The sequence below is a fragment of the Bradyrhizobium sp. SZCCHNS3002 genome, from assembly GCF_032377435.1.
Taxonomy (GTDB): Bacteria; Pseudomonadota; Alphaproteobacteria; order Rhizobiales; family Xanthobacteraceae; genus Bradyrhizobium.
The window spans coordinates 1-56,357 of sequence record NZ_JAUHHY010000014.1; the positions used below are offsets into that span (position 1 = coordinate 1).

Consider the following 56,357-nt stretch of genomic DNA (forward strand, 5'->3'; position numbering starts at 1 on the left):
ACGATCGCGAGCGGCAGGCTGAGCGCAATCACCAGCGAGGCGCGCCAATTGCCGAGGAACAGCAGCAGCAGCACGACGACGAGCACCGTGGCTTCGCCCAGCGCCCGGACCACCGTGCCGACGGCGCGGTTGACCAGCCGGCTGCGGTCGTAGAACACGTTGATGGTGACGCTGCTCGGCAGCGACGGCTTCAGCTCATCCAGCCGGGCCCGAACGTCGCGCACCAATTGTCCGGCGTTGGCGCCGCGCAAGCCGAGCACGAGCCCCTCGACCGTCTCGCCCTTGCCGTCTTTCGTGACGGCGCCATAGCGGGTGAGGGCGCCGATCTTGACCCGCGCGACGTCGCTGACCCGGATCGGGATTCCGTCGCGGGTGTCGACGATGATCGCGCGGATGTCGTCGATGCCGCGGATGCTGCCCTCGATGCGGACCAGCGCGCTGTCCTCGCCCTGGTTGACCCGCCCGGCACCGTCGTTGCGGCTGTTGGCCTCGATGGCCTTGCGAAACAGCTCGGACGAGATGCCGCGCGCCGCCAGCGCATCGTTCCGCGGCACGATTTCGAAGGCGCGAACATAGCCGCCGAGCGCGTTGACGTCGGCAACCCCGGGCACCGTGCGCAGGGCCGGGCGGATGACCCAGTCGAGCAAGGTCCGGCGCTCGGCCAGCGACAGATCCGGACTGTCGATCGTGAACATGAACATCTCGCCCAGCGGACTGGTGATCGGCGCAAGGCCGCCGCTCACGCCCTCGGGGAAGTCGCGCGAAATGTTGGAGAGGCGCTCCGACACCTGATTGCGGGCCCAGTAGATGTCGGTGCCGTCCTCGAAGTCGACGGTGATGTCGGCCAGCGCATATTTGGTCGCCGACCGAAGGATCTTCTTGTTCGGCAATCCGAGCAGCTCCAGCTCGATCGGGACCGTGATGCGCTGCTCGACCTCTTCCGGCGTCAGGCCGGGGGCCTTCATGATGATCTTCACCTGGACCGGCGAGACGTCCGGAAAGGCATCGATCGGCAGGCTCGGCAGGACGACAGCGCCCGCGCCGATCACCAGCAGCGTGCTCAGGATGACGAAGAGCCGCTGCGACAGCGCGAATGCGACCAGCCGCTGCAGCATCTACTGCCCCAGTCGCGAGAGGATGCCGCGCAGCGCCGAGATGCCGCCGATGGCGATCTCGTCCTTGTCCGTGAGGGGGCCGGCGATGACGACGTGATCCTGATCCTCCGCGAGCAGCGTCACGGGGACGAGCCGGAAACCGCCTTCCGTGGCGACGAACACCGAGGTCTGCTCGCCGCGACGGACGAGGCCGCTATAGGGAATCTCCCATGCGCTTTCGCCTGCCGAGATGAAGCCGATGCGAGCGGCCGCCATCTGTCCGGAATGCAGCTCGCCATTGTTGGGAATCTCGGCGCGGACGAGAATGGTCTGCGTGGCGGCATCCGTGGTCTCGGACACCAGGATGACCTGGCCCGGTGTCGCATAGCCTTCGATGTCGACCTTGGCGCCCGTCTTGATCGCGCCGATGTTGGTCGCGGGAATCGCGATCTCGGCCCAGAGCGGCGACAGCCGCGCGAGCTTCACCAGGGACGCGGCCTGCTCCAGGCGCTGGCCCGGCGATACCGCGATCTCGACCACTGACGCAGCACGCGGCGCGGTGACGGTAAGCGTGGCGCTGATCGCCGCATCGCTGCTAAGCCGGGAGATCGCCTCGTCGGACAGACCGCTGATGTGCAGCATCTGCCGGCGTTCGGCGACGACGATGCTGGCCTGGCGCGCTTCCGCCTGGCTCGACTCCAGCACGCGTTGCGGGATGGCTTTGCCTTCGAACAGGTCGGCGTTGCGCTTCAGCTGCTGAGCCGCGAGGCCCTCCTGGGCCAGCGCATGCAGGTAGTCGCGCTGCAGTGAGACGAAGCTCGGACTTTCCAACGTAAGCAGCGGCTGTCCGACGGCCACGCGATCGCCGCGGGCGACGGCGAGGTTGGTGATCATCCCCGCGACCGGCGCGCTGACGACCCACAGCTGAGGCGTGGGAATGACGATCTGCGCGGGATAAGGCAGCGTCCTGTCCATCCGGCTGGAGATCGGATGCGTCACGCGCACGCCGAGGTTCTGCGCCTGGCTCGGCGTGAGCTTCAGCTCATCATCGCCTGACGCGGCGCAAGGCCCGACGACGAGAGCCAGCGCGAGAGCTGCGCGGCACAGACGGGCCGCAGACCGGTGGAGGAATCGCTTGGGCATCTCGACTAGGAATCTTCAGGTGCATGCATGACACATTCTGTACACTATTTCGGCCGATTTCCGCGACTGTTGACTTGGGTCAATCGGAGCTGGTCACGAACCCGGGAGGTTACTTCTCGTACCGCCAACGAGTCGCATTGGTGGCAGTCGCACGCGCCAGCGTCTCACACGGCATCGGCGGGAACGAAACAGCTGATGATGATGTCGCCGCGGTGATGGACGTACCACACCACGGCTTCGCCGATCGGGTTGCCGCGGTCGCGGATGATGGCGCGCTCCGGTACCGCCATCCATCGGCCCTCGATCGGTACCCAATAGGTGCCGTCGCGCACGTCATAGGTCGTGCGGTGGCCGTCGGAGATGTCGCAGCATGGCACGCCGTTGGGCGCGATCACGCTCTTGAACCACGCGCGAATGTCGGGCGGGACATTGTCGAACTGCCCGTTGTCGAAAGCGGCCGCCACGGTCGCGCAGGCGAGCGAGCCGATCGTGAGAGCAGCCACCACCATCCTGCGCATGCGCTGCTCCCTTTCGTCGATCTACATGCCGCGCTGCGGCGCCGTCGCCAGCAAGTCGCGCAGCGGCTCGGCGTAGAACTTCGCATTCCCGGTGGTCAGGTGGCCGCGCGTCGCGGCCGAGGTCGGGATGAGGAAGAGCTTGCCGTTGGCGACGCGCTTCATCGCGTCCACGGTCACGCCGGTCTCCGGCGGGTTGCGCTCGTCGTCGGCCGAATTGATCAGCATCACGGTCGCCTTGATCTTGTCGAGATCGGCGGACGGATTGTAGTCGTGCGAGGAATCCCACTGATAGATGAAGTCGTTGGCGTCGGCGGAGATCGGCGTGGCGAGCCGCTCCTCGACCAGCTTGTCGGCCTTGGCGGCGGTCGGCGCCGCGAGCTGATAGGCGACGGTGCCGCCGGCCGAGGCGGTGGCGTAGGCCGTGACGGCGTATTTCATCATGCGCGGCTGTGCGGTGTAGTTGCCGCCGTTGTAGTCGGGATCGTTGCGGATCGTCTCCAGCATCAGCCGGCGCAGCATCCAGTTGCGGGCCGCCATTTCGGTCGGCTGCGAGGCCATCGGCACCGCCACGTCCATGAACTCCGGATAGCGCGTGGCCCACACCCAGCTATGCATGCCGCCCATCGAATTGCCGATCACGAGCCGCAGGTGCTTGATGCCGAGCCCCTCGGTCAGCAGGCGGTGCTGTGCATCGACCATGTCGGCATAGTCATAGGCGGGAAATTTCGTCTTCAGCCCGTCGGAGGGCTTTGACGATTTGCCGTGGCCGATGCTGTCGGGGATGATGATGTAGTACTTGCTCGCGTCGAGCGGCTGGTCCTTGCCGAACAATTCGCCGGCGAAGGTCGGCACCAGCATGCTTGCGCCGGAGCCGCCGGTGCCATGCAGCACCAGCACCGGCTGTCCGCTCGGCTCGCCGACCGTCGTATAGTGCAGCCTCAGCTCCGGCAGCGTTTCGCCGGTGTGAAACTTGAAATCCTTGACGACGAAGTCGCCCTGCTTCGGGGCGGGATAGTCGGCGGCGCGGGCCGGCGCGCAAAAAACGATGACGGCGGCAAAAACGGCGGCAAGCGGTCGAAACATGGACTCCCCCTGATCGAGCGCAGCTCTTCCGGCTGCGTCGGGGGCATGATAGCACGGTCCGCGACCTGGTTCAGTACCGGATTGATGGGACCCATCATGTGCCGCAACATCAAGACGCTGTTCAATTTCGAGCCGCCGGCGACCGAGGCTGAAATCCAGGCCTCGGCCCTGCAGTTCGTGCGCAAGCTGTCCGGCTTCAATGCGCCGTCGCAGGCTAACGAGGCCGCCTTCACCCGGGCGGTCGAGGAGGTGGCCGACGCCGCGCGGCGGCTCCTGACCTCGCTGCACACCCAGGCGCCGCCGCGCGACCGCGAGATCGAGGCGGCCAAGGCGCGGGAGCGCTCGGCGGCCAGGTTCGGCCAGCGCTGAGGCCCGCCGCACCCGGACGCAGCCGAAGCTCAGAAGCCCTCGTCGTCGTGGTCGTCGCGGCTCTCGGCGTGCTTCTCGTGCTTCTTCTTTTTCTTGCCCTTCTTCTTTTTCTTCTTCTTCGGGAGGTCGATCTCGTGCGGATCGTCGTCCTCGAAGGCCTCGTCCAGCGCATCGTCATGCGTGGTGGCGGCGAAGATGTCGCGCACCGCGACCAGCTCGGCCTCGCGCTCATGCGCCTCGCGATCCCGCGCGCGTTTGTAGTCGTCATAGGCGGCGAAGATCTGCTCCAGCCAGGGCATCAGCTGATCGATCGTCGGCAAGGTGCCCGGCGGCCCCGGCTCGCCCTGCGGACCTTGCGGTCCGGCAGGTCCCGGCTTGCCGGGCGGACCGGCCTCGCCGCGCGGCCCCTGCGGGCCGGGCCTGCCTTGCGGACCCGCCTTGCCGTCGGGACCCGGCTTGCCGCGCTGACCATCCGGTCCGCGCCGCCCGGGCTGCCCTTGCGGGCCACGTGGACCCACCGGGCCCTGCAGGCCGCGTCCGGCCGGATTCTTTGCCACTACCGCAACTCCGCTACACGTCTTTGATTCGCAGCGAAGCCTAACAGAGCGGCGACGACGGCAGCAATTGCAGCAGGGCTGCGAGGCCGATTGATCAACATCAATCGGCGCCGCATCCTGATGAGTTCCACGCGATGGGATATCGCGTGGCCGCCGTCGGATCAGGCCGAGTAGGCCGGCACCGCGATGCCGTCGGCCGTGTAGCTGCGGATCTTGTTGCGCAAGGTGCGCACGGGCATGCCGAGCAGCCTTGCGGCGTGGGTACGGTTGCCGTTGCAGCGCGCCAGGGTCTGCACGATCAGCTCGCGCTCGATCTCTGACAGGGGCGTGCCGATCAACAGCGGCAGGACTTCCGCCGCGGAGCGCGACGGTGGCATGGCAAGCGGCACGAGTGACGGACTTGCGGCTTCGGATGACAACTCTTGCGACATAACACCTCCCGATCAACGCCCGCGCCGACAGAAACGACGCGCAAACATCGAGACCAACTAAACATCCAGCCCGTAAATCACCGTGGTCGGACAAGGTTAATGGGGCCTTAACGCCGGCGCCCGGCGGCCTTGCACGCGCCAAATACCCCGAAATCGCCTTGGTTCTGCGCGGGTCTCGACCCATTTGACCGGCGTCGGCGGTCCATCGCGGCTCGGCGGGTCCGCGTCCCATCCATGCCGGCGGCTGACGTCTTGCACCGCCAAGTTCCTGCGCTGCTTTCTGCACTGCGAGCGCGTCATTTCGAACACACCGGCGGCGGCGCATGCACGGTGCCGCGCAAAGGGCTAAATTCGGCCCGATCGATTCGCTTGGTGGGGCACGATCGTCACACACGGCCATCGAATTACCTCAAGCCCCAATTCCCTTCGCTGGAGACTTCATCCATGAGAATTGCATCCTTCGTCCGTGGTCTGCTGGTGGCGCTGACGGCCGCAGCCTTCGCCGTCCTGCCGGCCACCGCGCGCGCGGACGGCGGCTTCATCACGCTGACCATCTACAAGGCGGGATGGATCATCGGCGGCTCCGGCGGCAGCGGCGTGTTGCATTTCCATGGCCGCGCCTATCCGCTGTCGACCGGCGGTCTCGACTGGGGCCTGGTGTTCGGCGGCTCGCGCACGGTGCTGCGCGGCCGCGTCAGCAACATCTGGCGTCCGTCCGACGTCGAGGGCGTCTACGGCGCCGCGGGTGCGGGCCTTGCCGTCGGCCGCGGCGTGCGCGGCATCGTTCTGACCAACCAGAAGGGCGCGGTGCTGGAGCTGTCGGGCGAGCAGATCGGGCTGCTGGCGAACGTCGATCTGTCGGGTCTGGCGATCACGATCAGGTAGTTGCGGTGGTGTTCGGTCAGTGCCGCGCGATGAGTTGCCATCGTTCGCCTGCACGGGCGATGACAGTTTTTCCTGAGGTGAGCGACTGCCAACATCGTCCATCTGCAGCGCGTGATTCCACGTTCTCGCCGCACCGCGTGCGCGAGGGATGCATCGTGAGAGCCCCGGTCGAAAATCGAGAGGGGCAGGGAAGGCCGGGAGCTCGCCGCTCCCATGGTCCGCGTGCAACAAAAAGCACGCGGCAGAACCACAGGTTCGGCGGAGACATCCCGGCCTTCCCTGCGCGCATGGTTTGACGGCTTATACGTGGTCTCCCTGGCGCGCCGGCTTGTTGGCCGCCATTGCACGCGTCACGCTTCCGCATGAGCACGCACGTGATACCAGCGTCGGGGTATCAGGACATCACGACTTCGCCGTACGTGACCACTCGCGCTCGTCCGGCGCAGCGATCACGTCCACCGCGGCCCACCTCCACGTATCGTGACGACGCGTACGTCCCTCTGCATGAGGCGGGTTGAGCGAAAACATCGTCCTGATTTGCCCGACATGACAAGCGCTAATGCCTGCGGCAAACTAACACGACGGGCAGTTGGTGCATGGGGCGCATGCGCGGATTGCCCGTCGGGCGAACGATGCTTGTTTGGCCCTTGGTCATGCCTGAACCGCACCGTCGCTGGCGCAGGGATGAGTTACAAGCTGCTCGTCATGCACCGCGCAGAGGTGTGTCGGGTGGGCAAAGGCGCGCCACGTCGCTGGTGGAGTGACGGGCTCTATCACGCGCTGTGCCCACCATCCTGCTGTCGCGTGTGCTGATCGACGGTGGGCACGCGACCGCCCTGCGGGCGGCTGCTTTGCCCACCCTACCGATTCTCATCGACTGCGGTGACAGGCGCTGCGTTAGACGCGATCCCGGTGACATGCGCCGCGAGCTCGCGCCACGGCTGCAACGTCCACGCACCCGAGGCCGCGCCGGAGGGCGAGGCGAGCACGAACACGACCGGGAAATCATCCTGCTCCGGCTGCCGCCCGAGCGCGATCGCACTGGTCGGCCGGGCGTAGAACAGGCTTGCGGCCTTCTTGCTGGTGAAGGCAACCGTCGCCGGTCGATAGTGCCGGATCTTATCGGCGAAACCGGCGAGGTCGACGCCGGCCTTCAGCGCGACGTGGTCCATGCCTGCGCCCAGCTTGCACAGATCGGTGAAGCCGATGCCGAGCGACAGCAGCGCCGGAAACTCCTGCGGTTGGTACAGCCGCGGCGTCAGGCCGATTGCCTGCAGCGTGCGCCAGAAGCGGTTGCCGGGATGAGCGTAGTAGTGTCCGGTCGCGGCTGACCGTTCGCTCGCGGCGGTGCCGACGAAGACGAGGCGCAGGCCGGGCTGGAGCTGATCGGGCAGGCGGTCCATGGCGTCGTTGTCGCATTGTTGCGGTCGCCGCAACAGCCTGTTGCCGGCGGGCTGCATTGTTGCCGCGATGCCCCTGGTCTATGTGACGGGAAGCCACGGGAGCACCTGATGTCACAACGTCGTCTGTATTATTTCGCCCTCTCCGGCCACGCGCATCGCGCGCGGCTGATGCTGAGCTTGCTCGGCCTGCCTTGCGAGATCGTCGAGGTCGACCTCAAGGGCGGCGCGCACAAGCGGCCGGACTTTCTCGCGCTCAATCCGTTCGGCCAGGTGCCGGTGCTGGTCGACGGCGATGCCGTGATCCCCGATTCCAATGCGATCCTGGTCTATCTCGCCGGCCGCTATGACGGCGCGGCGACGTGGCTGCCCCGCGATCCGCTCGGCCAGGCCCAGGTGCAGCGCTGGCTGTCGGCGGCGGCCGGCCCGCTGGCGTTCGGCCCGGCGGCGGCGCGGGTTGCGACCCTGTTCGGCGCGCCGCTGGACATGGTGAGGGCGCACCAGCTCGCCCACGGCCTGTTCACGGTGATGGAAGGCGAGCTCTCTGCGCGGCCATATCTCGCCGGCGCGGCACCGACCATCGCCGACGTCGCGCTGTTCAGCTACACCGCGCACGCGCCGGAAGGCGGCGTGTCGCTGACGCCGTTCCCGAACGTGCAGGCGTGGCTGGCGCGGATCAGGGATCTGCCAGGCTTCGTGCCGATGCCGGCGAGCGCGGTCAGCGCAGCCTGACCGGCGCTAGATCATGATGCGATTCCACGGAATCGCATCATGATCTCATCTCCTTGTTTGAGCATGATCTCCGCGCAAACGCCTTCGGCGTTTGTCGCGAGGGAAAACCGGCTTCTACTTTTCCGGATCATGCTCTCATGCACGACGGTGTGCGAACGCCGCTTACAGGAAGCAGCGGCGCTCGTCGCGCAGCTTGAGCTGGATGTTGGTCGCCTCGACGAAGGTCGGCACCAGCTTGGACACGATCTTGTAGGTCGACGGCCACTCCACCGGCTTGGACTGCAGCTCGGTGTTCCAGATCTGGCAGATGCCGGTGTTGTCCCAGCGGATCACGTAGTAGCCGGACTTGGGCGCAGGCGCGGCGAAGGCGGTGGGCACGATCGAGGCGGCAGCAATGGCCGCGGCGGCGGCGAGCGTGGTCAGGCGACGCATCATCAATCTCCTCAAACGAACAGCGACAATCGCCCGCCCGCGCGGGCCACCGGCCATGCGGCCGGACCAAGGCGAAAGTGGTGCGACAAAAGCGTGCGCAACGCAAGCTTGCGCGTGCCGTCATTCACAGCGATGTCCGGGATGTGAACGACGACATGCCGCCGTCACATGATGCCATCAGGCGGGCGCGGGCTCAGAGCGTGCAGCGGCCCTGCTGACGCAGCCTGATCTGCCGGGTCACGGCGTCGTTGAACGTCGGCACCGGCCGGCTGATGACCTGATAGCTCGACGGCCATGCGACCGGCTTGAATGCGAAGGCCTCGCTCCAGACCTGGCAGATGCCGGTATTGTCCCAGCGGATGATGTAGTAGCCGGCCTGCGCCGGCGCGGCGGCCAGCAGGGTGGCCGCGGCGAGGCCTGCGGCCAAACAGACTGTGGTGAAACGAGGCATCGTGAAAACTCCGGCAACAAACTGGCCCCAGCCCGCGGCCGGCCCTATGTCGGAGCGGTCTCGTTCATTTTGAAGGCAGCCGCGCAGGAATCATGCGGCAAAAGCGCGCGATCACGGCTGACGAGGCGGATGGCAGCGAACGGAGCCTCACCGGATGCGCGGCGCGCCGCATGGATTGCGGCCGCCGCCATCCGACGCCGTCACGTCGGCGACGTCGGCGCGAGCGTCAGGGGCGGACGGTCTCGGTGCCTTGGCGGGAGGAGAACCTGAGGTCCGCCGCGAAGCCCGCTGTCGGGACGAAAGCCGGGACCACGCCGATGGGGGGCGGCTGCGGGGCCACCGGCCGCGCGCGCCGGCGCAGGAAGTGGCGCTCGAGATAGGCGTAGGACAGCGTGGCCGCCAGGACCGACAGCGGCAGCCCGATCGCGAGCCGCAGCGGCCACCACACGCCGTAGCTGTCGAGGAAATTCAGGATCGGCAGGTGCCAGAGATAGATGCCGTAGAAGATCCGGCCGAGGAAGAGCGCGACCGGCCATTCGAAGATGCGGTGGAGAATCGTGCCGTGGCTGCGCGCCAGCATGGTCAGCGCGAGGATGCCGGGAAGCACGCCGCACACCATGCTGCCGAACAGATAGTAGTTCATGCTCGGTCCGTCCGCCGGCCAGAACAGGAAGGTGACCGTGCCCCAATAGATCAGCAGCGGCCACGCCAGCTTCGGCCAGAGCCGGTCGAGCGCGGGTGAGGCGCCGTGCGGCACCAGCCTGAGCACGACGGCCATCGCGCATCCCGCCATCAGGGCGTCGGCGCGGGTGTCGAACGCGGTGTAGAGCCGCCGCCATTCGGCGCCATCGAGCACCAGCGCCACGCGCCAGGCCCAGATCGCGGCCGCAATGGCACAGATGGCGCCGACCAGCCGCCAGGTGACGCCGAAGCGCTTCACCAGGAACACGAAGGTCAGCGGCCACAGCAGATAGAACTGCTCCTCGGTCGACAAGGTCCAGGTGTGGCCGATGTCCTCGATCGTCTTCGGATCGAACACGTACCAGTAGTTGGAAATGTAGGAGAGCGCGATCGCGGCGCGCTCCACCGCCGGCAGGAATGGCGGCCGCAGCAGCCAGGTGAACAGCAGGTAGGCGGCGAGCATCAGCAGCAGCGGCGGCACGATCCGGGCGAAGCGCCGCGCATAGAACTGCCGGAACCTGATGTGACCGTGCTTGTCGATGTCCCGCAGCAGCAGGCCGGTGATGTAATAGGCGCTGGCGACGAAGAACAGGTCGATATAGAGCACCGCGCCCGGCACGAGCGTGTGCGAGACATGCGCCGTGACGACGCCCAGGGTCATCAGCCCGCGCATGCCGTCATGCGAGGGAACGTAGCCGAGCGGATAGACCTGGGCCTGGAAGGCCTCCCGGATCGCCTCCCGCAACGGCGCCGTGGCGGCGGCCGCGAGGCGGAACAGGGCATGAAAGGGCCATGGATAAAACATTTATCGTGAGATTTTCGGAGATAATGTTTCGGACTATTAAATCCTATTTAAAAATTAAATAATCCGCAAGCAGCGAAATAGCAGGGCGGGTGTCATGACGACGCAGGGTTGCGATGAAATGAGGCAGGTCGCCTCCGGTGGCGGCAGGGGGAGGCAGTGCAGGCGACGCAAGAGGTCGAGTTGGGGCGCCAAAAACAATGGCTACCCAGAAACAATGGCGACGACGTCCCGTTGGCTGAATAATCAACGACGATCATCGAAAGCGCTGGATCTACACGCGCGCTGAAGCGTGCCGCCCTGCCAACCGCGGCGAGAACGCATGCGCCGAGGTCTGGCGGGGGCGACGAGCGCTTGGCCGATCCTACGATTTCACGATCGAAAGAAACCCGCGGTCTCAATAAACGTCTTCGGACAACACATGGCGCCACTAAGCCGCTGGTTTCGCTGCCGGGCCAAGGCCATTGCGAATCTAAATCGAGATACTGAAAATTGGGAAAGAGCCTAAAAGGCAGATAGTTGAGACGATGATCGTCGACTCGATAAGACGTTGAACCCCATCGCCTACGAGTGGCCTTCGCCGGGCGTAAAGTCATTTTTGACTTCGTCAAAAATCCTTCCCAAATCCGGCTTTCCCCACAGATCAGGGCGTAGCGCCGTTAGATATTTGTCTACTATCGACCTCCAGATCATTACGCGTTGGCTCGAATTGAAGCCGCCCTCGGATATCAGGGCTTTGATCGTGTTGATCTGCTGGATTGCCCCTTCAGGCGCGCCTTGCTTTCCGAAGACTATGGAAACGAACAAAAGGGGGGCGATAATCAATATGTACCAAGTAGTCCCAAATTCATTAAGGGCTTGCCAGATATTGCTTTCTGGCAATGCCTTGGCAAAAACTCGAACCACTGTGTGTACTAAACATGCTAAGGAAATCCCGATGGCCAGTCGCATCGGATAGTTTGTTCCAAATGCGCGAGTTATGAGCCTCCAGGTCGCGGATGCATCAAAATTCATGTCTTGACGCCTATCGCTTCAGACTCGGGTGATGTTTCCGTGACTCGGTGTCTAAGTGGATTGGAGACTTTTGAGCCGGGTGGTACGCCGTCTCGCTTCGTTTTCTCAATGATATACTCGATCAGTTCCAGAGCTTCTTGATCATTCGAGCCAAATACTCCTCGGCTAACTCGATACTTGGTCAGCGCTATGTGGAAGCAAAGTGTTGCTATCACTGTTCCAATAACGGCGGCCTCTGTATTGCTATTATTCGCAATAGCCCGAAAAAAAAGAAGAAATAATCCAAATGTGCCAAGCGCCAGGGGGCGGCTTAGATCCTTTAGGTAGTTCTCGGCTACGATGTGTGACTGTTTATTGTCGATCCGTTTCTTTTTAGCATGGCTTGGATATAGGCTATTTAGCCAAGCGCGTAGCGATGAAAGGGACAAGAAAAGAGGTCTTAAAAGGAGGCTTGAGGCCTTCTGGAAGTAACTCTCAAGTTCTTCTAAGATTCTGCGAAAGGCTCTAAAAGCAAACGTCTGCTCCCGCATGTCTTTCCTGTCTAACCTATAAAGGCGATCGGAGGGCGAGCGTTTCCTGCGAAGCAAGTTCAGGCGTTCAGCTAACTTCTCCAATAAATTGAATAAGCGATCTCTCATCACGAAAATTAAAAAGTATGGCATCATAAATAGGATAAAAGGTCCGCCTTTGCTAATAACGGACGTTGCCCGTTCGGTCATTATTTCAGGTTGAGTATTGTTGGCCCAGTAGTCACATAGAAATGTAAGCAGAATGATCCCGATAAGCAGTAAAGCTTGCGGTGCCAGTAAGGTTGATCGAAAAAATTTGTCGTTCTCAGAACCTGGCATTAGATATGATCCAGCTAGATTGCTCCTTATAGTTGCATGGCGATAGGCGCCGGGCAAGGAAAAAGAAAAACTGACAACTACGCTCCAGAGATCTTGCTGGGACGTGGTGCGTAGTCGTCAGTCTACAGCAACGCTCACAACGCCTTGTTGCTCTCCTTCACCTTCTCCGCGTCCAGATATACGCTGCCGCCCATTTCCTTGAACTTGGCGCTCATCTGGGCCATGCCGTCGGCGATGGTGCCGCTGATGGTCATGCCGACCGTGGCCGGATCGTTCAGCGTTGCGGCGTAGTCGCGGACGTCCTGGGTGATCTTCATCGAACAGAACTTCGGGCCGCACATCGAGCAGAAATGCGCGACCTTGTGGGCTTCCTTCGGCAGGGTCTCGTCGTGGAAGCTCTTTGCGGTGTCCGGGTCGAGGCCGAGGTTGAACTGGTCGGTCCAGCGGAACTCGAAGCGGGCGCGCGACAGCGCGTCGTCGCGGAGTTGGGCGGCGGGGTGGCCCTTGGCGAGATCGGCGGCGTGGGCGGCGATCTTGTAGGTGATGACGCCGGTCTTGACGTCGTTGCGATCGGGCAGGCCGAGATGCTCCTTCGGCGTCACGTAGCACAGCATGGCGCAGCCGAACCAGCCGATCATGGCGGCGCCAATCCCTGAGGTGATGTGGTCGTAGCCCGGCGCGATGTCGGTGGTCAGCGGCCCCAACGTGTAGAACGGCGCCTCGCCGCATTCCTTGAGCTGCTTGTCCATGTTGATCTTGATCTTGTGCATCGGCACGTGGCCGGGGCCCTCGATCATGACCTGGCAGCCCTTGTCCCAGGCGATCTTGGTGAGCTCGCCCAAGGTCTCCAGCTCGGCGAACTGCGCGCGGTCGTTGGCGTCCGCGATCGAGCCGGGGCGCAGGCCGTCGCCCAGCGAGAACGAGACGTCATACTTGCGCATGATGTCGCAGATCTCCTCGAAATGCGTATAGAGGAAGCTCTCCTTGTGATGCGCGAGGCACCACTTGGCCATGATCGAGCCGCCGCGCGAGACGATGCCGGTGACGCGCGACGCGGTGAGGTGGATGTAGGCGAGGCGCACGCCGGCATGGATGGTGAAGTAGTCGACGCCCTGCTCGCACTGCTCGATCAGGGTGTCCTTGTAGAGCTCCCAGGTCAGCGCCACCGGATCGCCGTTGCACTTCTCCAGCGCCTGGTAGATCGGCACGGTGCCGATCGGCACCGGCGAGTTGCGCAGGATCCATTCCCGCGTGGTGTGGATGTTGCGGCCCGTCGAGAGGTCCATCACGGTGTCCGCCCCCCAGCGGATCGCCCACACCATCTTGTCCACCTCCTCCTCGACCGAGGAGGTCACCGCCGAGTTGCCGATATTGGCGTTGATCTTGGTGAGGAAGTTGCGGCCGATGATCATCGGCTCGAGCTCGGCGTGGTTGATGTTGCAGGGGATGATGGCGCGGCCGCGCGCGATCTCGTCGCGGACGAATTCCGGGGTGATGAAGGCGGGGACGGCGGCGCCAAAGCTCTCGCCGTCGGCGAGCGCGGCCTCGGCGCGCGCGAGCTGGGTCTTGCGGCCGAGATTCTCGCGCTCGGCGACGTAGATCATCTCCTTGGTGACGATGCCGGCGCGGGCGAATTCGAGCTGGGTGATCTTGTGGCCGTCGAGCCCGCGCAGCGGCTTGTGATGCGCGGTGAACGCCTTCGCCGCCTTGTCGGCGCCGACATTGCCATTGTCCTCGGGCTTGATGTCGCGGCCGACATATTCCTCGACGCCGCCGCGCTCGCGCACCCAGGCGGAGCGGGCGCGCGCCAGGCCGGCATTGACGTCGATGGTGACGGAGGGGTCGGTGTAGGGACCGGAGGTGTCGTAGACCGGCAGGTTGGGCTCGGAGGCGGCTTCGGAGAGAATGATCTCGCGCAGCGGCACGCGCAAATCGGGCGCGGAGTCGGGCACGGCGTAGATCTTGCGCGAGGACGGCAGCGGGCCGGTGGTGACGGCGGGCAGGGTGGTGTCGGGATTGGAGCGGATGTTCATGGGGTCCTCCTTCTCAATTGTTGTTGTCGGAGTGAATGGGGGCCGTCATTGCGAGGAGCGGGAGCGACGAAGCAATCCAGGGCGGCACGCGCGGCCCTGGATTGCTTCGCTCCGCTCGCAATGACGGTGGAGAGAGTTGCGGTTCACATTGGCTCGCCGCTTATGCCGAGCGGAGATGATTTGGCGCTGTGAGGGGGGCACGCTGCTCAGGCTCCCTCCCCCCTTGTGGGGGAGGGTTGGGGAGGGGGGTAAGCCGCACCCACCGCCCCCGGGGCTACCCCCCTCCCTAGCCCTCCCCCACAAGGGGGGAGGGAACGACGGAGAGCGGGGCGACGTCAGGGCCCAATCACTGTCAGAGGCATTCGCAAATCCTGCGCGCATCAGGCCGGCTCCCTGGTCGCATCGAGCCAGGCGCGGACGCGGGCGTCGGGGTCGGGGTTCTGGGTGACGTCGCTGACGACGGCGATGGAGTCTGCGCCCGCCGCGAAGATCTCCGCGGCCTGCTCCAGCTTGATGCCGCCGATCGCGACCAGCGGGATGGTGCCGACGCGCTTCTTCCATTCGCCGATCTTCGCGACGCCCTGCGGCGCGAAGCGCATCGCCTTCAGCGTCGTCGGGAAGATCGGGCCCAGCGCGACATAGTCGGGCTCGGCGGCGAGCGCGGTCTCCAGCTCGGCATCGTCATGCGTGGAGAGGCCGAGCGTCAGGCCGGCCTGCTTGATGGCGACGACGTCGGCCTCCGCCAGATCCTCCTGGCCGAGATGGACGTGCTGCGCACCGGCGACAACGGCGGCGCGCCAGTAGTCGTTGACGATCAGCTTCGTCGCGGTGCCCCTGGTGATCACCAGCGCATCGGTGACGATCTGCAGCGCCTCGCCGTCGTTCAGGTCTTTCGCGCGCAACTGCACGGTGCCGACGCCGAGCTTGGTCAGGCGCTCGACCCAGGCGAGGCTGTCGACGACGGGATAGAAGCGATCAGGATACGGCATGCCAGAACGGGGTCCCAACGACAGGAGTGGAGGGCGAGGCGAAATCGCGGGCGTCCATCAGCCCGGCCTCGTAGGCGGTGCGGCCGGCCTCGACCCCGAGCCGGAAGGCGCGGGCCATCGCGACCGGGTCGGCGGCTTTTGCCACCGCGGTGTTGAGCAGCACGGCGTCGTAGCCGAGCTCGAGCGCCTCTGCCGCGTGGCTCGGCGCGCCCAGGCCGGCGTCGACGACCAGGGTGACGTCGGGCAGGCGGTCGCGCAGCAGCTTCAGCGCATCGCGATTGGTGATGCCCTTGGCCGAGCCGATCGGCGCCGCCCAGGGCATCACGACCTTGCAGCCGGCATCGACCAGCCGCATCGCGACCGTGAGATCCTCGGTGCAGTAGGGGAAGACCTCGAAACCGTCCTTGATCAGGATATCAGCGGCTTCGACGAGACCGACCACGTCGGGCTGCAGGGTGTCGTTGTCGCCGATGACTTCGAGCTTGATCCAGCTCGTGCCGAACAATTCGCGCGCGAGCTTCGCCGTCGTCACCGCCTCGCGCACGCTGCGGCAGCCGGCGGTGTTCGGCAGCACGGTGACGTCGAGCGCGTTGATCAGCTTCCAGAACGCGTCGCCGGTCTTGCCGCCCGCGGCCTCGCGCCGCAGCGACACGGTGACGATCTGGGCGCCCGAGGCGCGGATCGCATCCTGCATGATGGCAGGCGAGGGATAGAGCGCGGTGCCGATGAGGAGGCGGGAGGCGAAGGTCTTGTCGTAGAAGGTGGGCATTAGTTGTCTCCGTCGTTGCGGACGGTGGTTGCCGCGGCGCTATCACCGCGGCCGGGGGCTATGGGTCGCTGCTTTCGCAGGGACGACAGCTGCAAGTGGCGGGCGAGCGCGGGTCTCACGGCCATCGCTCACCCTCCCTGCCGGGGGGTGATGATCTCGATCTCGTCGCCGGCCTTGAGCGCGGTCTCCGCCCAGCGGCTCTTCGGCACGACGTCGTAGTTCAGCGCGATGGCGAAATGGGTGCCCTCGTAGTCCAGCTCGGACAACAGCGCAGTCACGCTGGTCGCGTTGATGTCGCGGGCCTCGCCATTGACGGTCACGCGCATCGCATCACCTCGTTGTCGATCTGGCCGTGCGCGAGGTAGTTCAAGGTCGCCTGAGCCAAGGCGGGCGCGATCAGGAAGCCGTGGCGATAGAGGCCGTTGACGCGGATCTCGCGCTCGCCCTTGATGGTGATGCGCGGCAGATTGTCGGGATAGGCCGGCCGCAGCCCCGAGCCGAATTCGAGGATGCGCGCCTCGCCGAACGCCGGATGCACCGAGTAGGCGGCGCCGAGCAATTCCAGCGCCGAGCGCAGGCTGACGCCGGTGTCCTCGGCCTCGAGCGAGGTCGCCCCCAGCATGAACAGGTTGTCCTCGCGCGGGATCAGATAGAGCGGGAAGCGCGGATGCATCAGCCGCACCGGCCGCGCGAGCTGCACCTCGGCGGTCTCGATCAGGATCATCTCGCCCTTGACGCCGCGCAGCTCGGGCTCGGCGTCGCGCGCCTCCAGCCCGCGGCAGTCGATCACGAGGCCGTCGAGATCATCGGCCGTGACGTCGCTGTTGAACAGCACCCGGCCGCCGGCCTCGACGATGCGCTGATGCAGCTTCGGCAGCACGCGGCGCGGCTCGACATGGCCCTCGGTCGGATAGAACAGGCCCTCGCGGAAGCGCCCCTCCAGCGACGGCTCCAGCGCGGCAAGCTGCTGCGCGTCGAGCCGCTGATAGCCGGAGGTGCGGCGGGCGAAGCGGTCGTAATCGGCGCGGTCGCGGGCATGCGCGATCACCAGCGAGCCGTTGAACGGCGTATCCGGCAGCTCGCGCCGCCAGATGTCGAGCGAGGCGAGCCCGAGCCGGCTGATGATGGGCTCGGCGACCTCGCTCTCGCAATAGGGCGCCAGCATGCCGCCGGCCCAATGGCTGGTGGAGAGCATCAGGTCGGAATCGCTGCGCTCGTGCAGGGTGACCTCGCGGCCCGCGCGCGCGAGCAGAAGCGCCTGCCAGGCACCTGCGATGCCTGCACCGATGATGGATACGGGAACATCCCCGCGCGTGGTTGTCTGCTGCATCCCTGTCCCTTCGCCGGCATGACCCGGATCAGGTTCAAAGGGTCACCGCATCACGCTGCGGTATCTCAGCTCCCCCTCGGAGCTCCCCTCGGAACGCGCTTAAAATAGACCGATACGGCCCCGTGTCAACGGAGTGTCACGGAAAGACAGTTTGGGGCGGTAAGGAACCAAGCGCCGTCAGTGCGCCCGCGCGTGGCGGCCGGTCGCGATTTTCGGGGTGATGTCGAGCGGGCCGCTCATCCGCTCGGAGCGGCCGGCGGGCCGCGCGTCGGCGAGGCGCTGCCGCTTGGCCTCCTCGTAGTAGCCCCTGGCGAAGTAGAGCACGGCGCGGTCGTGGTCGCCGTGGGCGGCACGGTAGGCGCCGGCGAGATAGCGCACGCCATAGGTGAGATTGGTGTTCGGATCGTGCAGGCCCTGCGCGTCGCCGGTGTAGCCGAGGCCGCGCGCGGTGCCGAGCTTGATCTGCATCAGGCCGATGCAGCCGCAGCGGCCGACCAGGTCCTTCTGGTATTTGCTCTCGCGCACGATGACGCGGTGGATCAGCGATTCCGGAATGTTGTTGGCGGCGGCGTGCACCGCCACCAGCGCGTCGATGTGCGGATGGCCGGTGTCGATGTGGCGCGGCTTGGTCTCGGCCGCCCTGCGCTCGGCGTCGCGGGGCTCGGCCGCAGCGGCCGGGATGGCGTCGGTGTCGGCGGGCGCTGAGGCATTGGCGTCCATCGGCGGCGAGGTGTCGGCGCTGCTGACGGCCTCGATCGCCTCGACCTCGCGCGCGGCCTTGGTCACCGCGCTGCGTGCGGCCAGCTCCCTGGTGCCGTCGGAGCGGACATGGGCGAGCTTGACCTTGCCGGCCTTCGGCTTGGCTGCACTGTCCGATGCGGTGCTCGCATCGTCGGCAGCCATTGCGAACGGCACGGGACCAGCCATCGCGAAGCCTGCAATGCAGGCCGTCAGCACAAGACGTCTCATGTGTCAGGATCCCCCGGGAACCACACGCATGCCGAGCAGCCCCCCAGCACGCGCTTAACACTTTGCACACCGTAATTGGTGCAAACGCCGGGCGATAATGTGGCAAGAATGAGGCGAAGACGCCGGGCAAGTGCGGATGCTCCGGCGGGTTTACCGCGAATTAGACCGTGCATGCTTGGCTGGCGGAGCAATTCCGCCAACGGGGCCCTGCCGCGATGACGCTGTCCGTCACCCATTCCGAAGCGACCGCCGGGCGCGCGCCGGCGCTGCTGCCACTATGGGTCGGCGCCGGCGTCTATGCGCTGCTGTTGATCGCCGGCAACCGGCTGCTCAACGATCCCGACACGCTGTGGCAGATCACGGTGGGGCAGTGGATCATCGACCACCGCGCGGTGCCCGAGGTCGACGTCTATTCCTTCACCATGCGCGGCGCGCCCTGGATCTCCACGCAGTGGCTGGCGCAGGTCGCCTATGCCGCCGCTTACAGGTTCGCCGGCTGGACCGGGCCGGTGGTGCTGGCGGCCTCGGCGACCGCGCTGTCCTTCGCGCTGTTGGCGCGCGCTCTCGGCCGGCATCTGCGCGATGCCACGACATTGGTGTTCGTGGTCGCGGCGTTCCTGCTCTGCCTGCCGCATCTGCTGGCGCGGCCGCATGTGCTGGCGTTTCCGATCCTGGTGGCCTGGATCGCCGGACTTGTCGATGCCGCCGATCGCAAGGCCGCGCCGCCATGGCTGCTGGTGCTGCTGATTGCGCTGTGGGCCAATCTGCATGGCGGATTCGTGTTCGGCCTGTTTTTCATCGCGCCCGCCGCGCTCGACGCGCTGGTCAATGCCGATGCCTCGGCCCGCCGTAGCCTCGCGCTGCGCTGGGCCGGGTTTGCAGCGCTCGCGCTGGCGGCGAGCTGCTGCACGCCCTATGGCTGGAATGCGCTGCTGGCGTCGCAGAAGATCCTCTCGCTGGGTCAGGCGCTGCCGCTGATCGTGGAATGGAAGGCGACCGATTTCCAGGGGCTAGGTCCGTTCGAGATCTGCCTGCTGATCGCCATCGGGTTCGCGCTGTTCCATGGCCTCAGGCTGCCGACGGTGCGCATCCTCATGCTGCTCGGCCTGCTGCACATGGCGCTGGCGCAGGCGCGCGCGGCGGAGATCCTGGCGCTGGTGGGCCCGCTGGTGCTCGCCGCGCCTCTGGCGCGGCAGGCGGGCGCGTCGCCCGTGCTGCCGCAGGCGCGCGTGCCGGGCGCGGCGCTGACGGCGGCAGTGATGCTCGCGCTCGGCGCCGGCACCATCGCGTCGGCCGCGATCCTGAACTACGCGCCGAACATGCGCGGCACCCCCGTCGCGGCCGTGACCGAGCTGAAGAAGCTCAACCTCACGCGGGTGCTCAACGACTATGATTTCGGCGGCTACCTGATCTCAGCCGGTGTCGCACCGTTCATCGACGGCCGCACCGAGCTCTATGGCGAGAAGTTCTTCGTCGACCACAATGCCGCCTCCGGCCTGATGGAGCCGGACAATCTGTTCCGCCTGCTCAAGGACTACGACATCGAGGCGACCCTGCTGCGCACGCAAAGTGCTGCGACCAAGCTGCTCGATCACGTCGACGGCTGGCAGAAGGTCTATGCCGACGACATCGCCACCATCCATCTGCGCAAGGCGGGCGCCCGCCATGTCGCGGAACCGGCGGTCACCTCCGGCGGCAATTGAATCAAAGACGTCGATCCCATCCGCGTGAGGTCGGATGTCGCGCGGCATCCCGGCGCGTGCAAATCCGCCGCCGCGTGGGTAAGATCGCGGCCGTCAGTTCGACAGCATGCCTGACTCATTCAACCTGACTCATTCAAGAAGACTGAACAGAGAGGGAGCGCGTCATGGCCGTGAAGGCAGCCGACGATCATTCACCCAGCATTGACCGTTCATTCGACATCGACGCGACGCCATCCACGGTTCGCGTCGTGGATCTGCCGCGAAACAGTCCCTGCGCCCAATGTGGCGAGGCGATCGCATTGCCGTCCTGGGTCGAAAAGGACGGCCGCCGCACCGCCTATCTCTGGTACTGCCGCCTCTGCGACTATCGGTACGAAACCATCGCCTTCTATGCCGAGTCCGTCGATCAGGACGGCGCGATGGCGGCGTAGGGGTAGGCGTCCCGCAGCCGAGCAATTCAATTGGCTTGGACGGAATGCTGAACAGATGGTCTATCGGTTGATGCCGATGTGAGTACGGCGATTGCGGCTTGCTCCGCTCGACCTCTCCCCGCTTGCGGCTGGGCGATCGCATATGGTTTTCCTGGGCGGAACCTTCATGGCCTCATGGTTCGAGACGCGTCGCAAGAGCGCCGCTCCTCACCATGAGGTTCAACAGCTTTGCGGCGGAGAAAGGCCCTCATCCTGAGGAGCCCGCCGAAGGCGGGCGTCTCGAAGGATGGTCGCGAAAAGACGGCGCGCCCAGCCTCTTTCACCATATGCGATCGCCCTGCCGCAAGCGGGGAGAGGTCGGATTGCATCGAAGATGCAATCCGGGTGAGGGGGGTACAGGTCTCACCATGCCCACCACCCGCGGCTGCCCCTCACCCCAACCCTCTCCCCGTAAGAACAGGGAGAGGGAGCCGACCGTCACCGCGGTCAGCAGCTAACAAGCTCCACGCACCTGCGTCATACCGTACTGACGACGTCAGCCATGTCCACCCGAACCGTCACAAACTAACACTTCCGCGTCGCAGTGAGACCGCTTGTCGCGCAGCGTGACGAAATCGTGGTTCCCTGGGAACGCCGACTGTCCATTGCCGTTCTCTCGTCACCATTCACTGAGAGGAGACACCACATGGTGATGAAGACTGTTGCGGCCGGCCTCGCCGGTTCCCTGCTGCTCGCGACCGCCGCCTTCGCTGCGGAGAGCACCACCACCACGACCAGCACCACGATCAAGAGCAACACCACCGCTGCGTCCTATCAGGGCGACTGGCGCAGCTCGAAGCTCGTCGGCGTCAAGGTCTACAACAACAACAACGAGAACGTCGGCTCGATCGACGACCTGCTGGTCGACAAGAGCGGCGCGGTCAAGGGCGTCGTGATCGGCGTCGGCGGCTTCCTCGGCATGGGCGAGCACCTCGTCGCGGTCTCTTTCGACCAGGTGAAGTTCTCGGATCAGCCGGTGCAGGCGACCACGGCTTCCAACGCTCCGGCTTCTGGCACGACCTCGTCGACCAACCCGCCGGCTTCGACCACGACGACCGGTGCCGCCACCGGCACGTCGTCCTCGTCGATGAGCTCGAAGAACCGCTGGTATCCCGACCATGCGATGATCAACGCGACCAAGGACCAGCTCAAGGCGATGCCCGAGTTCAAGTACTCGGAGTAACGGCGTCACAGACGATTAGTCGATCGTCTCGATCGCGGCGCGCCCGGATCCGTCCGGGCGCGTTCGCGCGTCATGCTGCGGGGCGCAAGGTGGTCTGGCCGAGCGGCAGCTCGATGCGGGCGATCAGCCCGCGCGGCTTGCGATCGTGCAATGACAGCTCGCCGCCATGCGCCTGGACGATCGCCTTCGCGATCGAGAGGCCCAGGCCGAACCCGGTGGCCTCGTCCATGTTGCGGGCATCGTCGCCGCGCACGAACGGCTCTAGCATGTCGGGCTTGCGCGCATCGGCGATCCCCGGTCCGTCATCCTCCACGTCGATCGTCAGGCACTTCCCCGACGCCGACAGTCTGATCACGGTTTCCTTGCCGTACTTCACGGCGTTCTCGACCAGGTTGGTGACCGAACGCATCAGGTCGTCGGGCCGCACCGTCGCCATCGCGTGCGCCGGGCCGACATAGGTGACGCTGTGGCCGACATCGGCGAACTGGTCGGCGACGAGCTGCAGGATGCTCGCGATATCGACCAGCGTCGTCGGCTCGAGCTTGCGGCCGTTGCGCAAGAATGACAGCACCGAGCCCAGCATCGCATGCATCTGATCGAGATCGGCCAGCATGCGATTGCGCTGCAGTTCGTCCTCGACGAACTCACAGCGCAGCCGCATGCGGGTCAGCGGTGTCCGCAGATCGTGGCTGATGGCCGCCAGCATCTTGGTCCGGTCGTTCATCAGCGCCGTGATGCGTTGGCGCATCCGGTTCAGGGCGCGCGCCAGCGACCGGATCTCTTCCGGTCCGCGCTCGGGCAGGGCAGTGGCATCGCCATCGAGGCTGAAGCTCTCGGCAGCCTTCGCGAAGCTCGACAGCGGTGAGGTCAGCGCACGGGCCGCCCACAGGCCGAGCAGTGTCGTGCTGATCAGCGCGAACATGATCGTCGTCAGCCATGGGGCGCCCCAGAACGGTGGCCGGTGTGGCCGGTCGGCCATCCGCGCAGAGACCATGTTGCCGTCGGGAAGGGCGAAGACGACGGTGCGCGTCTGGGAGCCGGGCGGCGGCATGAAGATGCGATAGCCGGGGCCAAGGCCGCGAAAGCCGCCTGGACCGTGAGGCCGTCCGTCGGCCATCTCCTGAGGCGCCGGGTGGCGCTCGTCGCCACCGGTCCCGGCCTCGACGTCGGGGCCGGCCGGCTCGCGCCGGCGGCCATCCGGCAGAGGTCCCGCGTGAGGCTTGAGCTCGAACTCGGGATAGGCGCGGGCAATGTCGGAGATCAGTCGCGGCCGTTCGGCAGCGGGCGCGCGTCCAAGAATGCGGATGGCGGTCGCGAGCTGAAACGGCCCGACTTCGTTTTCGGGGTCGGGCTGCTCGGCGCGATAGATCAGGAACGTCGCCGTGATGATGGCATGGAGCGCCACGATCGAAATGGCCACCAGCGCCGTGATCTGGCCGCGGATTCCCTTGAGGTTGAGAAAGCCGAACGACATCATGACATCGCCATTCGATCCGGCCGGTCAATGGCTTTGCGGGCCGGTCACCACCTCGACGACGGGCGTGAACATGTAGCCGCCGGAGCGCACGGTCTTGATCATGGTGGCCTCCTGCGGGTCCGGCTCGATCTTGCGGCGGATGCGGCTGACCAGCACGTCGATCGAGCGCTCGAACGAGCCGGCGCTGCGGCCCTGCGTCAGGTCGAGCAGGCTGTCGCGCGACAGCACGCGGCCCGGCCGCTCGCAGAAGGTGCGGAGCAGATCGAATTCGGCGCTCGTCATCGCGACGCGCGCGCCTTCGGGATTGCGTAGTTCGCGGAGCCGGAAGTCGATCGTCCAGCCGAGGAAGCTCAGCGCGGTCGCGCCTTCGGTTGCGCTCGCCGTCATCGCGGCCGCCTGTCGGCGCAGCACCGCGTTGATGCGGGCGAGCAGCTCGCGCGGATTGAACGGTTTTGGCAGATAGTCGTCGGCGCCCATCTCCAATCCGAGGATGCGGTCGACGTCCTCGCCGCGCGCGGTGAGCATGATGATCGGCACTTGCGATTCCGCGCGCAGCTTGCGGCACAAGGTCAGGCCGTCCTCGCCGGGCAGCATGACGTCGAGGATCAGGAGATCGACACGGTGGTCGCCCATGATGCGGGTCATCTCGCGGCCGTCGGTCGCGGTGGTCACGTTACAGGCATTGTTGCGCAGATATTTCGCGATCAGCGTCCGCGTCTCGCGGTCGTCCTCGACGACAAGAATGTGTGGTTGTGTCTGGGCCATACCGACAAGTGACCTAGAATCGCGGCGTTTTGCGAAGAATTTTGTTACGGAATGTTTCCTGCGACGGGCGCGCGGACAAGGCCCGACAATCTCTCCCTGCGCCGTGTTGCGGCTTCCGTGAGGGCGCGTCAAGCCTCGCGAAACGTATGGCCTCGGGGCCGCAGCACGCTCGCGCGATGCGGCTGCATCGGGTTACCGGAAACGGTGCGGACATTCGTGAGTGGCCGCAGACCAGGTCAGGCCCGATTGAATCGTTGCCGGTCGTTGCACGATCCGAACGCCCGCAGCGACGGGATGCGACATTCCGAAACGGCCTGTCACAGTCCCGGCAACGTATTGACTCGAACCGACATCGTGCCCTCCGCCGAGGCGATCACGCGCAGCACGGTGGCGTCGAAGGCGATGTCGGTCAAAGCGAGGTTGTTGATGTCGGTATCGACGCGGATGCCGTTCTCGTTCTTCTGCAGCTCGGCGACCGCGGTCGCGATCTTGTCGCGGACGTTGTCGGCGAAAGGCTTGAGATCGACCACCGAACGTTCCAGCAGCGCGCGCTGCAGATGCGGCACCACGGCGCGCGCGGCGGCGCCGAGCAGGCCGAACGCCGCGTCGGATTCGACGGCGAGCTGCAGGTCCGACAGCCGCAGGATCTGCTGCGCCTGATCGACCATGGGGCGTCCCCAGATGTGCACGGTCGCGTCGGCGCCGAGGCCGAAGAAGCTCTCCTTCTCCTTGCCCTTCACCTGCAGCGAGATCAGCAGCCGGTTGCCCGAGGGCACGACGGTCGCGTGCTTCACCGTGACCGCGACCGGGCCGGAGCCGTCCTCGGGGAACGTCCGCCCGGCGAGCTGCGAGTCGACGAGCTTGCTGAGCTCGGTGAACGGGACGTCGATCGGAACCGCGACGTTGATGGCGCCGGCGGTGGGTGGAATGATCGTGATCTTGTCCGGGAACGGACACTCCGGCTTGGTCTCGGCGGCCGTGACCCGGGTCTCCGCTTCGATTCCCATGGTGACGCTGACGGCGTTGGCATCGATCGCGGGCTGCGCGGCCAGCGCCCGTGTCGGCTTGATCTCGAGCCAGACCGCGGGCAGTCCCGGCGTGGTGCCCTGAAGCGGCACCGAGCGGCAGGCGCGGGCCCACTGCGCCTGCGCCACGCGCCGCACGGTCGGGTCCTTGCGCAGCCTGTCGCTGAGCGCGCTGAGCTGGTCGTTGACGGTCTTGTCGATGACCGGCTTCATCTGCGCGGGCACGTTGACGCGGGCGCCGGCGACGGTCAGCGCGGTGTCGCCGAGATTGACCTGGGCGGTGAAGTTCGGCTCGACATACCAGGCGGCGGCCAGCCGCGGCCGCATCGCGATCAGCACGTTGCCCTTGATGTCGGCGGTGGCGTTCAGATTCTTGATGTTGATGCCGCCGATCTGCTTGGCCGCATCCGAGCCGAGCAGGCCGCCGATGGCGTCGCCGAGCGCGCCGGTTGCTTTGGCGGACAGCGATCCGGTGACGTTCAGCCGGCCCGAGAGCGGCGTCGCCAGCGACAGAGTGTCCTGGGTGCCGGTGGCGGCGATGGCGCCGCGGGTGACGGTCCAGCCGATGTCGGCATTCTGCAGGATCTGGTTGACGGGATTGTCGGCCTTGCCGGCGAAATTGCGCGGCGTGGCCTTTTCGGCGGCGTCGCGAATCGCGCCGAGCGAGATCGAGACCGGCGTCATGATGATCGAATTGCGCGTGGCCGGCGGCAGCGGCGGCAGTTGGGTCAGCTGCGGCGCCGGCGTGCTGCCCGAGAACAGAAACACCTCCACGATGATGATGCCGACCAGCACGATGGCGGCAAGGCCGGCGGCGCCGATCAGGATCAGCCGCAGCCGGGGCGGCGAGCGCCGCGGCGGAGGCTGCGTTCTCGGGGCGAGCGGATGCGGCCTGCTCTGCCAATCCGGTCGCGGTGTCGGAAGGTTCATGTCGGATCCACGGACTCCAGCTGCCACGCCGGCCCATGCCGGAAGCGGCGAGATCGCGGTTAATACAAGATTGCCGAGCTTACAGGGCCGGACGGAGGCGCGCCAGGGCAGCCCGTGACGCGGATCATCATCAATCGGCCGTGATGGTGAACGCCGACATGCGCGCAAAGAAATGACCGCCGCGGCTTTTGGGCCTCGGCGGTCCAGTCAGGGAGGATCCGGAGGAAGGAACGAGCGGCGCGGGCTAGCGTGTCATGCGGCCGAGATCGGCGCGGCGCTCCATCGGCAGCACGATCACCTTGGCGCCGACGCTGACGCGGGAATAGAGGTCGATCACGTCCTGGTTGGTCAGGCGGATGCAGCCCGACGACACATGGGTGCCGATCGTCTCCGGCGCGTTGGTGCCGTGGATGCGGTAGACGGTGCCGCCGAGATACATCGCGCGGGCGCCGAGCGGATTGCCGGGACCGCCGGCCATGTGACGCGGCAGATATGGCTGGCGTGCGATCATCTCCGGCGGCGGCGTCCAGTCCGGCCATTCCGCCTTCCTGGTCACCGACTGCACGCCCGACCAGGTGAAGCCGTCGCGGCCGACGCCGATGCCGTAGCGCATTGCCTGGCCGCTGCCGAGCACGTAGTAGAGGTACTTGTTAGGCGTATCGATCACGACCGTGCCCGGCGCCTCGCGAGTCGAATAGCTCACGACCTGGCGGCGCAGCCGCGCCGGCAACTCATAGGCGGTCGCCTCGTACTCGCGCGGTGTGATCAGTTGCGGCGCCGTCGCCGGCGGCTCATAGGCCGCCATCGGCGGCGGCAGCAGGAACGGGAAGGGAAGCGGGGCCGGAGGCGCGGCCTGCGTCGGCGTCGCCGCCACGATTGCGGATGCGACGAGTACACCAAAGAGAATGCGGGATGACGAATACACTGTGCCCGGCGTGACCATGGACGTCCCCTCGTTTGATCGCTTGGTGCGCGCCGTGCTTGTCTCGGCCGGCGTCGTCAAAATCAGTTGCCTGTCATCATTCTTTGCGGCGCATTGACCAACGCCCGATGCTGCAACTCATAGGGGAGAAAAGTTTCGTTGCGTTTGCGCGCTGCACGCAAAACGGTTTCGTCGGCTTAACCGTTTGTTTCATGACGGTTTCACGACAGCGCCCGCACGAGACGGCCACGGATCGCGGGGAAAACAGCAGTTGCGGGCAAAAAGACCCTTCGACAGTTCGATGACGTCACACGCCTGAAATAACAATGTCGGATTTTGCGGCTGTTCAGAATCGCTGCAACTTTCCGGATCGCCTTATGCGGATCTTAATCGCAACCGACGCCTGGCACCCTCAGGTCAACGGCGTCGTGCGCACGCTCACCTCGCTGGCGCGCGCGGCCACAGGCCTCGGCGCCGACATCACATTCCTCACGCCGGAGGGGTTTCCGTCGTTTGGCGTGCCGACCTATCCGGGCCTGCGCCTCGCCGTGACCAACGGCCGCGAGATCGCCCGCCGCATCGAGGCCGCAGCACCCGATGCGATCCATATCGCCACCGAAGGCACGATCGGCTGGGCGGTGCGCCGCTACTGCCTGCGCCACGGCCTGCCGTTCACGACGTCCTACACGACGCGCTTCCCTGAGTATGTCTCGGTGCGCACCGGCATTCCCGATGCCGTCGGCTACTGGGTGATGCGCCGCTTCCACGATGCGGCCGCGATGACCATGGTGGCGACCAATTCGCTGAAGCAGGACCTCGCGTCGCGCGGCTTCAAGAAGCTGGGTTTCTGGACCCGCGGCGTCGATACGAAACTGTTCAATCCGGATGAGCCGGTCACGCTCGATTTGCCGCGCCCGGTGTTCATGACCGTCGGCCGTGTCGCGGTCGAGAAGAACCTCGAGGCGTTCCTGTCGCTGGACCTGCCGGGCTCGAAGGTCGTGATCGGCAACGGTCCGCAGAAGGCGGAGCTCGAGCGTCGCTTCCCCACCGCGCATTTCCTCGGCGAGAAGACCGGCAAGGACCTGACCGCGCACATGGCGGCCGCCGACGTCTTCGTGTTTCCCAGCCTGACCGATACGTTCGGCGTGGTGCAGCTGGAGTCGCTGGCGTGCGGCACGCCGGTCGCGGCCTTCCCCGTGACCGGTCCGCTCGACGTCATCGCCGACCATCCGATCGGGGCGATCGACTGGGATCTGCGCGCGGCGTGCCTGAAGGCGCTGACGATGTCGCGCGAGACCTGCCGGGCGTTCGCGCTCGACCGCTCCTGGGAGAACAGCGCGCGCCAGTTCATCGGCAATCTCGCCGTGCTGCAGCCGTCCCGCGTCGTGCGACCGACCCCGGTGCTGGCCGGCCAGAGCGCGGTGCGCAGCTGACGGCGGATCTTGCGTCACTCGATCAATTCCAAACCAAGTGAGATGTAACGATGGCAGAAACCATGAAGCTCGACGGCGCGCGGGAGCTCGACTTCGATCGCGAGCAGGTCGAGCAGGCCTATGACCGCTGGGCGCCGATCTACGACCTCGTGTTCGGCGGCGTGTTCGAGAAGGGCCGCCAGGCCGCGATATCGGCCACCAACAAGCTCGGCGGCCGCGTGCTCGAGGTCGGTGTCGGCACCGGCATTTCGCTGCCGCTCTATGCGCCGCATGTGCGCGTGTTCGGCACCGACATCTCCGAGGCGATGCTCGGCAAGGCGATGCGCCGCGTCGCCGACCAGCGGCTGAAGAACGTCGAGGGGCTTGCGGTGATGGACGCGGAGCAGCTCGATTTCCCCGACGATTCGTTCGACGTCGTGATGGCGCAATATGTCGTCACCGCGGTGCCGAACCCGGAGGTCGCGCTCGATGAGTTCGCCCGCGTCCTGCGCCCGGGCGGCGAATTGATCATCCTGACCCGCGTCAGCGCCGATGCCGGCATGCGCCGCGTGATCGAGCAGGCGTTGCAGCCGGTCGTGCGCCGCCTCGGCTTCCGCACCGCCGAATTCGGCTGGTCGCGCTACATGCGCTGGCTCGCCGGAGCGCAGCGCATGGAGCTGGTCGAGCGCCGGCTGATCCCGCCGCTCGGCCATTTCTCGCTGGTCCGTTTCCGCAAGCTGGAGCGTGCTGCCGCGGCTTGAAGCCGCGGCCACCGTCTACCGCCGCTGCGGCGTTCTCCGTAGTCCAAAACGTTTCACTGCGTCCGATCGTGTGACATCTTGATGATGTCACACCATCTACACCGAATCCCTGTACACGACCTGCAACTCATTCTTCGGAGCAACCATGATCAAGCATTTCCTGGAGCAGCTGCGGATCCAGCGCTGGGACGACCATCGCTACTATCATCACAGCCGTATCAATCAGAGCCTGCACTTTGTCAGCGCGCTCAGCTTCATGATCGCCTACGTGATGATGGTGTTCGATCCGCTGGTCTCGGCGCTGATCGGCTGGCTGGTGTCGATGACCTCGCGCCAGGCGGGCCACTTCTTCTTCGAGCCGAAGGGCTACGACCACGTCAACCAGGCGACCCACGAGCACAAGGAAGAGATCAAGGTCGGCTACAATCTGCAGCGCAAGGTCGTGCTGATGTCGATCTGGGCCGCGGCCCCCGTGGTGCTGTATCTGCAGCCGACCCTGTTCGGCCTGCTGCCGCCCTGGACCACGGCGATGGAGTTCGTCCGCGAAACCGCCAAGCTCTGGCTCGTGATCGGCATCGGCGGCCTGCTGTTCCGCACCATCCATTTGTTCTTCATCCGCGATGTCGAGACCGGCCTCGTCTGGATGACCAAGATCATCACCGACCCGTTCAACGACTTCATGCAGTACCGCTCGGCGCCACTGGCGCTGCTGCGCGGCGAGCTGATCGATCCGGGCCTGCATCTCATGGGCGAGACCCTCGAGGAGCAGCACGCCTGATCGGACCGATGCGTCGGAGTTGCGCGATGCCCGGGCCGGTCCCGGGCATCGGTGTTTGTGGGGGCTGTCGATGTTGAACGCAGGCTGTCGCGGCAAGGGCAGTGCGCCCCCTCTCCCGCTTGCGGGGGAGGGTCGGGGAGGGGGCAGGCTTGCTCCGCTGATCGTGAGAGTGCGTCGTGCCGCGGCCCCCACCCGTCGGGCTCTGCGAGCCCGCCGACCTCCCTCGCAAGCGGGGGAGGCGCTGGCCTCAGCGCCCGAACGCGGCGCCAAGCATTTCCTTCAGGATCTGGCGCTTGATCGCCTTGTTGGTGAGTGTGCCGTCGTTCCACCACCAGCCATCCTGCTTCATCTTCTCGGCCGCCGAGACGAAGCGCCTGGTCACCTCGGCGAAATCGGCGTCGGTGTAGTTCAGGCTGAAGATGAAGCGGCCGGTGCCGACCCAGCTCAGCGCCAAGCCCTCGGCGCGCAGATAGTATTGCAGCATCCAATTGTAGCGCGACGGCACGGTGTACTCGACCAGCCAGATCGACTGCAGATTGGAGACGCGCACCGGCAGCTCCTTGGCGGTGAGCTCCGCGTTGAGCTGCGCGGCACGGCCGTTCCAGGTCTCGTCCAGCCCGTCATAGATGGCGCGGAAGTTCGGGCTGTCGAGCCGGCTCAGGAACTCGTCCATTGCCGCCATCACGTAAGGATGCGAGTTGAAGGTGCCGCGCGCGAAGCAGATGTCGGCCGGGCGGTCGTCGCGGAAGCGGCGCATCAATTCGCGCTTGCCGCAGACGACGCCAATCGGCAGTCCGCCGCCGAGGCTCTTGCCGTAGGTGACCATGTCGGCTGTGATGCCGAAATACTCCTGTGCGCCGCCCGGAGCGAGCCGGAAGCCGAGGAAGACTTCGTCGAACAGCAGCACGATGCCCCGTTCCGTGCAGACATCGCGCAGCTGCTTCAGCCAGGCGGTGTAGGCCTCGCGGTCGTACTTCCCCTTGCGCGAGGAATCGACCAGCGCGGAATCGCCAGGCGCGTTGCCGTTCGGATGCAGCGCCTGCAGCGGATTGACCAGCACGCAGGCGATGTCGCGGCGGGTACGCAGGACATGCAGGGTTCGCTCGGACATTTCGGCGAGCGTGTAGGTCTCGTGCGGCGCAATCGGATTGCCGACGCCGGGCTGCACGTCGCCCCACCAGCCATGATAGGCGCCGGCGAAACGCACCAGATGGCTGCGACCGGTGTGGTAGCGCGCGAGCCGCACCGCCTGCATCACCGCCTCGGTGCCGGACATGTGGAACGAGACCTCGTCCATGCCGGACAGCTCGGTCAGGCGCTTTACGTTGTCGGCGACGACCGGGTGATAGAGCCCGAGCACCGGGCCGAGCGCGCTCGCGCGCCGCTCGGCGGCTGCGATGCACTCCTTGTAGAAGTCGTAGCCGAAGATGTTGACGCCGTAGGAACCGGTGAGGTCGTAGAACCGGTTGCCGTCGAGATCGGTCAGGGTGACGCCCGAGGAGGCCTGCATGAACGAGCCGGCGCCGAGCTGCTCCTTGACCAGACGGCTGTACTGGAAGGGGACCCGGTAGCTCTGGGTGAACTGCAGGTCGGAGATGCGGCTTGCGGCCTCCGCCGTCAGCGCGCGGCTCTTGGCGAACCTCTCCTGGAACAACGCGCCGAGTCGGAAGAAGCCGTCCTGGCGCTTCGTGGCGATCGCCTGCGGCGCGCCGTCGGAGCGGAAGAAGTCGTCGATCTCGAACTCATAGCGCGGGATCAGCCTGGAGATCCGGCGCGACATCTTGGAATGGCCGGCCAGCGAGCGGTGCTTGGCGCGCGACAGCTCGATGCGGGCCTTGACCTTCGGGGCCATGGCGGCCGTCACGGCAGCGCCAACGGCGAGCGATACATAAGGAATCGAGTTTTCCATCATGTCCAAAAGCGCTAACCACTCCTGCTGACAGATTCATGACAGTCAAAAGCCTGATCGCCTCCGTCACCCAACAGGAAGACCTCAACTTCCTGCTCACCAACCGCGTGCCGCGCGCCGCGCTGACCCGTTTCATGGGCTGGTTCTCCAAGATCGAGAATCCGCTGGTCCGCGACGCCTCGATCGCGCTGTGGAAGCTGTTCTCCGACCTCGATCTCTCCGAGGCCAAGGAGAACCGCTTCAAGAGCCTGCACGCCTGCTTCACGCGCGAGCTGAAGCCCGGCCTGCGGCCGTTCGATCCCGATCCTGCCATCGTCACGAGCCCGTCGGACGGTATCATCGGCGCCCACGGCCTGATCCGCGACGGCGAGCTCTATCAGATCAAGGGCGCACCCTATTCATTGCGCGAGCTCGTCGCCGATCCCGCCGTGGTCGACACCCACCGCAACGGCTGCTTCGTCACCTTGCGTCTCACGTCGAGCATGTATCACCGCTTCCATGCGCCCTACGACATGACGCTCGAGCATGTCAGCCTGATCCATGGCGACGTCTGGAACGTCAATCCGATCGCGCTGAAGCGGGTCGAGCGGCTGTTCTGCAAGAACGAGCGCGCCGTGATCCGCACGCATCTCGCCTCGGGCGAGCCGTTCACGATCGTGCCGGTGGCGGCGATCCTGGTCGCGAGCATCCGCCTGCATGCGCTCGACCGCGTATTGAACGCGCAGACCGAGCGGCCGCTCGCCTACCCCTGTCACAACAATGTGCGCAAGGGAGACGAGCTCGGCTGGTTCGAGCACGGCTCGACCATCATCCTGCTCGCGCCGGGCGACTTCACGTTCTGTCCCAATGTCACGGAGGGCGCCCGCATTCGCGCCGGCCAGCCACTGTGGCGCAGGCGCGTCGCCGCCGGATGAATGTCGGGTCCCTGCCTGCGCAATCTCGATTTCGTCGTTGCGCAGTCCTATATCGGAGCGTTCAACTGACGAATCAGACCGCGGGAGTTGCGGTCGTTGCGGCTCGGGAGAGGCGATGGCGAGAGCGCCGATCATGGCGGCAGGTGGCATCGTGCTGCGGCGGGAACAGCCGCCGCGCATCGCGGTCGTGCGCCTGCGCAAGCGTGACGAATGGGTGCTGCCGAAAGGCAAGCTCGACGATGGCGAGACGCCCCGCGACGCCGCCAAGCGCGAGGTGCTGGAGGAGACCGGCCACAAGGTCACCGTGCATGAATTCCTCGGCACCCTGGTCTACGACACGGGCACGCGCTCCAAGGTCGTGCACTACTGGCGCATGGAAGCGGCCGGCGAGCCGTCGCAGCCGCTGATGGACGATGTCCGCGCCGTCGACTGGCTGCCGCTCGATGCGGCAGTGGGGCGGCTGTCGCGCGACCATGAGAAGACCTTCCTGGAGACTGTCGGGCCCTACGCGCTGGCAGGCCTGATCCGCAAGACCAAAGCGAAGTCCGCGCCCGAGGTGGCGGCGAAGACCGCCGCTGACAAGAAGCCGGTCGAGAAGCCCGCGGTGGAGACGGCGGCGCTCGCGGCAAAGCCTGCAACGGCCAGGAAGCGCCGCAGCCGGATCGTAGAGCAGCCCGCCCCGGCGCCGGAGATCGCCGACCTCGCGATCGACGTGCAGGGCGAGCAGCCCGCCGAAGCCGTGCTTGCGGCTGCGGCGCCCGGCCTCGATCAATCCGAACCGATCGTCTTGGAGACGACGGCTATGTCGGTGGAGGCGGACCTAGCCCCGCTGCCGGCCGAACCCGTAGCGATGGAACGCGAGCCCGCCGACCTCGAGCGCATCGAAGCGGTCGCCGCCGCGATCAAGTCGCTGCTGCCCACCCCGGTCGCGCCGGATGCCGATGTGAGCCGCCAAAGTGAGGACGGGCTTGATCCCGGCGCTGAGGCCATGCCGCCTGAGGATGCGGCCGCCGTCGATGACGAGGCGCAGGACGGACCGCGCCGCCGCAGCCTGGCGGAGAAAATGCGGGCGTGGCTCGGCCGCGCCGCTTGAGCCGGACGGCGACGCGACCGACCAGGCGGTTGCACCGTCCGCCCTTTGCACGTGCTGGCCTGGGCAAGTCCCGCTGGCCGCTGCTGAAAAATTGTTGCGAACCATTGGCGCCATCGCGGGTTGATGCGGGTCCGTCAATGGAGATCCCGCATGAGCGCGTCGCGCGAGAATGCCTTACCCCTTTCCAGGCCTGCGCCTCTGTCCGTCACGCTTCAGATCAACGGCGAATTGCGTACCCTGCCGGTGGCGCCCTGGACCACGCTGCTCGATCTCCTGCGCAACCATCTCGATCTCACCGGCACCAAGAAGGGCTGCGATCACGGCCAGTGCGGCGCCTGCACCGTGCTGATCGACGGCCGCCGCGTGCTCTCCTGCCTGACGCTCGCGGTCATGAAGGATGGCGCCGAGATCACGACCATCGAGGGACTCGCCAAGGGTGATGAGCTGCACCCGCTGCAGCAGGCCTTCATCGATCACGACGCCTTCCAGTGCGGCTATTGCACGCCGGGCCAGATCTGCTCGGCGGCCGGCCTGATCGCCGAGGGCAGGGCGAAGACGAAGGAGGAGATCCGCGAGCTGATGAGCGGCAACATCTGCCGTTGCGGCGCCTATCCGAACATCGTCGGCGCCATCGAACAGGCGATGGGAGGAGGACGATGAACAATTTCGACTATGCCCGCGCGAGCGATGTCGCCGAGGCCGTCAAGCTCAAGGCGGCGGTGCCGGAAGCCAGGTTCATCGCCGGCGGCACCAACCTGATCGACCTGATGAAGTATCACGTCGAGCAGCCGCGTCAGCTGATCGACATCAGCCGCCTGCCGTTGACGAAGGTGGAGGAGACGAGCGCCGGCGGCGTCAGGATCGGCGCGCTGGTGCCGAACAGCACGCTGGCCTATCACCCGGTCATCGAGAGCCGCTATCCGCTGCTGGCGAGCGCGATCCTCGCCGGCGCCTCGGCGCAACTGCGCAACATGGCCTCGACCGGCGGCAACCTGCTGCAGCGGACACGTTGCGCCTATTTCTACGACGTCGCCACGCCCTGCAACAAGCGCACGCCCGGCGCCGGCTGCTCGGCCATCGATGGCCTCAACCGAGGCCACGCCATCCTCGGCACCAGCGCCGACTGCATCGCGACCCATCCCTCCGACATGTGCGTCGCGCTGGCCGCGCTCGGCGCCACGGTGCATGTTACAGGCGCCTCCAGCGAGCGCCTCATCGCCTTCGCCGATTTCCACCGGCTGCCTGGCGACCGTCCGGATCTCGACAACACGCTGCGTGCCGACGAGATCATCACCGCGATCGAGCTGCCGCCGCGGGGCTTTGCTTCGAATCACAGCTATCTGAAGATCCGCGATCGCCTGTCCTATGCGTTCGCGCTGGTCTCAGTTGCCGCTGCGCTCGCGCTCGACGGCGGCCAGATCCGCGAAGCGCGATTGGCGCTCGGTGGTGTCGCCCACAAGCCGTGGCGCAACCAGGCTGCCGAGGAGGCGCTGCGCGGGCAGGCGCCGGATCCCCAGACATTCGGCCGCGCCGCGGACATTCTGCTCAAGGAGGCCCAAAGCTCCGGGCACAACGCCTTCAAGATCCCGCTCGCGCGCCGCGCCATCGTCCGCACCCTGACCCAGGCCGCGAACGCAACGCCCCAGATTCAAGCCATCAAGACCATCCGGTGATGTCATGACAGCTCACATCGGCACAGCCACCTCCCGCGTCGACGGCCGCGCCAAGGTCACCGGTGTCGCCAAATATGCCGCCGAGTTCACCGCGCCCGATCTCGCCTTCGGCGTCGTGGTCAGTTCCACCATTCCGCGGGGGCGGATCATGCGCATCGATACCAGCCGCGCGCTGGCGGTTGACGGCGTCATCGACGTGCTGACTCACGCCAACCGGGTCAGCATGGCGGACAAGGATGACGACTATCGCGACGAGGTCGCGCCGGAGGACGGCTCGCCCTATCGCCCGCTCTACGATGACAGAGTGCATTTCAACTACCAGCCGGTGGCACTGGTCGTCGCCGAGGACGAGGACATTGCACGCTTCGCCGCAACGCTGGTCGAGATCGACTATGAGGTCGAGAGATTCGCGACGGACCTGCATGCGCGGCGCGAGCAGGCGTTCAAGGTCGACAAGCCGGTCAAGCCGCGCGGCGACGCGGCAAAGGCGCTCGCCGGCGCAGCCGTGCGTCACCATGCCGACTATGGCGTGCCGATCGAATATCACAACCCGATGGAGCTCTATGCGTCGACCGTGCTCTGGCGCGAGGGCGGCAAGCTCGTGGTCTACGACAAGACCCAGGGCGTGCAGAACGTGCAGCGCTATGTCTGCAGCGTTTTCCGATTGAAGGAGGACGACGTCCAGGTGATGTCGCCATTCGTCGGCGGCGCGTTCGGCTCCGGCCTGCGCCCGCAATACCAGGTGGTGCTCGCGGCCATGGCGGCGCTGAAGCTGAAGCGCGCGGTGCGCGTCGTGCTCAGCCGTGCCCAGATGTATGGCTTGTGCTATCGTCCGGCGACGATCGAGCGGCTGGCGCTCGGCGCCCGTGAGGACGGCACGCTGGCGGCGCTGACGCATGAAGCCATCGCAATGACCTCGCAGCACGAGGCGTTCTCGCGCAACGACATCGGCTGGGGCGAGGTGCTCTACACCTCCGTCACTTCGCGCGCGACGCATCGGCTCGCCAGGCTCGACGTGCCGACGCCGGGCGACATGCGCGCGCCCGGCGCCGCCAGCGGCGTCTACGGTCTCGAATGCGCGATGGACGAGCTCGCCGTCGCGCTCAAGATGGATCCGCTCGAATTGCGCCTGCGCTGCTATTCCGATCGGGATCAGGACAAGGATCTGCCGTTCTCCAGCAAGCGGCTGAAGGAGTGCTATCAGCAGGGCGCCGGGGCCTTCGGCTGGTCGAAGCGCAGCCCGGAACCGAGTTCGATGCGTGACGGCCGAGAACTCGTCGGCTGGGGGATGGCGAGCGGGGCCTGGGAGGCCTTGCAGATGCCGTTCGCGACGCGGATCGTGATGACGGCCAACGGACATGTCGAGGTGTCGAGCGCGACCTCCGATATCGGAACCGGAACCTACACGATCATGGCGCAGGTTGCCGCCGACATGCTCGGCGTGCCGCTCGACAGCATCAATGTGAAGCTCGGCGACTCCACGCTGCCGAAGGCGCCGGTGGAGGGCGGCTCATGGACCGCAGCCTCGATCTCGCATGCGATCGTCAACGCCGCTGATGATATCCGGGCGGAGCTTTTGAAGATCGCGCACACCGTCCCGGGCTCGCCGTTGCAGGGGCTCGAGGCCGACGAGGTGACGCTCGCGGATGGCGCGATCGTTGCCATCGCGGATCGCAATCGTTCGGTGCCCATGGCCGACGTCATGCGCCATGGCGGCATGGACCGGATCGAAAAGGAGCGCGGCTCGGAGTTCGAGGACGACGACAAGCACGCGCACAACACGCATTCGGCGGTCTTCGCCGAGGTGAAGGTCGACGAGGAGCTCGGCGTCGTCAGGGTGACGCGCATCGTCAATGCCGTCGCCGCCGGGCGCATCCTCAACACCAAGACAGCCTCGAGCCAGATCATGGGCGGCGTCGTCATGGGCATCGGCATGGCGTTGCACGAGGAGGCCCAGATCGACCAGCGCTTCGGGCGCATCATGAACGCCAATATCGCCGAGTATCACATGCCGGTGAATGCCGACGTTCACGATATCAAGGTGATCTTCGTCGACGAGGAGGATCGCATCATCAACAAGATGGGCATCAAGGGCGTCGGCGAGATCGGCATCGTCGGCGTCGCCGCGGCGATCGCCAACGCGGTCTATCACGCCACCGGCAAGCGTATTCGGGATTTGCCGATCACATTGGACAAGGTCGTGGGGTGAGCCGGTCTCGCCCCCGACAGCCGACGGCTGTCAGGGGTCTCGGGGAAGATCCCAGAACGGCTCCAACTGTGAGGCCAATGTTAGTGAATGTGCGTCACGACCATTGTCGTGTCCCGCGCTGGCGGGCATCCGGCTCGGCGGCACTGTCGTGACCAATGCCGTGGGGTACTGGCTTCCCGCGGGACGATGGCGTGTGTCGTCGGCGATGTGATTGCTTGACCGCGGCCGTTGCCAGGGCCAGATTGCTGGACGATCAGAACAGATCGCTCTGCAGTGTGGCCGTTCATCATGCTCTCCGATCTGGCTGCACTGGCGGCTGCTTTCAGCATCGCCGTCAGCAACCTCATTGCGCCGTCGGCCGTTCGCCAACTCGGTCCCGTCAGGTTCAACGCGATCCGTCTCGCAGCGGCGCTCCTCACCATGCTGGCCCTGGTGACGCTGCGAGGCCGCTGGGCCGCGCCGCCGGGGGATCAGCTGCTGATGCTGGCTGCATCGAGCCTGCTCGGGGTCGTCGTCGCCGACTCCTGCTTCTATGCTGCACTGGCGCGACTGGGGCCACGCCTGACGGCCGTTGTCTATGCCAGCTGGGCTGCATTTGCGGCCGTGCTTGGTTATTTGTGGCTTGGTGAAGCACTGTCGGCGATCAAGATCATGGGAGTAGGGTGTATCGTCGGCGGCGTGTCCGTCGCAATCATCTTCAGGCAGCCTGGCACCATCGCCCAGGAGACACACGGCTCGCTGCGCGTGGGGCTCGTGTTCGGTCTCGCGGCGGCGCTGTTCGCAGCGGCGGCTGTCCTGATCGCGCGTCCCGTGATGGCTGCCGGCCTCGACCCGGCGTTGGCCACGTCCATTCGTGCCGCGATCGGATTGGCAGCCTTGCTCACTTTGTCCGTCGTTCCGGGTTTCCGCAACTCGGCCGCGGTGGATAGATCAATCGTCATCCGATCGGCGCTCAGCGGTGTGCTCGGGATGGGCATCGGCATGACGCTCGTCTTGTTTGCTCTGACGAGCCGGCCCGTTGGAATCGTTTCTAGCCTGTCGTCGACGACGCCCGTCATGATCCTGCCGCTGCTGTGGTGGAGCACCGGGCGAAGGCCCGCGCCGGCGGCCTGGCTGGGCGCCGTGCTGGCCGTAGCAGGCGTCATCGCCATCACCTGCGGATTGTGAGCCCGCGGTAGCGGCGCCGCGCACACGCTCGCCGCACTCTCTCCTTGGTTGGTGCCGTTTCGAAACATCTCTCCATGCTTCCGCCCCACGCCGTCCGAAATCTCGGAGAAGGATGCGCCGCCCGCGAGAGGGCGATGATCGTTGGCGTGAGGCGGGAGAAGCATGGTCGAGATCGACGTCGCGGCTTTCGTGAGATCCTGTGCCCCCGCCACCATCCGCCTGACGATGCTGTGCGCGGCGCTCGGCCTGTCGGGTTGCGCCACGGCGCAGATGACGCAGAGCGGCGCGCTCGCATCCTATCAGGCGCTGGCGGAATCGAACGGCGTGCTCGCCAAATCGCAGCTCAACGTCGACAAGGACAATGTCCTCGCGGCCCAGACCGTGCGGATCATGCCGACATCCTTCTCGGGCCAGGCCGGCGCGGTGCTGACGGACCAGCAGCGGCAGCTCGTCGCCAATGCCGTCGACCGCGCGCTGTGTCTCAATCTAAGCGAACGCTTCACGGTCGTAGCGCCCAATCAGAGGGCCGATTTGACGACGCGCACCTTCATCACCCAGGCGACGCCGACCGATCCGGTCGCCGCCGGTGCGTCCAAGGTCGTGTCGGCCGTGCCGGGCGCGCTCGGCGTTCCCGTTCCGGTGCCGCGGCTGCCGATCGGGCTCGGCAGTCTCACGATCGAGGCTGAAGCGCTCGACCGCAAGGGCCGGCAGCAGGCCGCAATGGTGTGGGCGCGCGGCGCCAATTCGTTCACCAACTCGCCGGTGCTTTCGCAGGCCGGCGATGCCTATGATCTGGCGAGTTCGTTCAGCGCAGATTTCGGCCAGATGCTGGTCACCGGAGAGACCCCGTTCGGCAAGTTGCCGAAGCTGCCGTCGATCGAACGGATCGGCGCGGCGCTCGGTGGCAAGCCGAAGAACGCGGCATGCGAGGCGTTCGGCAGGGATCCCGGGGTCATCGGCATGGTCGCCAACCGTCTGGGCGCCCCGCCGGAATGGGTCGACAAGGGGGCTGTGCCAAGGGACGCTCAGGCGAGCACGCAGATGGCGAAGCAGTAGCGGCCATCTGCATCCGCATGCCATCGGAACGCGAGATGCGGCCAGACGCGGCCGCGTAGGGTCAGCATAAGCGCGGTGCGGCGCTGGTCTCCTTGGATCGCCGCGGCCGGCGCGCTACTCCGCCGCCTCGCTCTTGCCCTCGATCAGCAGCACGTCGAGGCTCTCGATCTCCTGCATCGCCCGGCCAGCGATGCCCTGCAGGTCGCCATAGAGTCCCGCCGTCGAATCCAGCACGCCGCGCAGTTGCTCCTCGCGCTTGGCCCACAGCCGCATCATCGTCTTGCGCTCGCGGTCGAGATCCGACTGCATCTCGGTGAAGCGCTCGACGATGGCGTCGATGCGGTGGCGGAAGCGGGGCCCCGTGAGATAGGCGTAGACCATCTCCATCTTGGTCTGCTGGCCCTCCTGCGCGAGCTTGCTGCAGGCGACGTCGATCAGCGACTGCCGCAACGCCAGCGACAGCGGCAGCGCGAAGCGCGGCTCGGCGACCCAGACGCCGTCGATCAGGTCGAAGCCGTCGACGCCCTTGGGCAGCGCGCTCGAGACGATCAGCGCGATGTCGGCCTTGGCCGCGCGCTGGTCGTCGCGCAGCTTCACCAGCCAGCCATCGCTCCAGTTCTTGGTGCGCTTGGATTCCCACAGGATCGCGCCGCAGGCTTGGCCACCTGGGCCGACCACGCGATGGATCACGTCGCCGCCGAACTCGCCCTTCGGCACCGGCTCGACGAGGTCGCGGGGAAAGCGTGCGCGCAACTGCGATTCCAGCTCGATCTCCAGCGCCTCGCCCTGCAACTGCTGCGAGCCTTGCTCGGCCTTGCGGCGGAGCTCCTCGATCTGACGCTGCATGCCGGCGATCTGGGTCTCCTTCTCAGCGACCTTGGCCTTCAGCGACTCCTCGGCCTCGAGCCGCGCCTTGTCGCGCACCGCGACGAGGCTTTCCTGCACCTTGGTCTCGATGGTGAGATCGAGCTCGCGGCGGGCCTCGTCGAGCTCGCGCTGCTTGCGCATCATCTCGGCCTGTGCCTTCTGCGCATCGGCGAGCTTGGCGTCCTTGCTGAGGATGGCCTCGTGCAGCTCGGCGAGCTGGCGATCGCGATTGCCCATTTCGTCCGCCACGGCCTGGCGTGCCTTTTCGGCTTCGGCTTGCGCGATCGCAGCGCGCTCGGCCTTCAGCTTGGCGGCCACCTGCTGATCGATCGCGGCCTTGGCCTGCGCGATCTGCTCCTGGGCGGCCTTGAGCTGCGCCTCGCGGCGGCCGAAATCGGCTTCTTTCGCCTGCAACTGCTTCTCGAACTGCCGGCGCGTCTCCGCGATCAGGGGCGCTGCGAGCTGCTCGGTCAGCTTGATCTCGGTGCGGCAGGAGGGGCAGACGATCTGAGGATCGGTCATGATTCGCATCCTTCCATGAAGGCCGAATCTACCCGGCCGCCGCGCGGGCTTTAACCCACGCGGGCGGCTTATCCCACGCAATTATCCGCGATTCACGCAGGCCCCGCGTCAGGCGCCGTGCGCTGCCGGCTCGACTGAATCGCTCGCCTCCGGCGTCTTGATCCGGAACCAGGCGACATAGAGCGCCGGCAGGAACAGCAGGGTCAGCACGGTGCCGACGATGATGCCGCCCATCATCGCATAGGCCATCGGACCCCAGAACACTTCGCGCGCGATCGGGATCAGCGCCAGCGAGGCCGCGGCTGCTGTCAGCATGATCGGCCGCATGCGGTGCTCGGTCGCCTCCATCACGGCCTCCCATGGCGGGCGGCCTTCGTCGCGCAGATGCTCGATCTGCACGATCAGGATCACCGAGTTGCGGATCAGGATGCCGATCAGCGCGAGCACGCCGAGGATGGCGACGAAGCCGAGCGGCGCACCGCTCGGCAGCAGCGCCGCGACGACGCCGATCAAGGCCAGCGGCGCGACCGCGAACACCAGGAACAGGCGCTGGAAGCTCTGCAACTGCAGCATCAGGATCGTGGCCATGGTGAACAGCATGATCGGAACGACCGCGATGATCGGCGCCTGGCTCTTGGCGCTCTCCTCGACGCTGCCGCCGGTGACGACCTGATAGCCGGCCGGAAGCCTGGCGTTGAACGCCGCAAGGGCGGGCTTGAGCTGATCGACCACCGTGTTCGGCTGCACCTGATCGATGACGCTGGCCTTCAGGGTCAGCGTCGGCTGCCGCGAGCGGCGCCAGATCTCGGGCTGCTCGATCTGGTAGCGCAAGGTCGCCAGCGCCGCGAGCGGGATCGACTGGCCGTTCGAGCCCGACAGCTGCAGGTCGCGCAGGGTCTCCAGCGATTGCCGCTCCTTGGCCTGGGCGCGGCCGCGCACGTCGATCAGATAGATGTCGTCGCGCACCTGGGTGATCGAGGTGCCGTCGAGCACGCCGTTCAACGCGTTGGCGATGTCGGAGGACGTGACGCCGAGCTGGCGGGCCTTGTCCTGCAGGACGTCGACCTTCACGACGCGCGCCGGCTCCATCCAGTCGAAGATGACGGCGCCGAGATGGCTGTTGCCGCGCATGACGCCGGCGAATTCCTGCGCTGTCTCGCGCACCTTGGCGACATCAGGCCCGCTGACACGGTACTGCACGGGGCGGCCGACCGGCGGGCCGATGTCGAGCAGGTGCACATAGGCGTCGGTGCCGGGGAACGTCTTGGTGAGATAGGCCTGCAGCTTGGCGCGGGCGCGGTCACGCGCCTCGAGGCTCTTGGTGACGATGATGATCTGGCCGAACGAGACGTCGGCGGGCTGCACGTCGAACGACAGCACGAAGCGCTGCGCGCCGGAGCCGGCATAGGTCGACCAGTGGTCGATGTCGGGATCGCCCTTCAGCGCCTCCTGTTCGAACTTCGCCATCTGCGCGTTGGTCTCGGCGATCGAGGAATTCTGCGGCAGGTTGAAGTCGATCACCAGCTCGGTGCGGTCGGAGGAGGGGAAGAACTGCTGCTGCACGAAGCGCATGCCGAACACCGACAGGCCGAAGATCAGGACCGTGGCGACGATCGTGGTCCAGCGGTTGCGCATGCAGGCATTGAGCATGGCGCGAAATATCCGCGTCAGCCGGCCGCCTTCGGCATGGTGACTCGGCAAGGTCGCGGGCAGGATGGTGACGCCGAGCAGCGGCGCAAACAGCACGGCCACGATCCAGGACACGACGAGCGACACGGCGATCACCACGAACAGCGTGAAGGTGAACTCGCCGGCGGCGCTGCTGTTGAGGCCGATCGGAATGAAGCCGGCGACCGTCACCAGCGTGCCCGTCAGCATCGGGAACGCCGTCGAGGTGTAGACGTAGGTCGCGGCCTTGCGCAAGGAGTCGCCCACCTCGAGCCGCGCCACCATCATCTCGACCGCGATCATGGCGTCGTCGACCAGCAGGCCGAGCGCGATGATCAGCGCGCCCAGCGAGATGCGCTGCAGCGAGATGCCGGTGTAGGCCATGAACAGGAAGGTGATCGCGAGCACCAGCGGAATCGAGATCGCGACCACGAGGCCGGCGCGGACGCCGAGGCTGACGAAGCTGATCGCGAGCACGATGATCACGGCCTCGTACAGCGCCTTGGTGAAGCCGCCGACCGCTTCCTCGACGATCTTGGGCTGGTCCGAGACCAGATGCACGCCGACGCCGACCGGCAGATCGGCCACGACCTTGGTCATCTCCTCTTTCAGCGCCTCGCCGAAATCGAGCAGGTTGGCGCCGGCCTTCATGCCGATGGCAAGCCCGATCGCGGGCTGGCCGTTGAAGCGGAACAGCGAGGTCGGCGGATCGTCGTAGCCGCGGGTGATGGTGGCGACGTCGGTAAGCGGAAAGAAGCGGTCGTTGATGCGCAGGTTGATCGCCTTGAGGCTCTCCTCGGAGGTGAACTGGCCGGAGACGCGTACCGCGACCCGCTCGGGGCCGGCCTGCAGCACGCCGGACGGCGACACCGCATTCTGCGCCTGCAGCGCGTTGAGGATGGTGCGCTGGTCGATGCCCAGCGCGGCGACCTTGCGCGGCGAGAATTCGAGATAGATCACCTCGTTCTGCGCGCCGACGATGTCGACGCGGCCGACATTGGGCACGGTCAGCACCTTGGCGCGGACCTCCTCGACGCGGTCGCGCAACTGGCGCTGGCTGAGGCCATCGCTGGTGAAGGCGTAGATGTTGCCGAACACATCACCGAAGCGGTCATTGAATCCCGGCCCGACGACGCCGGACGGAAAGTCGCCCTTGATGTCGTTGATCAGGTTGCGCACCTGCAGCCAGGTCGGGACGACGTCGCGCGCCTTGGTCGTGTCGCGCAGGTTGACGAACACCGTGGTCTGGCCGGGCACGGTCAGGCTCTTGGTGTAGTCGAGCGCCGGCAGCTCCTCGAGCTTCTTCTCGATGCGGTCGGTGACCTGCCGCGTCATCTCCTCGGCGGAGGCGCCGGGCCATTTGGCCTGGATCAGCATCGTCTTGATGGTGAAGGACGGATCCTCCTCGCGGCCGAGATGCACGTAGGAGAAGAGGCCCGCAGCCATGAAGGCGATCATGAAATACCAGACGAGCGAGCGGTGCTCGAGCGCCCAGTCGGAGAGGTTGAAGGACTTCACGGCTGAGATTCCTGATCGATGCGGACGGACTGGCCATCCTTGAGACTGTGCACGCCGGCGGTGACGACACGCTGCCCGGGTTCGAGGCCGCCGGTGACGCGGATGCTGCCGTCCTCGTTGCGGGCGACCATGATCTCCTGGCGCTTGACGGAGTTGCTGGCGTCATCCACCAGCCAGACGAAGCTCTTGCCGTCCTGCTCCAGGATCGCCGTCGACGGCAATCGGATGACGGTCCGTTGCTCGGTGTTCACGGTCGCGGTGACGGTGGTGCCGAGCCGCATGGTTTCGGGCGGGTTGTCGAGCGTGATGCGGACGCGACGCGTGCGCGTCGTGGCGTCGGCGCGCGGCGCGATCTCGCGGACCTTCGCGGTCGTGCTGATGGTCGGATCGACCTGCAGCCGCACCGTGAACGGCGTACCGACCTGCAGCGCGCCCGCAATGTCGTCGCCGACGTCGATGACCGCCTCGCGAATGTCGGGCCGCGCCACCGTGACCACGCTTTGGCCGGGCGAGACGACCTGTCCGACTTCCGCGCCGACGGCCGTGACGATGCCGGCGAAATCGGCCTTGAGCTGGGCGTAGCCGAGCTGCTCGCGCGCCTTGGCGAGGTTGGATTGCGCCTTGATCACGGAGGCCTGGGCGGCCGCACGCGACTGCTCGGCGCTCTCCAGCGTCGCCTTGGTGGTGGCGTCGGTTTCCAGCAGGGTGCGCTGCCGGCCCTCGGTGCCGGTCGCGTTGGTGAGCTGCGCCTGGCTGCGCGAGACCTCGGCGGCCGAGGCGCGCACGGCGAGTTCGAGCGCGGCGGGATCGATCGCCGCCACGACCTGGTCCTGTTTGACCATGTCGCCGACATAGACGGGCCGCGCGATCAGGCGTCCGAGCACGCGGAAGCTGAGATCGGCCTTGTAGCGCGGCTCGATCGTGCCGGTGACCGTCGAGACATTGGCCGTCTGCCGTTCGACCTTCATCGACAGCACCGGCCGGACCGGATCGGGAGCGGCGGCCTTCTCGTTGCAGCCGGCGAGCAGAGCGAGCGCGCCGAGCGGAAGAACACAGCGCATCGGCGACATCACGACCGCTTCTCCTCGTTGAACGTGATCTGTTGGCCGACGCTGAGCAGCTTGCCGCCGTCGGTCACGACGCGGTCTCCCGGTCGCAGCCCGGCCGACACCACGATCGCGCCGGTCTCATAGTCCTCGATCGTGATCGGCTTCAGCGACACCGTCCTGTCGCCGCCATCGACCAGCCACACCGCCGGCGTCTTGCCGGCGGCGGTCAGCGCGCTCCACGGCAGCACGATGCGCTGCTCCGGCTTGATGAAGCCGGTGGCGCTGACGGCGCTGCCGAGGATCATCTCCGGCGGCGGATTCTCGATCGCGATCTTGACGCGGACGGTGCCCGATTTCGGATCGATGGTCGGCGACACCTCGCGCACCGTGCCCTTGGCCGTGACCGAAGGATCCGACAGCAGCGCCAGCGCGACCTTGCTGTCGTCGAATTTGAGCGACAGCGCGGCTTCGTAGACGTCGATGACCGCGTCGCGGTCGCCGTCATGCGCGAGCGTGAACACGGACTGCGCGGCCTGGGCGACCTGCCCGACCTCGATGTTGCGCGCGGTGATGGTGCCGTCCGCGTCGGCGCGGAGCTCGGTGTAGGTCAGGGCGTCCTTGGCGGTGTCGCGCTGGGCCTTGGCGGCCTCCAGCGATCCCTCCGCCGTGCGCAGCGTCTCCTGGGCCTGGTCGAAGGTCGCGCGCGTCGTGAAGCCGCTCGTGATCAGCGTCTGCTGGCGGTTGAAATTGGAGGTTGCGACCTTTACCTGCGACTCCGCGGCCGCCACGGCGGCCTCCGCGGAATCGAGATCGGCCTGCTGCTCGGCCGGATCGATCCTGGCGAGCAACTGGCCGGCCTTGACGTGCGCGCCGACCTCCACGAGCCGCTCGGTGACGCGGCCGCTGACCCTGAACGACAGGTCTGCGAGCACCCGCGCCTGCACGTCACCGGTCAGCGTGATCGATTGCCGGCGCTCCGACAGCTTGACCACCTCGGTCCGCACCATCCGGGACGGCGGCGCGGTTGCGGCCGTCTTCTGCTCGCAGCCGGCCAGCAGCAGGCCGACGGCAGCGCAGCCGGCCGCGGCCAGCAGGCGTGAGCCCGGTGCCCGAAGGAAAGAGGATCCTGTGAATGGAGACATGGTCGTATCTTCGGTCCGGTTGGGTGGTGGCGATCATTCCCGTCCTGCCGCGCAAGCACGCAGGGACCGGAAAGCACCTGTTGGTCGTCAGCAGCCCGCAAAACCCGCCCGCCGTTGCAGGCAAGCAGGTTCACGCGAAAGTTGAACACCATCCTCTTGACAGTGCGTGAATTAGACAATCAAATCTAGAATAATTCGTCTAGTAACATTCTCGTGGCGGTTTCGAATTCCCCCTGTGCGGGTTGCCCGGGCGCTCCCGTTGGGACATCGGCCAGCGCTGCCGCCGCGGCGAGCCAAGGCATGACGCGAACGTGCGACGCAAAGCTGCGACCGACCTGAATGCCCCCGTGCGCACGACATCACGTGCGCCGCGGCAGGCGCGTGGCCGTGAGCGCCGCGAGCAGTTGCTCGATGCGACAGCCGCCATCATCGCCGAGTCCGGGATCGGTGCCGTCAGCATGCATGCCGCGGCACAGCGCGCCGGCGCGTCGATCGGCTCGGTCTATCACTTCTTCCGCGACAAGGATCAGATGCTCGATGCGCTCGCCGAGCGTCACGATGCCGAGCTGCAGCCGGCGTTCGACCGCGTGGTGCAGCGAAGCGATGCGGAATGGGCGGCGATGTCGCCGCCGCAGGTCATCGAGCAGTTGATTGGCTGGGCGATCCGCTACTTCGTTCGCCACCCCGATGCGCTGGCGACGCTCGATCTGCACGACCAGACCATGCACGCCGAGTTCAGGGTCGTCATCGACCGCGTCATGCGCGCCAGGCTCGGCGACGAACTCGGCAGGCAGGCGGCCACGACGCTCGATGCCGTCGTGCTCGGGACACTGCTGTTCACGCGCGAGCAGGATCCGCGCAGCCGCGATGTCGTCGTCGCAGCGCTGCCCGAGATGATGGCTACCTATCTGAGCGCTCTCGAGGCGAAGCGGAAGCGGACGAAGGGATGAGGTACAGCCGGCGTATCGAGGCGATCAGCGCGGCGATTTGAACGGCCACGTGCTGCTCTTCCGATGTGTCGCCACCGAGCACGGCGTCGTCGCGTCCGCAATCGGCTGGTTCGGAAGGATGATCTGGTCGTCGCCGTTCCAGCGGTCGAGCTCGTAGCACCATTGCCATTCTCCGATGTGCGGTATCCCTGTTCGTCAGCGCGCGATCGCCAGACGGAGAATCCCCTCATCGCGCGGGTTCGGCCGGCGATGGCGTGTCGACATGATCCATCGTCGTCATCGACAGCGGCTGCGTTTCGTCGACGCGAGCGGAGCGATCGCTGCGATGTGCCAGCCGTCGCTCGCTGCTCCGGTCGCGCCTGATGACGATCCCTTCGACCAGCCGGGCCACGACGCCGACCACGGCAAAGCTCAAAAGCAGCGAGATGCACAGCAGCCCCAGATAGAGCTTCAGTACCGAGCTTGCGAAGCAGGCAAGCGCGATGAGCGCGACAATGGCCAGCCGGCCTTTGACGGAGATCGACATGATGGGGCGTTTCGCTGAGAGCTGATTGTGGGCGCCACTCTAGCGCCATGTTTTCTGCAGCCAAGCCGCGTCCCAACGGGTGGTAAATTTTGCCGCAAGCTCATGACGACAATCGGATGTGCTCCAGCTCAATCGTCGTCGCATGCATCGCAGTTCAACTCCGCGTTGCGAAAATCCGGTTGTCCTTGTGCCGGCTTCACGCAATCGTCGTGGGGAACCGAGCGAGCATCCATTGCCGCGCGCGCGATGAGCGGAGCTGTCAGCCGCACAGCGAAGCGCTTGCGGGCCGCAGCGCAACTAACTGCGCTACCATCGAGACATGGCGGCGCATTGCGCGGACCGCGCTGGCGCGCCTTTGCCCGCCCCACAGACTGCCTCGGGGAGGCAAAGCAGCGGTCGTCATGCCGGCGGCAACTGCGACCGCTATTGCGCACCGGCCCACGCCGCGAGCACGGCGCGCTCCTCGCCGGTGATCTCGGTGATGTTGCCGGGCGGCATGGCGCTCGACCACGCGGCGTTGCGTGCGATCAGCCGCGCGTTGCGCTGGATGTCGTCGGCAGTGTCGAGCCGCACGCCCCTGGGCGCCGTGACGATGCCGTCCCATACGGGCTCGGCGGCGTGGCACATGCTGCAGCGGGAGGTCACGATCTCCTCGACCTGCGCGAAGCGTGGCGGCGCGCTCGTGGCCGCCTTGGCGTCGCGAGGGCCCGCTGCGGACAGCAGCAGGATGCCGATCATGCCCGCGGCTGCGACGCCCCACACCCACCATGGCGACGGATGACCCTTGTGACGCTCGTTGAAGAAATGGCGTATCACCGGGCCGAGCGCGAGCACGATGGCGACGATCGCCCAGTTGTAGCGGGTGCCGAACAGGAGCGGATAGTGGTTGCTGATCATCAGCACCACCACCGGCAGGGTCAGATAGTTGTTGTGGACCGAACGCTCCTTGCCGGCCTTGCCGAGCCTGGGGTCCGGCGCTTGGCCTGCGAGCAGCGCGGCGACGATCTTCTTCTGGTTGGGGATGATCACGGCAAACACGTTGGCGACCATGATGGTACCGATGATCGCGCCGATCTGGTTGAAGGCGCCGCGGCCGCTCAGCACATGGGTGAAGGCGTAGGTGAGCGCGACGAGAAAGACGTAGCCGCCGATCGCGAACGGCAGCTCGTGCCGGGCGAGGCCGCTGCGGCAGGCGGCCTCGTAGAGCAGCCACGCCAGCGCCAGCGAGCCGAAGCTGAACAGGCCGGCCTGGAGGGGCGTGAGGTCGAGGATCGACTTGTCGACCAGGAACAGGTCGGCGTTGAGATAGTACACCACGATCATCAGCACGAAGCCGGATAGCCAGGTGGTGTAGGCCTCCCATTTGAACCAGGTCAGCTCGCTCGGCATCTGCGCCGGCGCCACCAGATATTTGACGATGTGGTAGAAGCCGCCGCCGTGCACCTGCCAGGCCTCGCCCATCACGCCGGTCGGCAGGCCTTGCCGCGGCTTCAGGCTGAGATCGAGCGCGATGAAGTAGAACGAGCTGCCGATCCAGGCGACCGCGGCGATCACGTGCAGCCAGCGGAAGATCAGGCTCAGCCATTCCGATATGATCGAGGCCCACATCGCGCGCTCATCTCCTTCGACAGGGCAAGTCCAGAGCCGAGTGCCTGCGTCTCATCTGTGGCATCGATCGCATCTGATTTCCAGCACGTCGCTGTGGCAGTCGGTGCACAACAGATTAGCTGCCATGTGCGCGTGACGCAGTGGACTCCGGCGGCGCGATTGCGTTCAATGTGGCGGTCTGACAAGCGGGACGGGGCGGGATGACGAGACTGGTTCTGATCATGCTGGTGCTGGGACAGTTCGCTGGTGTGCCTCTGGCGATGGCGCAGACCGCCCCCAAGCAGAGCACGGCCAAGCGCGCCGATGCTTGCGCGCCGATCGGACGCACCGAGGACGGCAAGCTGGTCTATGCGATGAAATGCGAGAGCATCCCGAAGCCGGTCGCTCCCGCCGCCCCGCCACAGGCGGCCGCCCAGCCGTCGGAGCCGGCTGCGGAACCAGAGCCCGAGACCCAGCGGAGCGGCCTGTTCGGCTGGTCGTATGATCGCCGACCCAAGCCATAGCGCAGCCGTTTCCCCAGACCGCCTCATTCGCCGAACTTTTCCTGCAACTGCGGAAACAGCCGGTCCGGCTTGAACGGCGCGGCCGTGAAGCGGATGCCGGTCGCGGCGCGGATCGCGTTACCGAGCGCGGCGGCGACCGGATTGTACGGGCTCTCGCTCATCGACTTCGCCCCCAGCGGGCCGATCGTGTCGTGGGTATCGGCAAACAGCACCTCGGTGCGCGGAACGTCGGCATAGGACGGCAGATGATAGTCGCGGAAGCGCGGATTGATCACGCGGCCGGTGCCGTCGATCACGATCTCCTCGTACAGCGCGGCGCCGAGCGCTTGCGCCACGCCGCCCTCGATCTGGCCGCGGCACTGCATCGGGTTGGCGACCTGGCCGGCGTCCGCGGCCTGGACGCTCTTGAGGATCCTGACCTCTCCGGTCCCCTTGTTCACGGCGACACGCAAACCCTGGACGTTGAACGCGACCGAGCGCGGCGTGCCCTGCGAATTACCGCTCGTGGTGAGCGGCGCGCCGCTGGCCTTGGCGAGTTCGGCGAAAGCGAGACGATGTGCGCCACAGGTGATTGCATCATCGGCGATCACGCAGGCGCCGGGAGCGACGTTCCACCTGTCGGAGGCGAACCGCTTGATCGTCTCGGCCAACGCCTCCGCCGCCGCCTGGGTCGCGCGTCCCGCGACGAAGGTGCCGGTCGAGCCATAGGCGCCCGTGTCGTGGCCGCCATGGGCGGTGTCGGACTGTCTGAGGCTGATGCGATCGACGGTGGTACCGAGCACGGTCGCGGCGATCTGGCGATGCACCGTGCTGGTGCCGTTGCCGAACTCGGCGGTGCCGACGGTGAGCACGAAGCCGCCGTCGTCGCGCAGGCTGATCACGGCGTCGGCGAAGTGGCCGTCGGGCGGCACGGTGTCGATCATCGTCAGCGCGATGCCGTCGCCCTTCAGCCACTCGGCCGACAGCTCCGGCGTCGGCGTGGCCTCGGCCATGGCGCGCTCGACCAGATCGAGGCACTGGTCGAGCCCGTAGGAGCCGTACAGCACGTCGCTATGCCCGGATGCCGGCGGCGCCAGCATGGGATCTCCGGGCCTGATGATGTTGCGGCGTCGCATCTCGAACGCGTCGATGCCGAGCTGCCGCGCAAGCTCGTCGATCGCGGCTTCGACCGCGAAGGTGGTTTGCGGCAGGCCGTAGCCGCGATAGGCGCCGGCCGGCACCGTGTTGGTATAGACGGCGATCCCGTCGACCTTCTTGTTCGGACAATTGTACACCGAGATCGACTCGGCGCAGGCATGGAACAGCACGGGCCCGGCGTGATTGCCATAGGCGCCGGTGTTGGAGAGCACGTCGAGCTGCAGCGCCGTCAGCTTGCCATCCTTGTCGGCCCCGGCCTTGACGGTGACGCGCATCGGATGCCGCGTCGAGGTGGCGATGAACTGCTCCTCCCGGGTGAATTCGAGCTTCACCGGCCGCCTTGTCTTCAGCGCCGCCAGCACCAGGATATCCTCGACGAACATCTCCTGCTTGCCGCCGAAGCCGCCGCCGACGCGCTCGCAGAACACGCGCACCTTGTCGGGCTTGAGGTCGAAGATCTCGCACAGCGCCCGCTTCGTCAGGAACGGCACCTGTGTGCTGGAACGCAGGGTGAGCACGCCGTCGTCGTCGAGCCAAGCGAGACCGCCATGCGTTTCCAGCGCGGCGTGCTGCACGCGCTGCGTGGTGAAGGTGCGTTCATAGCTCGCGGCGGCCGACGCCAGCGCGGCGGCGACGTCGCCGAACTCGCCGTGGGTCTCGGCGACGATGTTGCGGCCGACGTCGGCGATGCGATGTTCGCTGCCGCGGCCGGCGTGAATGATCGGCGCACCGGGCGTAATAGCGTCAGCGGGATCGACCACGGCAGGCAGGATCTCGTAGTCGACGACGAGGCGCCGGCAGGCCTCTTCGGCCGCGGCCTCGGTCTCGGCGACGACGGCCGCGACCTTCTGGCCGATGAAGCGGACGACGTCGTCGAGCACGCGGGTGTCCGCCGGATCCATCCAGGCCTGCTCATGGCGCGCGGTCGAGAACAGCGTCGCCGGCGCATCCTCGTGCGTCAGCACGGCATGCACGCCAGGTACTGCCAGCGCGGCCCTCTTGTCGATGCCGACGATGCGCGCATGCGCGTGCGGCGAGCGCGCGAGCTTGACGTGCAGCAGGCCGTCGATCGTGGTATCGAAAGTATAGCGCGCCCGGCCGCGCACCACGTCGGGGCCGGCAGGGGCGGGCAGGCTGCGCCCGAAGGCTTCGCCGGCCGCGACCTGCTCGACGTGAACGTGGCCGAGCAGCGCGTCCTCGATGGCGCGATAGCCGGTGCAGCGGCACAGATTGCCCTTCAGCGCCGCGCCGAGATCCTTCTTCTGCGCCTGATTCAGCGAGGCACAGGTGACGATCATGCCGGCGGTGCAGAAGCCGCATTGGAACGCCTGCGCATCGAGGAAGGCCTGCTGCATCGGATGCAGGTCGTCATCGGCGGCGAGACCTTCCACGGTCGTGACCGCCTTGCCCTCGGCGCGAAAGGCGGGGATCAGGCAGCTATGCACCGGTTCGCCGTCGAGCAGCACGGTGCAGGCACCGCAGTCGCCGGCGTCGCAGCCCTTCTTGACGCCGAAATGGCCGGTGTCGCGCAGAAGGGTCCGCAGGCATTGTCCGGCGCGCGGCGCGGTGTCGACTTCCCTGCCATTGACGATCACGCTCATGGCCTGAAGTCCGCGAGCTCGGCGCGAATCTCCTCAGCGAGGCGCAGGGTCATCGCCTTGCGCCAGGCAGGCTTGCCATGAACATCGTCGTGGTACGACGCATCTGGAATTTCGACGAGCAGGCCGGCGCGCAACGTGGTCGCGTCGGGCATGCTGGCAAAGCGCAGTTGCTGCGGCTTGATGGTCGATCCGGTCACGGTGAGCAGCAGGTCGCCGTCGCGGCCCGACGTGCCGATCAGCAGTGCGCCGGAGCGCCCGACCGGCGTCAGCGCGATCTGGCGGAAAGCGCCGCGGCGCTTCAGCGCGGCCAGCGGAATGTCGATCTGCCGCAGCAGATCTCCGGGCGCGAGCACGTTGCTGTTGTTGCCGGTGACGAAATCGGCGACGGGGACGCGCTGCTCGCCTCCGTCATTCTTCCATATCAAGCAAATGCCCTCGAGCGCGGCGAGCAGCGAGATCATCGGCCCGGCCGGCAGCGACATGCAGAGATTGCCGCCGACGGTCGCCGTCTTCCAGATCTTGAACGAAGCCAGGAACGCGCGGCAGCATTGATCGATCAACGGCGCCGCGACCCACTCGGCCGGGCAGGACAGCCCGTCCAGCGCGGCGACGCTGCAGGTCGCGGCGATGCACAGGCCCTGATCGCTGATGCCGAGAGGCGCCCAGGCGAGATCGCTGAGATCGATCAGCCGCGACAGGCGCGCCTGCGGTTCCGAGAACAGCCACGTGCCGCCGGCCAGCCAGGCGTCGCCTGCCTGCCAGGCGGGCAGTTCGGCCCGCGTTCTCGGGCGCACGACCTCCGTGATGGTGTTCAGGTCCATGGTGATGCCAGCTCGTGGGCGCAGCCTGTCGCGGGTGGAATCCTTGCAAGACCAGCGCCAACTGGCAATAGGATGACGCTGGCCTTCCGCTTGCAAGCTACCGGCACATGCAAGCGCCCAATCACCGAGACGAGGCAGCCATGAGCACGACGCCGATCTGGATCAAGGACCCGCTCGCCATTCTCGCCGAGGGCGCCACGCGCGGTGTCGTCGTCAAGGACGGTCGCATCGTCGAGCTGGTGCCTGCCGGTGCCGAGCCGGCGACTGCGGGCGCGGTGGCCTATGATGCGAGCGCGCATGTCGTCATCCCTGGTCTGATCAACACGCACCATCACTTCTACCAGACGCTGACGCGCGCGCTGCCGGCTGCGATGGACCGCGAGCTGTTCCCCTGGCTCAAGGCGCTCTATCCGATCTGGGCGAAGCTGACGCCGGAGGCGTTGGATGCGGCGGTCACGGTCGCGATGGCCGAACTGATGCTGTCGGGCTGCACGACCACGACCGATCATCACTACGTTTTCCCCGCCGGGCTCGAAGATGCCGTCGGCATCGAGGTCGCGGTGGCGAAGCGGCTCGGCATCCGTGTGCTGCTGACCCGCGGCTCGATGAACCTGTCGGAGCGCGACGGCGGACTGCCACCGGACAGCGTGGTGCAGGACGAGGACACGATCCTCGCCGACAGCGCGCGCGTGGTCACGACCTATCACGAGCGCGGACCCGATGCGATGGTGCAGATCGCGCTGGCGCCGTGCTCGCCGTTCTCGGTGACGGGATCGCTGATGCAGAAGACCGCTGCGCTTGCCGATAAGCTCGACGTGCGGCTGCACACGCATCTCGCCGAGACGGAGGATGAGAACCGCTTCTGCGAGCAGATGTTCGGCTGCCGTCCGCTGGACTATCTCGAGAAGAACGGCTGGCTCGGCCCGCGCACCTGGCTGGCGCACGGCATCTTCTTCAATGCCGAGGAGATGAAGCGGCTCGGCAAGGCCAGGACCACGATCAGCCATTGCGCCTGCTCGAACCAGTTGCTTGCCTCCGGCTGCTGTCCGGTGTGCGAGATGGAGGAGGCGGGCGTCGGGATCGGCCTCGGCGTCGACGGCTCGGCGTCGAACGACGGCTCCAACCTGATGCAGGAGGTTCGTGCCGCATTCCTGCTGCAGCGGGCGCGCTATGGCGTTGGCCGGATCAGCCACAAGGATGCGCTGCGCTGGGCGACCAAGGGCTCGGCCGCCTGCGTCGGCCGGCCAGAGCTCGGCGAGATCGCGCTGGGCAAGGCCGCCGACCTCGCGCTGTTCAAGCTCGACGAGCTGCGCTTCTCGGGTGCAGGCGATCCGATCGCGGCGCTGGTGCTATGCGGCGCGCACCGCGCCGATCGCGTCATGGTCGGCGGCCGTTGGACCGTGGTCGACGGCGCAATTCCGGGACTGGACGTCGGCGGGCTGATCGATCGGCACAGCGCGGCAGCCAGGGCCATGCGGGGAGGGTGAAGCGCGCAGCGTTGGAAAATATTCGCTCGAGAACTCTCCCCGACTTGTGGGGGAGAGTTCTAGCGGTGTACTGCGTCTACTTGCCCGGCACCTTGTCGTCGACGCCCTTGACGTAGAAGTTCATGCCGAGAATCTGTCCATCGGCGAGATGGTCGCCGCCCTTGCACTCGATCTCCTTGCCATCCTGGCCGAGCACGGGGCACTTGAACGGGTGCAGCTTGCCGGCGGTGATCGCGGCCTGCGTCTCCTCGGCCAGCTTCTTCACGTCGTCAGGCATGTTGGTATAGGGCGCCATCTCGAACATCTTGGAATCGAGGCCGCCCCAGGTGTCCTCCGATTTCCAGGTGCCGTCGAGCTCGGCCTTGACGCGCGCGATGTAGTAGGGGCCCCAGGTGTCGAGGATCGAGGTGAGCTGCGCCTTGGGGCCGAACTTGATCATCTCTGAGTCCTGGCCGAAGGCGAGCTTGCCGCGCTCGGCCGCGATCTGCATGGCGGCCGGGCTGTCGGTGTGCTGCATGATGATGTCGGCGCCCTGGTCGATCAGCGCCTTGGCGGCGTCGGCTTCCTTGCCCGGGTCGAACCAGGTGTTGGCCCAGATGATCTTGACCTTGATGTTCGGGTTCACCGTCTGCGCGCCGATGATGGTGGCGTTGATGCCCGAGATGACCTCCGGGATCGGGAACGAGCCGATATAGCCGAGCACGCCTGCCTTCGACATCTTGCCGGCGATGATGCCCTGGATGTAGCGGCCCTGATACCAGCGCGCCGAATAGGTCGACATGTTTTTGTCGCGCTTGTAGCCGGTGGCGTGCTCGAAATGCACGTTGGGATACTTCTTGGCGACCTTCAGGGTCGGATCCATGTAGCCGAACGAGGTCGTGAAGATCAGCTTGTTGCCGGCGCGGACCAACTGCTCGATGGCGCGCTCGGCGTCCGGGCCTTCCGGTACGTTCTCCAGATAGGTCGTCTCGATCTTGTCGC

General features: G+C 66.3%; 51 protein-coding genes and 1 riboswitch (1 of these 52 running past the window's edge). Of the genes, 19 read left to right on the forward strand and 32 right to left on the reverse strand.

Annotated features, from left to right (window positions below):
- From QW845_RS25930 to QW845_RS25945, 4 genes are all read right to left on the reverse strand, one after another.
- The coding region (locus QW845_RS25930; protein ID WP_315804356.1) for an efflux RND transporter permease subunit at positions 1-1,115 on the reverse strand (1,115 nt) is incomplete at its 3' end.
- Positions 1,116-2,237, reverse strand: a complete 1,122-nt coding sequence (locus QW845_RS25935; RefSeq protein ID WP_315804357.1) for an efflux RND transporter periplasmic adaptor subunit — start codon at positions 2,235-2,237, stop codon at positions 1,116-1,118.
- 164 nt (positions 2,238-2,401) lie between these two features.
- On the reverse strand, positions 2,402-2,755 hold the full coding sequence (locus QW845_RS25940; RefSeq protein ID WP_315804358.1) for a hypothetical protein: 354 nt from the start codon (positions 2,753-2,755) through the stop codon (positions 2,402-2,404).
- Positions 2,756-2,776: 21 nt separating this feature from the next.
- Positions 2,777-3,838, reverse strand: coding sequence for an alpha/beta fold hydrolase (locus QW845_RS25945; RefSeq protein ID WP_315804359.1), 1,062 nt, complete (start codon positions 3,836-3,838; stop codon positions 2,777-2,779).
- A 96-nt stretch (positions 3,839-3,934) separates the two neighbouring features.
- Here QW845_RS25945 and QW845_RS25950 point away from each other — a divergent pair, with 96 nt between their 5' ends.
- Positions 3,935-4,207 (forward strand): DUF2277 domain-containing protein, encoded by a 273-nt coding sequence (locus tag QW845_RS25950; protein ID WP_315804360.1) that lies wholly within the window; start codon positions 3,935-3,937, stop codon positions 4,205-4,207.
- 29 nt (positions 4,208-4,236) lie between these two features.
- Here QW845_RS25950 and QW845_RS25955 read toward each other — a convergent pair whose 3' ends face one another.
- Together QW845_RS25955 and QW845_RS25960 are read right to left on the reverse strand one after the other, a co-directional pair.
- On the reverse strand, positions 4,237-4,764 hold the full coding sequence (locus tag QW845_RS25955; RefSeq protein ID WP_315804361.1) for a collagen-like protein: 528 nt from the start codon (positions 4,762-4,764) through the stop codon (positions 4,237-4,239).
- Between the two features lie 161 nt (positions 4,765-4,925).
- Positions 4,926-5,195 (reverse strand): helix-turn-helix domain-containing protein, encoded by a 270-nt coding sequence (locus QW845_RS25960; RefSeq protein ID WP_315755333.1) that lies wholly within the window; start codon positions 5,193-5,195, stop codon positions 4,926-4,928.
- Between the two features lie 444 nt (positions 5,196-5,639).
- Here QW845_RS25960 and QW845_RS25965 point away from each other — a divergent pair, with 444 nt between their 5' ends.
- Positions 5,640-6,080: a hypothetical protein gene (locus QW845_RS25965; protein ID WP_315804362.1), complete on the forward strand. Its 441-nt coding sequence runs from the start codon at positions 5,640-5,642 to the stop codon at positions 6,078-6,080.
- An 860-nt stretch (positions 6,081-6,940) separates the two neighbouring features.
- Here QW845_RS25965 and QW845_RS25970 read toward each other — a convergent pair.
- Entirely contained in the window at positions 6,941-7,483 is a 543-nt protein-coding gene (locus tag QW845_RS25970; RefSeq protein ID WP_315804363.1) for a mismatch-specific DNA-glycosylase, read from the reverse strand.
- 108 nt (positions 7,484-7,591) lie between these two features.
- Between QW845_RS25970 and QW845_RS25975 the strand changes: the two genes are divergently transcribed.
- Positions 7,592-8,212: a glutathione S-transferase gene (locus QW845_RS25975; RefSeq protein WP_315804364.1), complete on the forward strand. Its 621-nt coding sequence runs from the start codon at positions 7,592-7,594 to the stop codon at positions 8,210-8,212.
- A gap of 162 nt (positions 8,213-8,374) precedes the next feature.
- Here the strand turns inward: QW845_RS25975 and QW845_RS25980 are convergent, their stop codons facing one another.
- From QW845_RS25980 to QW845_RS26030, 11 genes are all read right to left on the reverse strand, one after another.
- On the reverse strand, positions 8,375-8,644 hold the full coding sequence (locus QW845_RS25980) for a hypothetical protein (RefSeq protein ID WP_315804365.1): 270 nt from the start codon (positions 8,642-8,644) through the stop codon (positions 8,375-8,377).
- 193 nt (positions 8,645-8,837) lie between these two features.
- Entirely contained in the window at positions 8,838-9,095 is a 258-nt protein-coding gene (locus tag QW845_RS25985) for a hypothetical protein (protein WP_315804366.1), read from the reverse strand.
- A 226-nt stretch (positions 9,096-9,321) separates the two neighbouring features.
- On the reverse strand, positions 9,322-10,581 hold the full coding sequence (locus QW845_RS25990) for an acyltransferase (RefSeq protein ID WP_315804367.1): 1,260 nt from the start codon (positions 10,579-10,581) through the stop codon (positions 9,322-9,324).
- Between the two features lie 561 nt (positions 10,582-11,142).
- Positions 11,143-11,592 (reverse strand): hypothetical protein, encoded by a 450-nt coding sequence (locus QW845_RS25995; protein ID WP_315804368.1) that lies wholly within the window; start codon positions 11,590-11,592, stop codon positions 11,143-11,145.
- Positions 11,589-12,440, reverse strand: coding sequence for a hypothetical protein (locus QW845_RS26000; protein WP_315804369.1), 852 nt, complete (start codon positions 12,438-12,440; stop codon positions 11,589-11,591). Before QW845_RS26000 ends, QW845_RS25995 begins: the two co-directional genes overlap by 4 nt.
- A 134-nt stretch (positions 12,441-12,574) precedes the next feature.
- Positions 12,575-14,473, reverse strand: coding sequence for a phosphomethylpyrimidine synthase ThiC (thiC, locus tag QW845_RS26005; protein ID WP_315804370.1), 1,899 nt, complete (start codon positions 14,471-14,473; stop codon positions 12,575-12,577).
- A gap of 380 nt (positions 14,474-14,853) precedes the next feature.
- Positions 14,854-15,462: a thiamine phosphate synthase gene (locus QW845_RS26010; RefSeq protein WP_315804371.1), complete on the reverse strand. Its 609-nt coding sequence runs from the start codon at positions 15,460-15,462 to the stop codon at positions 14,854-14,856.
- The gene (locus QW845_RS26015) at positions 15,449-16,231 is read right to left on the reverse strand and encodes a thiazole synthase (RefSeq protein WP_315804372.1); all 783 of its coding nucleotides are present in this window, start codon (positions 16,229-16,231) and stop codon (positions 15,449-15,451) included. The genes QW845_RS26010 and QW845_RS26015 overlap by 14 nt, the downstream gene beginning before the upstream one ends.
- Before the next feature lie 128 nt (positions 16,232-16,359).
- Positions 16,360-16,557 (reverse strand): sulfur carrier protein ThiS, encoded by a 198-nt coding sequence (gene thiS / locus QW845_RS26020; RefSeq protein WP_315804373.1) that lies wholly within the window; start codon positions 16,555-16,557, stop codon positions 16,360-16,362.
- Entirely contained in the window at positions 16,548-17,561 is a 1,014-nt protein-coding gene (locus QW845_RS26025) for an FAD-dependent oxidoreductase (protein ID WP_315804374.1), read from the reverse strand. Before QW845_RS26025 ends, thiS begins: the two co-directional genes overlap by 10 nt.
- Positions 17,549-17,660, reverse strand: a riboswitch (TPP riboswitch). It overlaps the preceding gene by 13 nt.
- Before the next feature lie 78 nt (positions 17,661-17,738).
- Positions 17,739-18,530, reverse strand: coding sequence for a lytic transglycosylase domain-containing protein (locus tag QW845_RS26030; protein ID WP_315804375.1), 792 nt, complete (start codon positions 18,528-18,530; stop codon positions 17,739-17,741).
- 215 nt (positions 18,531-18,745) lie between these two features.
- Here QW845_RS26030 and QW845_RS26035 point away from each other — a divergent pair, with 215 nt between their 5' ends.
- From QW845_RS26035 to QW845_RS26045, 3 genes are all read left to right on the forward strand, one after another.
- The gene (locus tag QW845_RS26035; protein WP_315804376.1) at positions 18,746-20,233 is read left to right on the forward strand and encodes a hypothetical protein; all 1,488 of its coding nucleotides are present in this window, start codon (positions 18,746-18,748) and stop codon (positions 20,231-20,233) included.
- A 164-nt stretch (positions 20,234-20,397) separates the two neighbouring features.
- Complete coding sequence (locus QW845_RS26040) at positions 20,398-20,664, forward strand: hypothetical protein (RefSeq protein WP_315804377.1); 267 nt, start codon at positions 20,398-20,400, stop codon at positions 20,662-20,664.
- Between the two features lie 685 nt (positions 20,665-21,349).
- Positions 21,350-21,886, forward strand: coding sequence for a PRC-barrel domain-containing protein (locus QW845_RS26045; RefSeq protein ID WP_315804378.1), 537 nt, complete (start codon positions 21,350-21,352; stop codon positions 21,884-21,886).
- A 70-nt stretch (positions 21,887-21,956) separates the two neighbouring features.
- Here QW845_RS26045 and QW845_RS26050 read toward each other — a convergent pair whose 3' ends face one another.
- The 4 genes from QW845_RS26050 to QW845_RS26065 form a co-directional block, all read right to left on the reverse strand.
- A complete protein-coding gene (locus QW845_RS26050; protein WP_315804379.1) occupies positions 21,957-23,363 on the reverse strand; it encodes an ATP-binding protein in 1,407 nt (468 codons plus the stop codon).
- 24 nt (positions 23,364-23,387) lie between these two features.
- Positions 23,388-24,128 (reverse strand): response regulator, encoded by a 741-nt coding sequence (locus tag QW845_RS26055; protein WP_315717811.1) that lies wholly within the window; start codon positions 24,126-24,128, stop codon positions 23,388-23,390.
- 317 nt (positions 24,129-24,445) lie between these two features.
- Positions 24,446-26,083 carry a DUF4403 family protein gene (locus QW845_RS26060; protein ID WP_315804380.1) on the reverse strand — a complete coding sequence of 546 codons (1,638 nt, stop codon included), beginning with the start codon at positions 26,081-26,083 and terminating at the stop codon, positions 24,446-24,448.
- 244 nt (positions 26,084-26,327) lie between these two features.
- Entirely contained in the window at positions 26,328-27,026 is a 699-nt protein-coding gene (locus QW845_RS26065) for a L,D-transpeptidase (RefSeq protein WP_315804381.1), read from the reverse strand.
- Positions 27,027-27,382: 356 nt separating this feature from the next.
- Between QW845_RS26065 and QW845_RS26070 the strand changes: the two genes are divergently transcribed.
- From QW845_RS26070 to QW845_RS26080, 3 genes are all read left to right on the forward strand, one after another.
- Entirely contained in the window at positions 27,383-28,438 is a 1,056-nt protein-coding gene (locus QW845_RS26070) for a glycosyltransferase family 1 protein (RefSeq protein WP_315804382.1), read from the forward strand.
- Positions 28,439-28,488: 50 nt separating this feature from the next.
- On the forward strand, positions 28,489-29,178 hold the full coding sequence (locus QW845_RS26075; RefSeq protein WP_315804383.1) for a class I SAM-dependent methyltransferase: 690 nt from the start codon (positions 28,489-28,491) through the stop codon (positions 29,176-29,178).
- A 145-nt stretch (positions 29,179-29,323) separates the two neighbouring features.
- Entirely contained in the window at positions 29,324-29,956 is a 633-nt protein-coding gene (locus tag QW845_RS26080; RefSeq protein WP_315804384.1) for a hypothetical protein, read from the forward strand.
- Between the two features lie 247 nt (positions 29,957-30,203).
- Here the strand turns inward: QW845_RS26080 and QW845_RS26085 are convergent, their stop codons facing one another.
- On the reverse strand, positions 30,204-31,868 hold the full coding sequence (locus QW845_RS26085) for an aminotransferase class III-fold pyridoxal phosphate-dependent enzyme (protein ID WP_409997969.1): 1,665 nt from the start codon (positions 31,866-31,868) through the stop codon (positions 30,204-30,206).
- 35 nt (positions 31,869-31,903) lie between these two features.
- On the opposite strand from QW845_RS26085, the gene asd reads away from it, so the two are divergent.
- The 7 genes from asd to QW845_RS26120 all read left to right on the forward strand — a co-directional run bounded on the left by asd (position 31,904) and on the right by QW845_RS26120 (position 39,977).
- Positions 31,904-32,779, forward strand: a complete 876-nt coding sequence (gene asd, locus QW845_RS26090; RefSeq protein WP_315804385.1) for an archaetidylserine decarboxylase — start codon at positions 31,904-31,906, stop codon at positions 32,777-32,779.
- Positions 32,780-32,894: 115 nt separating this feature from the next.
- A complete protein-coding gene (locus QW845_RS26095) occupies positions 32,895-33,872 on the forward strand; it encodes an NUDIX hydrolase (RefSeq protein WP_315804386.1) in 978 nt (325 codons plus the stop codon).
- A gap of 150 nt (positions 33,873-34,022) precedes the next feature.
- Positions 34,023-34,532: a (2Fe-2S)-binding protein gene (locus tag QW845_RS26100; RefSeq protein ID WP_315804387.1), complete on the forward strand. Its 510-nt coding sequence runs from the start codon at positions 34,023-34,025 to the stop codon at positions 34,530-34,532.
- Positions 34,529-35,545 carry a xanthine dehydrogenase family protein subunit M gene (locus QW845_RS26105; protein ID WP_315804388.1) on the forward strand — a complete coding sequence of 339 codons (1,017 nt, stop codon included), beginning with the start codon at positions 34,529-34,531 and terminating at the stop codon, positions 35,543-35,545. The genes QW845_RS26100 and QW845_RS26105 overlap by 4 nt, the downstream gene beginning before the upstream one ends.
- A gap of 4 nt (positions 35,546-35,549) precedes the next feature.
- Positions 35,550-37,754 carry a xanthine dehydrogenase family protein molybdopterin-binding subunit gene (locus tag QW845_RS26110; protein ID WP_315804389.1) on the forward strand — a complete coding sequence of 735 codons (2,205 nt, stop codon included), beginning with the start codon at positions 35,550-35,552 and terminating at the stop codon, positions 37,752-37,754.
- A gap of 288 nt (positions 37,755-38,042) precedes the next feature.
- Positions 38,043-38,921: an EamA family transporter gene (locus QW845_RS26115; protein WP_315804390.1), complete on the forward strand. Its 879-nt coding sequence runs from the start codon at positions 38,043-38,045 to the stop codon at positions 38,919-38,921.
- A 162-nt stretch (positions 38,922-39,083) separates the two neighbouring features.
- Positions 39,084-39,977, forward strand: a complete 894-nt coding sequence (locus QW845_RS26120) for a DUF3313 domain-containing protein (protein ID WP_315804391.1) — start codon at positions 39,084-39,086, stop codon at positions 39,975-39,977.
- Positions 39,978-40,091: 114 nt separating this feature from the next.
- Here the strand turns inward: QW845_RS26120 and QW845_RS26125 are convergent, their stop codons facing one another.
- From QW845_RS26125 to QW845_RS26140, 4 genes are all read right to left on the reverse strand, one after another.
- Entirely contained in the window at positions 40,092-41,366 is a 1,275-nt protein-coding gene (locus QW845_RS26125; protein WP_315804392.1) for a DUF2130 domain-containing protein, read from the reverse strand.
- A 108-nt stretch (positions 41,367-41,474) separates the two neighbouring features.
- A complete protein-coding gene (locus QW845_RS26130) occupies positions 41,475-44,552 on the reverse strand; it encodes an efflux RND transporter permease subunit (protein ID WP_315804393.1) in 3,078 nt (1,025 codons plus the stop codon).
- A complete protein-coding gene (locus tag QW845_RS26135) occupies positions 44,549-45,625 on the reverse strand; it encodes an efflux RND transporter periplasmic adaptor subunit (protein WP_315804394.1) in 1,077 nt (358 codons plus the stop codon). Before QW845_RS26135 ends, QW845_RS26130 begins: the two co-directional genes overlap by 4 nt.
- Positions 45,622-46,743 (reverse strand): efflux RND transporter periplasmic adaptor subunit, encoded by a 1,122-nt coding sequence (locus QW845_RS26140; protein ID WP_315804395.1) that lies wholly within the window; start codon positions 46,741-46,743, stop codon positions 45,622-45,624. The genes QW845_RS26135 and QW845_RS26140 overlap by 4 nt, the downstream gene beginning before the upstream one ends.
- 311 nt (positions 46,744-47,054) lie before the next feature.
- Between QW845_RS26140 and QW845_RS26145 the strand changes: the two genes are divergently transcribed.
- Positions 47,055-47,693: a TetR/AcrR family transcriptional regulator gene (locus QW845_RS26145; protein WP_315804396.1), complete on the forward strand. Its 639-nt coding sequence runs from the start codon at positions 47,055-47,057 to the stop codon at positions 47,691-47,693.
- Positions 47,694-47,919: 226 nt separating this feature from the next.
- On the opposite strand, the gene QW845_RS26150 is transcribed toward QW845_RS26145, so the two are convergent.
- Positions 47,920-48,219: a hypothetical protein gene (locus QW845_RS26150; RefSeq protein ID WP_315804397.1), complete on the reverse strand. Its 300-nt coding sequence runs from the start codon at positions 48,217-48,219 to the stop codon at positions 47,920-47,922.
- Positions 48,220-48,642: 423 nt separating this feature from the next.
- On the reverse strand, positions 48,643-49,827 hold the full coding sequence (locus QW845_RS26155; protein WP_315804398.1) for a urate hydroxylase PuuD: 1,185 nt from the start codon (positions 49,825-49,827) through the stop codon (positions 48,643-48,645).
- 200 nt (positions 49,828-50,027) lie between these two features.
- Between QW845_RS26155 and QW845_RS26160 the strand changes: the two genes are divergently transcribed.
- A complete protein-coding gene (locus QW845_RS26160) occupies positions 50,028-50,330 on the forward strand; it encodes a hypothetical protein (RefSeq protein ID WP_315804399.1) in 303 nt (100 codons plus the stop codon).
- A gap of 23 nt (positions 50,331-50,353) precedes the next feature.
- On the opposite strand, the gene QW845_RS26165 is transcribed toward QW845_RS26160, so the two are convergent.
- The gene (locus QW845_RS26165; RefSeq protein WP_315804400.1) at positions 50,354-53,068 is read right to left on the reverse strand and encodes a molybdopterin-dependent oxidoreductase; all 2,715 of its coding nucleotides are present in this window, start codon (positions 53,066-53,068) and stop codon (positions 50,354-50,356) included.
- A complete protein-coding gene (locus QW845_RS26170; RefSeq protein ID WP_315804401.1) occupies positions 53,065-53,889 on the reverse strand; it encodes an FAD binding domain-containing protein in 825 nt (274 codons plus the stop codon). The genes QW845_RS26165 and QW845_RS26170 overlap by 4 nt, the downstream gene beginning before the upstream one ends.
- A gap of 140 nt (positions 53,890-54,029) precedes the next feature.
- Between QW845_RS26170 and QW845_RS26175 the strand changes: the two genes are divergently transcribed.
- The gene (locus tag QW845_RS26175; RefSeq protein WP_315804402.1) at positions 54,030-55,376 is read left to right on the forward strand and encodes an 8-oxoguanine deaminase; all 1,347 of its coding nucleotides are present in this window, start codon (positions 54,030-54,032) and stop codon (positions 55,374-55,376) included.
- A gap of 76 nt (positions 55,377-55,452) precedes the next feature.
- On the opposite strand, the gene QW845_RS26180 is transcribed toward QW845_RS26175, so the two are convergent.
- Positions 55,453-56,357: the 3' portion of a BMP family ABC transporter substrate-binding protein gene (locus tag QW845_RS26180; RefSeq protein WP_315804403.1), read on the reverse strand. The gene runs 175 nt beyond the window's last position; 905 of the gene's 1,080 nt are visible here — the last part of the coding sequence; the start codon falls outside the window, past its right edge; its stop codon occupies positions 55,453-55,455.

What these genes read in the sequence shown, in the direction of transcription:
- QW845_RS25935 (WP_315804357.1), bottom strand. Translation starts at nt 2,237, where the DNA reads ATGCCCAAGCGATTCCTCCACCGGTCTGCGGCCCGTCTGTGCCGCGCA.
- QW845_RS25940 (WP_315804358.1), bottom strand. Translation starts at nt 2,755, where the DNA reads ATGCGCAGGATGGTGGTGGCTGCTCTCACGATCGGCTCGCTCGCCTGC.
- QW845_RS25945 (WP_315804359.1), bottom strand. Translation starts at nt 3,838, where the DNA reads ATGTTTCGACCGCTTGCCGCCGTTTTTGCCGCCGTCATCGTTTTTTGC.
- QW845_RS25950 (WP_315804360.1), top strand. Translation starts at nt 3,935, where the DNA reads ATGTGCCGCAACATCAAGACGCTGTTCAATTTCGAGCCGCCGGCGACC.
- QW845_RS25960 (WP_315755333.1), bottom strand. Translation starts at nt 5,195, where the DNA reads ATGTCGCAAGAGTTGTCATCCGAAGCCGCAAGTCCGTCACTCGTGCCG.
- QW845_RS25965 (WP_315804362.1), top strand. Translation starts at nt 5,640, where the DNA reads ATGAGAATTGCATCCTTCGTCCGTGGTCTGCTGGTGGCGCTGACGGCC.
- QW845_RS25970 (WP_315804363.1), bottom strand. Translation starts at nt 7,483, where the DNA reads ATGGACCGCCTGCCCGATCAGCTCCAGCCCGGCCTGCGCCTCGTCTTC.
- QW845_RS25975 (WP_315804364.1), top strand. Translation starts at nt 7,592, where the DNA reads ATGTCACAACGTCGTCTGTATTATTTCGCCCTCTCCGGCCACGCGCAT.
- QW845_RS25980 (WP_315804365.1), bottom strand. Translation starts at nt 8,644, where the DNA reads ATGCGTCGCCTGACCACGCTCGCCGCCGCCGCGGCCATTGCTGCCGCC.
- QW845_RS25985 (WP_315804366.1), bottom strand. Translation starts at nt 9,095, where the DNA reads ATGCCTCGTTTCACCACAGTCTGTTTGGCCGCAGGCCTCGCCGCGGCC.
- QW845_RS25990 (WP_315804367.1), bottom strand. Translation starts at nt 10,581, where the DNA reads ATGTTTTATCCATGGCCCTTTCATGCCCTGTTCCGCCTCGCGGCCGCC.
- QW845_RS25995 (WP_315804368.1), bottom strand. Translation starts at nt 11,592, where the DNA reads ATGAATTTTGATGCATCCGCGACCTGGAGGCTCATAACTCGCGCATTT.
- QW845_RS26000 (WP_315804369.1), bottom strand. Translation starts at nt 12,440, where the DNA reads ATGCCAGGTTCTGAGAACGACAAATTTTTTCGATCAACCTTACTGGCA.
- thiC (WP_315804370.1), bottom strand. Translation starts at nt 14,473, where the DNA reads ATGAACATCCGCTCCAATCCCGACACCACCCTGCCCGCCGTCACCACC.
- QW845_RS26010 (WP_315804371.1), bottom strand. Translation starts at nt 15,462, where the DNA reads ATGCCGTATCCTGATCGCTTCTATCCCGTCGTCGACAGCCTCGCCTGG.
- QW845_RS26015 (WP_315804372.1), bottom strand. Translation starts at nt 16,231, where the DNA reads ATGCCCACCTTCTACGACAAGACCTTCGCCTCCCGCCTCCTCATCGGC.
- thiS (WP_315804373.1), bottom strand. Translation starts at nt 16,557, where the DNA reads ATGCGCGTGACCGTCAATGGCGAGGCCCGCGACATCAACGCGACCAGC.
- QW845_RS26025 (WP_315804374.1), bottom strand. Translation starts at nt 17,561, where the DNA reads ATGCAGCAGACAACCACGCGCGGGGATGTTCCCGTATCCATCATCGGT.
- QW845_RS26030 (WP_315804375.1), bottom strand. Translation starts at nt 18,530, where the DNA reads ATGAGACGTCTTGTGCTGACGGCCTGCATTGCAGGCTTCGCGATGGCT.
- QW845_RS26035 (WP_315804376.1), top strand. Translation starts at nt 18,746, where the DNA reads ATGACGCTGTCCGTCACCCATTCCGAAGCGACCGCCGGGCGCGCGCCG.
- QW845_RS26040 (WP_315804377.1), top strand. Translation starts at nt 20,398, where the DNA reads ATGGCCGTGAAGGCAGCCGACGATCATTCACCCAGCATTGACCGTTCA.
- QW845_RS26045 (WP_315804378.1), top strand. Translation starts at nt 21,350, where the DNA reads ATGGTGATGAAGACTGTTGCGGCCGGCCTCGCCGGTTCCCTGCTGCTC.
- QW845_RS26050 (WP_315804379.1), bottom strand. Translation starts at nt 23,363, where the DNA reads ATGATGTCGTTCGGCTTTCTCAACCTCAAGGGAATCCGCGGCCAGATC.
- QW845_RS26055 (WP_315717811.1), bottom strand. Translation starts at nt 24,128, where the DNA reads ATGGCCCAGACACAACCACACATTCTTGTCGTCGAGGACGACCGCGAG.
- QW845_RS26060 (WP_315804380.1), bottom strand. Translation starts at nt 26,083, where the DNA reads ATGAACCTTCCGACACCGCGACCGGATTGGCAGAGCAGGCCGCATCCG.
- QW845_RS26065 (WP_315804381.1), bottom strand. Translation starts at nt 27,026, where the DNA reads ATGGTCACGCCGGGCACAGTGTATTCGTCATCCCGCATTCTCTTTGGT.
- QW845_RS26070 (WP_315804382.1), top strand. Translation starts at nt 27,383, where the DNA reads ATGCGGATCTTAATCGCAACCGACGCCTGGCACCCTCAGGTCAACGGC.
- QW845_RS26075 (WP_315804383.1), top strand. Translation starts at nt 28,489, where the DNA reads ATGGCAGAAACCATGAAGCTCGACGGCGCGCGGGAGCTCGACTTCGAT.
- QW845_RS26080 (WP_315804384.1), top strand. Translation starts at nt 29,324, where the DNA reads ATGATCAAGCATTTCCTGGAGCAGCTGCGGATCCAGCGCTGGGACGAC.
- QW845_RS26085 (WP_409997969.1), bottom strand. Translation starts at nt 31,868, where the DNA reads ATGATGGAAAACTCGATTCCTTATGTATCGCTCGCCGTTGGCGCTGCC.
- asd (WP_315804385.1), top strand. Translation starts at nt 31,904, where the DNA reads ATGACAGTCAAAAGCCTGATCGCCTCCGTCACCCAACAGGAAGACCTC.
- QW845_RS26095 (WP_315804386.1), top strand. Translation starts at nt 32,895, where the DNA reads ATGGCGAGAGCGCCGATCATGGCGGCAGGTGGCATCGTGCTGCGGCGG.
- QW845_RS26100 (WP_315804387.1), top strand. Translation starts at nt 34,023, where the DNA reads ATGAGCGCGTCGCGCGAGAATGCCTTACCCCTTTCCAGGCCTGCGCCT.
- QW845_RS26105 (WP_315804388.1), top strand. Translation starts at nt 34,529, where the DNA reads ATGAACAATTTCGACTATGCCCGCGCGAGCGATGTCGCCGAGGCCGTC.
- QW845_RS26110 (WP_315804389.1), top strand. Translation starts at nt 35,550, where the DNA reads ATGACAGCTCACATCGGCACAGCCACCTCCCGCGTCGACGGCCGCGCC.
- QW845_RS26115 (WP_315804390.1), top strand. Translation starts at nt 38,043, where the DNA reads ATGCTCTCCGATCTGGCTGCACTGGCGGCTGCTTTCAGCATCGCCGTC.
- QW845_RS26120 (WP_315804391.1), top strand. Translation starts at nt 39,084, where the DNA reads ATGGTCGAGATCGACGTCGCGGCTTTCGTGAGATCCTGTGCCCCCGCC.
- QW845_RS26125 (WP_315804392.1), bottom strand. Translation starts at nt 41,366, where the DNA reads ATGACCGATCCTCAGATCGTCTGCCCCTCCTGCCGCACCGAGATCAAG.
- QW845_RS26140 (WP_315804395.1), bottom strand. Translation starts at nt 46,743, where the DNA reads ATGTCTCCATTCACAGGATCCTCTTTCCTTCGGGCACCGGGCTCACGC.
- QW845_RS26150 (WP_315804397.1), bottom strand. Translation starts at nt 48,219, where the DNA reads ATGTCGATCTCCGTCAAAGGCCGGCTGGCCATTGTCGCGCTCATCGCG.
- QW845_RS26155 (WP_315804398.1), bottom strand. Translation starts at nt 49,827, where the DNA reads ATGTGGGCCTCGATCATATCGGAATGGCTGAGCCTGATCTTCCGCTGG.
- QW845_RS26160 (WP_315804399.1), top strand. Translation starts at nt 50,028, where the DNA reads ATGACGAGACTGGTTCTGATCATGCTGGTGCTGGGACAGTTCGCTGGT.
- QW845_RS26165 (WP_315804400.1), bottom strand. Translation starts at nt 53,068, where the DNA reads ATGAGCGTGATCGTCAATGGCAGGGAAGTCGACACCGCGCCGCGCGCC.
- QW845_RS26170 (WP_315804401.1), bottom strand. Translation starts at nt 53,889, where the DNA reads ATGGACCTGAACACCATCACGGAGGTCGTGCGCCCGAGAACGCGGGCC.
- QW845_RS26175 (WP_315804402.1), top strand. Translation starts at nt 54,030, where the DNA reads ATGAGCACGACGCCGATCTGGATCAAGGACCCGCTCGCCATTCTCGCC.